The 55217-nt window shown below is 68.8% G+C and carries 50 protein-coding genes, 3 tRNA genes and 1 pseudogene; 26 read left to right on the top strand and 28 right to left on the bottom strand.

Translation table 11 applies throughout. From position 1 onward, the window contains the following. Nucleotides 1–1876, bottom strand: a 1876-nt coding sequence (locus tag ACVNF4_RS02440; RefSeq protein WP_461800945.1) for a PAS domain-containing protein, incomplete at its 3' end; no start/stop codon positions are given. A gap of 292 nt (nucleotides 1877–2168) precedes the next feature. Between ACVNF4_RS02440 and ACVNF4_RS02435 the strand changes: the two genes are divergently transcribed. From ACVNF4_RS02435 to ACVNF4_RS02425, 3 genes are all read left to right on the top strand, one after another. After that, a tRNA-Ser gene (locus ACVNF4_RS02435) sits at nucleotides 2169–2259 on the top strand. 185 nt (nucleotides 2260–2444) lie between these two features. Further along, nucleotides 2445–2517, top strand: a tRNA-Arg gene (locus tag ACVNF4_RS02430). Between the two features lie 163 nt (nucleotides 2518–2680). Then, complete coding sequence (locus ACVNF4_RS02425) at nucleotides 2681–3376, top strand: LppX_LprAFG lipoprotein (RefSeq protein WP_461800944.1); 696 nt, start codon at nucleotides 2681–2683, stop codon at nucleotides 3374–3376. A 105-nt stretch (nucleotides 3377–3481) separates the two neighbouring features. Here the strand turns inward: ACVNF4_RS02425 and ACVNF4_RS02420 are convergent, their stop codons facing one another. The 3 genes from ACVNF4_RS02420 to ACVNF4_RS02410 form a co-directional block, all read right to left on the bottom strand. Continuing rightward, complete coding sequence (locus tag ACVNF4_RS02420; protein ID WP_461800943.1) at nucleotides 3482–3625, bottom strand: hypothetical protein; 144 nt, start codon at nucleotides 3623–3625, stop codon at nucleotides 3482–3484. A gap of 151 nt (nucleotides 3626–3776) precedes the next feature. Further along, complete coding sequence (locus ACVNF4_RS02415) at nucleotides 3777–4430, bottom strand: Eco29kI family restriction endonuclease (protein ID WP_461800942.1); 654 nt, start codon at nucleotides 4428–4430, stop codon at nucleotides 3777–3779. Between the two features lie 85 nt (nucleotides 4431–4515). Further along, nucleotides 4516–5301, bottom strand: a complete 786-nt coding sequence (locus tag ACVNF4_RS02410) for a GIY-YIG nuclease family protein (RefSeq protein ID WP_461800941.1) — start codon at nucleotides 5299–5301, stop codon at nucleotides 4516–4518. Between the two features lie 123 nt (nucleotides 5302–5424). On the opposite strand from ACVNF4_RS02410, the gene ACVNF4_RS02405 reads away from it, so the two are divergent. Together ACVNF4_RS02405 and ACVNF4_RS02400 are read left to right on the top strand one after the other, a co-directional pair. Continuing rightward, a complete protein-coding gene (locus tag ACVNF4_RS02405) occupies nucleotides 5425–6720 on the top strand; it encodes a DNA cytosine methyltransferase (protein WP_461800940.1) in 1296 nt (431 codons plus the stop codon). A gap of 260 nt (nucleotides 6721–6980) precedes the next feature. Beyond that, the gene (locus ACVNF4_RS02400) at nucleotides 6981–7499 is read left to right on the top strand and encodes a very short patch repair endonuclease (protein WP_461800939.1); all 519 of its coding nucleotides are present in this window, start codon (nucleotides 6981–6983) and stop codon (nucleotides 7497–7499) included. 318 nt (nucleotides 7500–7817) lie between these two features. On the opposite strand, the gene ACVNF4_RS02395 is transcribed toward ACVNF4_RS02400, so the two are convergent. Together ACVNF4_RS02395 and ACVNF4_RS02390 are read right to left on the bottom strand one after the other, a co-directional pair. Then, nucleotides 7818–8252: a hypothetical protein gene (locus tag ACVNF4_RS02395; RefSeq protein WP_461800938.1), complete on the bottom strand. Its 435-nt coding sequence runs from the start codon at nucleotides 8250–8252 to the stop codon at nucleotides 7818–7820. Between the two features lie 183 nt (nucleotides 8253–8435). Continuing rightward, nucleotides 8436–8921, bottom strand: a complete 486-nt coding sequence (locus ACVNF4_RS02390) for a hypothetical protein (RefSeq protein ID WP_461800937.1) — start codon at nucleotides 8919–8921, stop codon at nucleotides 8436–8438. A gap of 387 nt (nucleotides 8922–9308) precedes the next feature. Here ACVNF4_RS02390 and ACVNF4_RS02385 point away from each other — a divergent pair, with 387 nt between their 5' ends. The 7 genes and pseudogenes from ACVNF4_RS02385 (at nucleotide 9309) to ACVNF4_RS02355 (ending at nucleotide 18029) form a co-directional block, all read left to right on the top strand. Then, nucleotides 9309–9944: a DUF2797 domain-containing protein gene (locus tag ACVNF4_RS02385; RefSeq protein WP_461800936.1), complete on the top strand. Its 636-nt coding sequence runs from the start codon at nucleotides 9309–9311 to the stop codon at nucleotides 9942–9944. A 101-nt stretch (nucleotides 9945–10045) separates the two neighbouring features. After that, nucleotides 10046–10789: a response regulator transcription factor gene (locus tag ACVNF4_RS02380; RefSeq protein WP_461800935.1), complete on the top strand. Its 744-nt coding sequence runs from the start codon at nucleotides 10046–10048 to the stop codon at nucleotides 10787–10789. Continuing rightward, on the top strand, nucleotides 10786–12441 hold the full coding sequence (locus ACVNF4_RS02375; RefSeq protein ID WP_461800934.1) for an ATP-binding protein: 1656 nt from the start codon (nucleotides 10786–10788) through the stop codon (nucleotides 12439–12441). The genes ACVNF4_RS02380 and ACVNF4_RS02375 overlap by 4 nt, the downstream gene beginning before the upstream one ends. After that, nucleotides 12354–13598, top strand: a pseudogene (locus ACVNF4_RS02370) (bifunctional glycosyltransferase family 2/GtrA family protein); the annotation flags it as partial. The gene ACVNF4_RS02375 and the pseudogene ACVNF4_RS02370, both read left to right, overlap by 88 nt. Nucleotides 13599–13624: 26 nt before the next feature. Beyond that, on the top strand, nucleotides 13625–15736 hold the full coding sequence (locus ACVNF4_RS02365; protein ID WP_461800933.1) for an ArnT family glycosyltransferase: 2112 nt from the start codon (nucleotides 13625–13627) through the stop codon (nucleotides 15734–15736). A gap of 65 nt (nucleotides 15737–15801) precedes the next feature. Next, nucleotides 15802–17226: an MFS transporter gene (locus tag ACVNF4_RS02360; RefSeq protein ID WP_461800932.1), complete on the top strand. Its 1425-nt coding sequence runs from the start codon at nucleotides 15802–15804 to the stop codon at nucleotides 17224–17226. A gap of 80 nt (nucleotides 17227–17306) precedes the next feature. Next, entirely contained in the window at nucleotides 17307–18029 is a 723-nt protein-coding gene (locus tag ACVNF4_RS02355) for a TetR/AcrR family transcriptional regulator (RefSeq protein WP_461800931.1), read from the top strand. A gap of 3 nt (nucleotides 18030–18032) precedes the next feature. Here the strand turns inward: ACVNF4_RS02355 and ACVNF4_RS02350 are convergent, their stop codons facing one another. The 4 genes from ACVNF4_RS02350 to ACVNF4_RS02335 all read right to left on the bottom strand — a co-directional run bounded on the left by ACVNF4_RS02350 (nucleotide 18033) and on the right by ACVNF4_RS02335 (nucleotide 22451). Then, the gene (locus tag ACVNF4_RS02350; protein WP_461800930.1) at nucleotides 18033–18506 is read right to left on the bottom strand and encodes a PPOX class F420-dependent oxidoreductase; all 474 of its coding nucleotides are present in this window, start codon (nucleotides 18504–18506) and stop codon (nucleotides 18033–18035) included. Nucleotides 18507–18530: 24 nt separating this feature from the next. Continuing rightward, nucleotides 18531–19352 carry a YceI family protein gene (locus ACVNF4_RS02345; protein WP_461800929.1) on the bottom strand — a complete coding sequence of 274 codons (822 nt, stop codon included), beginning with the start codon at nucleotides 19350–19352 and terminating at the stop codon, nucleotides 18531–18533. Nucleotides 19353–19423: 71 nt separating this feature from the next. Further along, complete coding sequence (locus ACVNF4_RS02340) at nucleotides 19424–21841, bottom strand: MFS transporter (protein WP_461800948.1); 2418 nt, start codon at nucleotides 21839–21841, stop codon at nucleotides 19424–19426. An 88-nt stretch (nucleotides 21842–21929) separates the two neighbouring features. Further along, nucleotides 21930–22451, bottom strand: a complete 522-nt coding sequence (locus tag ACVNF4_RS02335; protein WP_461800928.1) for a MarR family winged helix-turn-helix transcriptional regulator — start codon at nucleotides 22449–22451, stop codon at nucleotides 21930–21932. 184 nt (nucleotides 22452–22635) lie between these two features. On the opposite strand from ACVNF4_RS02335, the gene ACVNF4_RS02330 reads away from it, so the two are divergent. The 5 genes from ACVNF4_RS02330 (at nucleotide 22636) to ACVNF4_RS02310 (ending at nucleotide 26391) form a co-directional block, all read left to right on the top strand. Further along, a complete protein-coding gene (locus ACVNF4_RS02330) occupies nucleotides 22636–22842 on the top strand; it encodes a hypothetical protein (RefSeq protein WP_461800927.1) in 207 nt (68 codons plus the stop codon). A gap of 223 nt (nucleotides 22843–23065) precedes the next feature. Further along, nucleotides 23066–23662, top strand: coding sequence for a hypothetical protein (locus tag ACVNF4_RS02325; RefSeq protein WP_461800926.1), 597 nt, complete (start codon nucleotides 23066–23068; stop codon nucleotides 23660–23662). Nucleotides 23663–23748: 86 nt separating this feature from the next. After that, nucleotides 23749–24435, top strand: coding sequence for an ATP-binding cassette domain-containing protein (locus ACVNF4_RS02320; protein ID WP_461800925.1), 687 nt, complete (start codon nucleotides 23749–23751; stop codon nucleotides 24433–24435). Beyond that, nucleotides 24353–25327 carry a hypothetical protein gene (locus ACVNF4_RS02315; RefSeq protein ID WP_461800924.1) on the top strand — a complete coding sequence of 325 codons (975 nt, stop codon included), beginning with the start codon at nucleotides 24353–24355 and terminating at the stop codon, nucleotides 25325–25327. Before ACVNF4_RS02320 ends, ACVNF4_RS02315 begins: the two co-directional genes overlap by 83 nt. Nucleotides 25328–25614: 287 nt before the next feature. Next, complete coding sequence (locus tag ACVNF4_RS02310; RefSeq protein ID WP_461800923.1) at nucleotides 25615–26391, top strand: alpha/beta fold hydrolase; 777 nt, start codon at nucleotides 25615–25617, stop codon at nucleotides 26389–26391. A gap of 13 nt (nucleotides 26392–26404) precedes the next feature. Here ACVNF4_RS02310 and ACVNF4_RS02305 read toward each other — a convergent pair whose 3' ends face one another. Further along, on the bottom strand, nucleotides 26405–27067 hold the full coding sequence (locus ACVNF4_RS02305; protein ID WP_461800922.1) for a DUF4097 family beta strand repeat-containing protein: 663 nt from the start codon (nucleotides 27065–27067) through the stop codon (nucleotides 26405–26407). A 20-nt stretch (nucleotides 27068–27087) separates the two neighbouring features. Beyond that, complete coding sequence (locus tag ACVNF4_RS02300; protein WP_461800947.1) at nucleotides 27088–27384, bottom strand: helix-turn-helix domain-containing protein; 297 nt, start codon at nucleotides 27382–27384, stop codon at nucleotides 27088–27090. 234 nt (nucleotides 27385–27618) lie between these two features. On the opposite strand from ACVNF4_RS02300, the gene ACVNF4_RS02295 reads away from it, so the two are divergent. Both ACVNF4_RS02295 and ACVNF4_RS02290 read left to right on the top strand, forming a co-directional pair. Then, nucleotides 27619–27918 carry a hypothetical protein gene (locus ACVNF4_RS02295; protein WP_461800921.1) on the top strand — a complete coding sequence of 100 codons (300 nt, stop codon included), beginning with the start codon at nucleotides 27619–27621 and terminating at the stop codon, nucleotides 27916–27918. Nucleotides 27919–28079: 161 nt separating this feature from the next. Beyond that, nucleotides 28080–29210: an FAD-dependent oxidoreductase gene (locus ACVNF4_RS02290; RefSeq protein ID WP_461800920.1), complete on the top strand. Its 1131-nt coding sequence runs from the start codon at nucleotides 28080–28082 to the stop codon at nucleotides 29208–29210. Between the two features lie 59 nt (nucleotides 29211–29269). On the opposite strand, the gene ACVNF4_RS02285 is transcribed toward ACVNF4_RS02290, so the two are convergent. The 8 genes from ACVNF4_RS02285 to ACVNF4_RS02250 all read right to left on the bottom strand — a co-directional run bounded on the left by ACVNF4_RS02285 (nucleotide 29270) and on the right by ACVNF4_RS02250 (nucleotide 33701). Continuing rightward, nucleotides 29270–30190 carry an RNA polymerase sigma factor SigF gene (locus ACVNF4_RS02285; RefSeq protein WP_461800919.1) on the bottom strand — a complete coding sequence of 307 codons (921 nt, stop codon included), beginning with the start codon at nucleotides 30188–30190 and terminating at the stop codon, nucleotides 29270–29272. 295 nt (nucleotides 30191–30485) lie between these two features. Next, nucleotides 30486–31352: an RNA polymerase sigma factor SigF gene (locus tag ACVNF4_RS02280; protein WP_461800918.1), complete on the bottom strand. Its 867-nt coding sequence runs from the start codon at nucleotides 31350–31352 to the stop codon at nucleotides 30486–30488. A 113-nt stretch (nucleotides 31353–31465) separates the two neighbouring features. Next, nucleotides 31466–31759, bottom strand: coding sequence for a Dabb family protein (locus ACVNF4_RS02275; RefSeq protein WP_461800917.1), 294 nt, complete (start codon nucleotides 31757–31759; stop codon nucleotides 31466–31468). Nucleotides 31760–31786: 27 nt separating this feature from the next. Beyond that, on the bottom strand, nucleotides 31787–31957 hold the full coding sequence (locus ACVNF4_RS02270) for a hypothetical protein (RefSeq protein WP_461800949.1): 171 nt from the start codon (nucleotides 31955–31957) through the stop codon (nucleotides 31787–31789). A 145-nt stretch (nucleotides 31958–32102) separates the two neighbouring features. Then, a tRNA-Ser gene (locus ACVNF4_RS02265) sits at nucleotides 32103–32187 on the bottom strand. Between the two features lie 56 nt (nucleotides 32188–32243). Further along, the gene (gene tadA / locus ACVNF4_RS02260; RefSeq protein WP_461800916.1) at nucleotides 32244–32669 is read right to left on the bottom strand and encodes a tRNA adenosine(34) deaminase TadA; all 426 of its coding nucleotides are present in this window, start codon (nucleotides 32667–32669) and stop codon (nucleotides 32244–32246) included. Nucleotides 32670–32704: 35 nt separating this feature from the next. After that, the gene (locus tag ACVNF4_RS02255; protein WP_461800915.1) at nucleotides 32705–33211 is read right to left on the bottom strand and encodes a tRNA adenosine deaminase-associated protein; all 507 of its coding nucleotides are present in this window, start codon (nucleotides 33209–33211) and stop codon (nucleotides 32705–32707) included. A 301-nt stretch (nucleotides 33212–33512) separates the two neighbouring features. Further along, nucleotides 33513–33701 carry a hypothetical protein gene (locus tag ACVNF4_RS02250; protein ID WP_461800914.1) on the bottom strand — a complete coding sequence of 63 codons (189 nt, stop codon included), beginning with the start codon at nucleotides 33699–33701 and terminating at the stop codon, nucleotides 33513–33515. A 101-nt stretch (nucleotides 33702–33802) separates the two neighbouring features. On the opposite strand from ACVNF4_RS02250, the gene upp reads away from it, so the two are divergent. Then, nucleotides 33803–34438, top strand: a complete 636-nt coding sequence (gene upp / locus ACVNF4_RS02245; protein ID WP_461800913.1) for a uracil phosphoribosyltransferase — start codon at nucleotides 33803–33805, stop codon at nucleotides 34436–34438. Between the two features lie 31 nt (nucleotides 34439–34469). Here the strand turns inward: upp and ACVNF4_RS02240 are convergent, their stop codons facing one another. Both ACVNF4_RS02240 and ACVNF4_RS02235 read right to left on the bottom strand, forming a co-directional pair. Beyond that, nucleotides 34470–35087 (bottom strand): LytR C-terminal domain-containing protein, encoded by a 618-nt coding sequence (locus ACVNF4_RS02240; RefSeq protein ID WP_461800946.1) that lies wholly within the window; start codon nucleotides 35085–35087, stop codon nucleotides 34470–34472. Nucleotides 35088–35220: 133 nt separating this feature from the next. Continuing rightward, nucleotides 35221–35520: a type II toxin-antitoxin system VapB family antitoxin gene (locus ACVNF4_RS02235; RefSeq protein ID WP_319734721.1), complete on the bottom strand. Its 300-nt coding sequence runs from the start codon at nucleotides 35518–35520 to the stop codon at nucleotides 35221–35223. Between the two features lie 106 nt (nucleotides 35521–35626). Between ACVNF4_RS02235 and ACVNF4_RS02230 the strand changes: the two genes are divergently transcribed. Beyond that, nucleotides 35627–37153 carry a helicase HerA-like domain-containing protein gene (locus ACVNF4_RS02230; RefSeq protein WP_461800912.1) on the top strand — a complete coding sequence of 509 codons (1527 nt, stop codon included), beginning with the start codon at nucleotides 35627–35629 and terminating at the stop codon, nucleotides 37151–37153. A gap of 48 nt (nucleotides 37154–37201) precedes the next feature. Here the strand turns inward: ACVNF4_RS02230 and ACVNF4_RS02225 are convergent, their stop codons facing one another. The 3 genes from ACVNF4_RS02225 to ACVNF4_RS02215 all read right to left on the bottom strand — a co-directional run bounded on the left by ACVNF4_RS02225 (nucleotide 37202) and on the right by ACVNF4_RS02215 (nucleotide 39078). Then, entirely contained in the window at nucleotides 37202–37390 is a 189-nt protein-coding gene (locus ACVNF4_RS02225; protein ID WP_461800911.1) for a hypothetical protein, read from the bottom strand. A gap of 386 nt (nucleotides 37391–37776) precedes the next feature. After that, nucleotides 37777–38358, bottom strand: a complete 582-nt coding sequence (locus ACVNF4_RS02220) for an HhH-GPD-type base excision DNA repair protein (protein ID WP_461800910.1) — start codon at nucleotides 38356–38358, stop codon at nucleotides 37777–37779. 24 nt (nucleotides 38359–38382) lie between these two features. Further along, nucleotides 38383–39078 (bottom strand): siderophore-interacting protein, encoded by a 696-nt coding sequence (locus ACVNF4_RS02215; RefSeq protein ID WP_461800909.1) that lies wholly within the window; start codon nucleotides 39076–39078, stop codon nucleotides 38383–38385. A gap of 76 nt (nucleotides 39079–39154) precedes the next feature. On the opposite strand from ACVNF4_RS02215, the gene ACVNF4_RS02210 reads away from it, so the two are divergent. The 5 genes from ACVNF4_RS02210 to ACVNF4_RS02190 all read left to right on the top strand — a co-directional run bounded on the left by ACVNF4_RS02210 (nucleotide 39155) and on the right by ACVNF4_RS02190 (nucleotide 46598). Beyond that, nucleotides 39155–41251, top strand: a complete 2097-nt coding sequence (locus ACVNF4_RS02210) for a penicillin acylase family protein (RefSeq protein WP_461800908.1) — start codon at nucleotides 39155–39157, stop codon at nucleotides 41249–41251. After that, a complete protein-coding gene (locus ACVNF4_RS02205) occupies nucleotides 41238–41813 on the top strand; it encodes a GNAT family N-acetyltransferase (protein ID WP_461800907.1) in 576 nt (191 codons plus the stop codon). The genes ACVNF4_RS02210 and ACVNF4_RS02205 overlap by 14 nt, the downstream gene beginning before the upstream one ends. Further along, nucleotides 41810–42277: a cupin domain-containing protein gene (locus ACVNF4_RS02200; RefSeq protein WP_461800906.1), complete on the top strand. Its 468-nt coding sequence runs from the start codon at nucleotides 41810–41812 to the stop codon at nucleotides 42275–42277. Before ACVNF4_RS02205 ends, ACVNF4_RS02200 begins: the two co-directional genes overlap by 4 nt. Nucleotides 42278–42371: 94 nt before the next feature. Then, nucleotides 42372–44303 carry a copper resistance CopC/CopD family protein gene (locus ACVNF4_RS02195; protein ID WP_461800905.1) on the top strand — a complete coding sequence of 644 codons (1932 nt, stop codon included), beginning with the start codon at nucleotides 42372–42374 and terminating at the stop codon, nucleotides 44301–44303. 792 nt (nucleotides 44304–45095) lie between these two features. Beyond that, a complete protein-coding gene (locus tag ACVNF4_RS02190; RefSeq protein ID WP_461800904.1) occupies nucleotides 45096–46598 on the top strand; it encodes a hypothetical protein in 1503 nt (500 codons plus the stop codon). A gap of 514 nt (nucleotides 46599–47112) precedes the next feature. On the opposite strand, the gene ACVNF4_RS02185 is transcribed toward ACVNF4_RS02190, so the two are convergent. From ACVNF4_RS02185 to ACVNF4_RS02175, 3 genes are all read right to left on the bottom strand, one after another. Next, nucleotides 47113–48489, bottom strand: a complete 1377-nt coding sequence (locus tag ACVNF4_RS02185) for an IS1380 family transposase (protein ID WP_461800903.1) — start codon at nucleotides 48487–48489, stop codon at nucleotides 47113–47115. Nucleotides 48490–48664: 175 nt separating this feature from the next. Then, nucleotides 48665–51646: an RNaseH domain-containing protein gene (locus ACVNF4_RS02180; RefSeq protein WP_461800902.1), complete on the bottom strand. Its 2982-nt coding sequence runs from the start codon at nucleotides 51644–51646 to the stop codon at nucleotides 48665–48667. A gap of 92 nt (nucleotides 51647–51738) precedes the next feature. Next, nucleotides 51739–54906: a hypothetical protein gene (locus ACVNF4_RS02175; protein WP_461800901.1), complete on the bottom strand. Its 3168-nt coding sequence runs from the start codon at nucleotides 54904–54906 to the stop codon at nucleotides 51739–51741. Nucleotides 54907–55217: the final 311 nt, after the last annotated feature.

Below are 55217 nucleotides of genomic sequence, written 5' to 3'. Positions count from 1 at the left end.
CGCGCCGCCGTCCGGACCCGCCGCCCGCCTCGACGGCGACCTCGTCCTCGTCGGCGGCAGGCCCACGACGACGCCGGCGCCCGGTGGGCGGAACGGCGCCCTCACCGTCGTCCCCCTCCAGGAACGCGTCCACGGAGCTGCGGCGGGGACGCCGGGGCGGCTCCTCCTGGGGCAGCTCCTGGACCACGGCGATCTCCTGCGCCGGGACGACCCCGGCGCCACCGCCGAGCGGCACTTCGAGGACGTACGCGCTGCCGCTCATCCCCGGCACCTCGACGGTCTGGAGCACCCCGCCGTGCGCGCGGACGATGCCCCGGACGATCGGCTCGTGCACGGGATCACCACCGCCGTACGGCCCCCGGACCTCGATCCGGACGACCTCCCCGCGCTGGGCGGCGGCCACGACGACCGTGTTGTCCATGTACCCGCTCGCCGACACGGGCGCGTTGCCGGTCGCGTCGACGCCGGCGACGTCCGCGACGAGGTGCGCGAGCGCGGTGGCGAGGAGACGGGCGTCCACCTCGGCCTCGATGGGCGGCGCGTGCACGGCGAACTGCACACGGCCGGGACCGATCAGCTCGACGGCGCCGTCCACACCGGCCGCCACGACCGCGTCCAGCATCACCTTCGTCCGGCTGACCTGCGCCTCGCCGGTGTCGAGGAGTTGGTAGCCGAGAACGTTGTCGATGAGGGTGGTGATCCGGGAGTACCCGGCGGAGAGGTGGTGCAGGACCTGGTTGGCCTCGGGCCAGAGCTGGCCGGCGTCGTCGGCGGCGAGGGTGGAGAGCTCGCGGCGGAGTTCGTCGAGGGGGCCGCGCAGGGAGCGGCCGAGGAGGGTGAGGAGCTGGTCGTGCCGGCCCGCGAGAGCCTCGTACCGGTCCTTCTCCCGCTCGCCGAGCGCGGCGTACCGGTCGTCACCGGCCGCGATCTCCTCCGCGTGCTCCTCGGTGAGTTCCTCGACCTCCGTGACGTGCTGCTGGCGCAGGGCGGTGAGGTCGGAGGCGTGCTCCTCGGCCAGCCGCTCCAGCTCCTCGGCGTGGGCCTCCTCGGCGTCCTCCTTCTCCTTGGCGAGCGCGTCGTACGGCCGCCGGTCGGTGAAGGTCATGACGGCGCCGACGAGCTGATCGCCGTCCCGCACCGGCGCGGTCGTCAGGTCGACGGAGACCTTGTCGCCGTTCTTCGCGAACAGCACCTGGCCGCGGACACGGTGCTTGCGGCCCGAGCGGAGGGTGTCGGCGAGCGGCGACTCGTCGTACGGGAAGGGGGCGCCGTCCGGACGGGAGTGCAGGACGAGGGTGTGCAGTTCCTTGCCGCCGAGGTCACTGGCCCGGTAGCCCAGTATCTGCGCGGCTGCCGGGTTCACGAGGACGATCCGCCCGTCCGTGTCCGTCCCGACGACACCCTCGGACGCCGCCCGCAGGATCATCTCCGTCTGCCGCTGCGAGCGGGCCAGCTCCGCCTCGGTGTCCACGGTGCCGGACAGGTCGCGTACGACCAGCATCAGCAGTTCGTCCGGCGCGTAGCCGTAACCGTCGTACGCCTGCTGGCCGTTCTCCAGGGTCGCGCTGCTGACCTCGACGGGGAACTCGACGCCGTCCGTGCGGCGGGCGATCATCCGGGCGGGCTTCGTGCGGCCACGGGGATCGATGTGGTCCGGCCTGCGCATCGAACCGGGGATCAGCTTGGAGTCGAACTCCGGCAGCAGGTCCAGCAGACCCCGCCCCACGAGAGCGGTCCCCGGCGTCTCGAACGCCTCCAGCGCGATCGTGTTCGCGTTGACGACCGTCCCGTTCGCGTTGACCAGCACCAACGCGTCCGGCAGGGCGTCCAGTATCGCCGCGAGGCGAGCAGCGCCCCGGGATGGCCTGCTGCTCACGAGACGCTTCCTCCCTGTCACCGCACATTGCCGCCCGCTCCGGCCATCTTGCCAACCGGCCCGCAGGGTGTCACGCGAGGGAGTCTAAGGGCTGGGGTTCGGTCCGGGCGCGGGATGAGAGGCACCTCGCACGACCGTGACGCCGAACCGCACACCTGTCCGACGGCCCCCTCCGCGAACCCCTTTGCCGTGGCCCCCGGGCTCCTAGTACGGTGGACACCGATTGGTGACACAGCACTCACCTGTGTCATCATCTGCACGCACCACTCGCACCCACGCGAGCGGTTGTGCTGGAGGCGTCGCCTAGTCCGGTCTATGGCGCCGCACTGCTAATGCGGTTTGGGACTTAAATCCCATCGAGGGTTCAAATCCCTCCGCCTCCGCACCATCCCGAAGCCCCGGTCCTGCGACCGGGGCTTCGGCGTTTCCCCCTCCTCCCGCGTTTCCGCAGGTCACAAGGGGTACGCCTATCGGATTTCACATGCCGCCCCCGGTCATGTAATGTTCTTCCTGTCGCCGGGAACGGCCGAAAGGCCCGGAACGAAGACAGCGAGAAACAACAAAACAAGCACTCGTAGCTTAACGGATAGAGCATCTGACTACGGATCAGAAGGTTGCAGGTTCGAATCCTGCCGAGTGCACAGTGATCGAAGCCCCCTTCCAGGAAATCTCGGAGGGGGGCTTTGTCGTGTCATGAAGGGGGACCATGGGATGCGTAAATCTGGCGCGGTGTTCGGGGCCCTGCTGCTCGGGTGGGGATCGGTTGCCTGTGGGGGTGGCGCGGCAGCGGAGGATCCGCCGAAGATGACACCCGCAGCGGCCGTGGCGAAGGCGGCGGAGAAGTCCGAGGCTGTGACGTCGCTGCACTATCGGATCGCCGGGACCGTGCCGGGGAGGGGACGGCTGGAGGCCGAGGCGTCCATGAACGCGAAGCCTCTGGCCATGAGCATGAAGATGACCGCCACCGCTGCCCAGCGTGGGGACAGGCTGCTGGAGGTCCGGTTCGTCGACAAGGTCATGTACGTCGGCGGCAGCGTCCTGCGTCCCGAGAAGCTGAAGGGAAAGCACTGGCTCAGCGCCGCGCCGGCCGTATGGGGAAGCGGTGGCGCGTACAACCAGTCCTACAAGGTGCTGCCCAGCCAGCTCCAGGCGAACCCGGCCGCGCAGTCCAGGTTGCTGACCGCGTCCAAGGATGTGCGCGTGGTCGGCACCGAGACGGTCGACGGCGTCACGACCACGCACTACAAGGGGACGGTCCATAGCCGCGGCCTGATCTCCGAGGGCTTCGATCAGTTCATGCAGCTGGAGATCTCCGACCCCCTCACCATGGACCTCTGGATCGACGGCGACGACCTTCCCCGGCAGTTCCGCGTGCGCGCCGAGCACAACGAGGCGTACGCCGGGACCGGGCCGCTCGACCTGACCGTCACCTTCCTCGACATCGACCGGCCGGTGACGATCACCGCACCGCCGGCCGGGGAGACCACGCCGATCGGGTAGGGCGTGCGGGGCGGCTGAGCCATCGTCAGTACGCGCATGTGACGGGGGTGCCCTGGACACGCGGGCACCCCTCTGGCGTTCACCGCACCTTGCTGTTCCGGACCATCAGTACAGCGCTTTGTAGCCGCCCCAGCCGCCGGCGATCTTCACACGCGCGCCGAAGCCGCCCTTGCCGTTGCCCGCCCAGCGGTACAGGTTGCCTGCGGTGTCGCGGGTGAGGTCGCCGACGAGGGCGTTGTATGCGTTCATCAACGACCAACTCGACGACCACGAGGAACGCCTCCGCAGTCTTGAGGCCCAACGCTGGCCGTGGCCGACGATCGCCGTGTTGGCGGCAGTAGCCGTGGCGATGGTGCCTTCTGGACGAACTCGTATCTGTGACAAGTGTGTCAGGGGAGGCTCAGTCGTCCAGGTTCTCGTACGTCTCCGTCTCGGGATGCTGCCACGGCAGGTCGCTGTACTCGGCGACCTGCTTCGCGATATGTGCTTCAGCGGCGGCTCGGAGCTTCTCCGCCTCGTGTACGACGCCGCCGTGGGTTCGGCTCCGGCCGTCATGGACGGTGTCCCACTTGCTCTTCTTGCTCTTTCGCGTCGAGGGCCCTTGCTCGTTCCCGCCGAACCCGGTCAGCGTGTGGTTCCAGACCGGCTGGTAACCGACACGCAGGCCGTTCTCCCCCAGGTTGGCGTGCACGCCCGGCAGCAACAAGGCCCGGAACCGGAACTCCCGCAGCGGCAGGCCCGCCTCTTCCATCGACCGTCGATGCTTCCTGAGCCGGTCGTAGACCGGGCGCCATGCCGTGGCCTTCGTGCCGGTGGCGCTGTTGCTCGTCGCTCCCTTTCCCGCGTAGACGGGGATCTGCAGCTTGCTCAGCGGAAGGTACAGAGGCACGCTCTCGCCGCGGTAATACAGGGCGTACAGTCCCGCCCCGTTGAAGCGGGGAATCTCGTGGAGCATCGAGACCAAGGGTTGACGTTCGAACATCGCGCAGATGGTGTTGGAGATCTGCTCGGTCGACAAAGGGTCGTACGACTCTGGGGTGTATGCGGCGGTCATGACTTCCTGGCTCGTGGACGACGAGAGATCCCGCGAGGCGATCGCGAGACATGGGGCCGGATGGACGGAGCGGGATCTGGCCGGATCAGGTCTCCGGGGTGTGGTCGATCACCTGGCCGGCCCGGTAGTAACGCGTGCCGCTGGGGTAGTCCTCCGTCTTGGCGTACATGATCACGTAGCCGGGGAGAGCGGTGACCTGCCAAGGGGCGGGAGTGTGCTCGGAAATCGTGCGCAGAGCGTCGTCGGCGCTGAGGTGTCCGGCTGGGAGCCGGACGGTGATCTCGTCGAATGCCTTCGTGGCCTCGTAGCGGAACACGTAAGGGAGCGCGGCCTTGGTGGTCGCGAGCAGCTCCGCCAGTGTGGATTCGACCTCACCGGACACGGAGGCTGTCACCGGGCTAGGGAAGGTGTATTCCAGGTTGATGGGATACAGGCGGTCGAAGTGACCTGCCTCGACCACGGTGGTGTCCCGTCGTTTGCCGGGGTCGTTGTTGCCGAACCCGTTGTAGTTCCAGGGCACCTGGCCCTGCCCTCGGTGCTTGTTGATCAACAGACGTTCAGGTGCGACGGCGCCGAAGTCCTCATCGACGTACAAACAGGTGAAGGACATCTCGGCGAGGGAGATGTTCCGCCGGCCAGAGATCTTCCGGAAGTGCTTCTCGACCCGCTGCGGCAGCGAATTTTCCGCTTTGCCGACGTACACGAGGTCGCCGTCCTTGTAGAGCTGGTACACGCCGGGCAGTGGCCGCAGTGACTGGATGTTCTCGATCGTGAGCGGCGCCGGGGTCAACTCCTCCAACGCGGCCGCGAGCTGGTCGCCGAGTGCCTTGGTGATGCTCAGCTTGAACTCGGCGTGGTTCTCCAGCGACACGACCAGGGCCTCCTGACATATGGCGAGTGATTGTCGTCACTCTAACCGGTGAAGTTGGGGAACACGGGGCCGGATTTTCGTGAAGGGCCTTCATGATCGCAAACTCCGCGGTATGGTTTTGGCATGTCTGAGCTGCGGAATAAGTCAACTGAGGTGGGAACCTGCGTCGAGCTGTTCGCCGGTGGCGGGGGGCTCGCCATGGGGGTCCACAACGCTGGCTTCCGGCCGCTGCTGGTGAACGAGTACGCCAAGCGGGCGGTGGAGACGCTCCAGACGAACCCCATGCCGGGCGGGGGTGACTGGCCGGTCATTCCCGGAGACGTTCGTAAGATCGACGCCGAGTTCGATGAACTCAAGGGGCAGGTCGACGTCCTCGCTGGAGGGCCCCCTTGCCAGCCCTTCAGCCTCGGCGGCGCGCACAAGGGCATGGAAGACGAGCGGAACATGTTCCCGCAGATGTTCCGCGCCATTCGCCAGATGAGGCCCAAGGCCGTCATCTGCGAGAACGTTCAGGGGCTGCTTCGCCCCTCCTTCAAGTCCTATTTCGACTACATCTTGAACGAGCTTCGCCTCCCCTTCGTTCAGCGCGAGCCGGACGCCACGTGGGAAGAGCACAACGAGCTGCTCGAAAAGATGTTGGCCAACGACTCGGTGCCCGCCGCCGAGCGCTACGACGTCAAGTACACGCGGGTCAACGCCGCCGATTTCGGAGTCCCGCAGGTCCGCCAGAGGGTCATCATCGTCGCGTTCCGGGCGGATCTCTATGTGAAGTGGGACGAGTTCGAACCGCGGCCCAGCTACTCGGACGAGGCTCTCATTCACTCCATGCGTGAGGGGGGTGAGTACTGGGACCGTCACGACGAGGTCGATCCCGCGGCGAAGGCCCGCACCATCGCCAATCTCCGCGAGCTCGACTACGACGATCCGGACGTCAAGGAGAAACTCACCCTCAAGCCCTGGCGGACGCTCCGTGACGCGATCGCCGGCATTGATGAGAACGAGGGCAAGCCATTGGCGGAGATCAAGGAGGAGCATCTCCAGCCCAAGACTCAGGTCGGTGGCATCCCCGATCACTTCGCGTGGCCGGGAGCGCGCATCTACAAGGGGCACACTCCGAATCTCCTCGACCGGCCCGCCAAGACGGTCAAGGCCGGTGTACACGGCGTTCCTGGTGGCGAGTCCGTGATGCAACTCGACCAGATTGACTTCGACGGCGACGGCTACCGCTACATGACGGTCCGCGAGACCGCGCGAGTCATGACCTTCCCTGATCGCTGGCGGCTCGCCGGGCCCCGAGGCGAGATGATGCGCCAGCTCGGCAACGCGGTTCCCGTGAAGCTCGGACAGACCTTCGCCGAGGCGGTAGCCGCAGCCCTCAAGTCCGTAGGTGCGTTGCAAACGCCCAGGAAGAAGAAGTGACTGAGGCCGCATCTGGGCGGCAACGGAATTGGAACGAGCATTTGCCGTCGGACCGGGCTTACAAAGCCCGAGCTGGTTTGTCGAGGGACAAGCGGTCAGCCGAGCAGGATCGCGCTGCCGGCGGCAGGCACCGACGTGCGATTCCACTGATAGACGGCCGCTACGCACGAGCGTCGATCACGTTGCGGCTGTACCGGAGCACCCGCCGTATCCGTGCCTACCTGCGCTGGTCAGTGGACGGCGAGACTAAAGAGCGATATGTGCGCGACGTGGACGCCGCGACCCGTGCCGCGAACCTGGCGATGGCCTGGGAGGCCGCCCGAGCGGCGGGGATGGTGACGGACGAGACGCTCCCTCGGGAGTCGGCCGCGTCGTCAATCTCCGTTCGCGCTGTCATGACGGCGAACAAGGGGAAGGACACGAAACCAGAGCGATTGCTGCGGTCCGCCCTGCACCGGAGGGGGCTGCGCTATCGGGTCGGCGTCCGTCCGTTGGCGGATCTCCGACGGACAGCTGACGTTGTGTTCCCCAAGGCCAAGGTCGCCGTATTCATGGACGGCTGCTTCTGGCACGGCTGCCCCGACCACTATCGGCCGGCGAAGAAGGGCGGCCAGAAGTGGCAGGACAAGATCCAAGGAAACCGCGACCGAGACGCGGCGACCAACATCGTTCTCCAGGAGGCGGGTTGGATCGTGGTGCGCGTCTGGGAACACGAGGACATTGAGGAGGCCGCCGACCGGGTTGGGGACATCGTCGCCGCCGCGTTGTCGCATTATTGAGGCGTTCCACTTTGATGATCGCCGCGACCACGCGGCCACTGACCATGCCAACCGCCAGCAGGGCACGCACGTGAGAACCGAGTATTCAGCGCCCCCGCACCGGCTTCGAGCCGGTGCGGGGGCGCGCTTCGTCGTGCGAGGTGGTGGCGGGTCGGCGCGAAACCTTGAACTCGTGCAAGTCCAGTGCTCGGCAAGGTGAGTTGGACGCAAGCGCGTACACGGAGATCGTCTTCGATCGAGGAGGGCACCATGGCATTCCGGGATCACGATCGGACAACCCGACGACGCCCCGGCGGTCGGCAGCCGAAGGTCCCGGAATCAGGCGGCCAGCGGAAGGGCTGCCGCTATCGCGTCGCGTTCCTTGCGGCCGAGCAGGGGGAAGATGATCTTCAGGCCCTGTTCGTCGGCCGGGGAGGAGACGATGAAGGAGGAGTTGAGTACGCGCTCCTTGACCGGGGTGCGGGTGAGGCCGGGGCGGGGGATGGTCAGCAGGTGTTCTTCCGGCTTCGCGAAGGTGGGGTTGGCGCGGAAGACGAAGATGCGGTGGCTGGTCATCACGAGGTACATGGGGACCCGCGCGGGGACGACGGTCAGTGCGCCGGCGCTGAGGAGTGCCGAGGCCGCCGCGAACGCCGCTGTGCGGCGGACGGAGACAGAGCTGAGGTTCACGATGGTCGTCACCTCGACCTGTTCGCCGGGGGCGAGCATGGGGGTGACGGTGGCCAACAGCATGCGGCGGCGTCTGCCGTTCATGGGGACTGCTCCTGGAGCTGGTGAGGTGGTGCCGGGCTTCGAGGGCTCGTCGGCGTGGTTGTCGGCATACCCTGCCACAGCTGGAGAGCGGCTCCGTTTCACGCGGTCGGGGTTCTGAGCAACTCCCGGGGGTGATGTCACCCGGACGTTCCGTCCGTCGGCGAGGTCCACGCCGCACAGCCGTCAGCTGTAAGTCCAACGCCAGCCGTTCGAGCGGTACTTGCAGGTGATGGACGTGCCGCTCGCGTTGGTCGTCGTGGCGCCGTGGTCGCTGTTGCGGCAGTACTGGCCGGCGGAGTAGCAGTTGCCGGAGTTGGAGGTGATGGAGCAGGTGCCGGGGGCGGTGTCCTCGGTGACGGCGTCGGTGGTGTCGGCTGCTTCGGCGGTGGTTGTTTCTGTGACGGTGACCGTGGGGGCCGGTTCAGGGGTGGCGGTTTCGGTGACGGTGGGGCCGGGTGCGGGGGTGGTGGTCACCGTCGCGGTGACGGTGGGGGCGGTCTTGACCTTCGCGTCGACCGGTTGTCCGCCGTTGTCGGAGGGGGCGGCTATCAGGGCGCCGGCGAGGAAGAGGCCCGTACCGCCCAGCCAGACGCGCTTGCGTCTGCGCAGGGGGCGGGTGTCCGGTGGGCGGGGTGCCGGTGGCATGGGTGTGGTGTACGGGTTGGTCATTTCGTCCCCCCAGGGTGATTCAGGTGAGATGACCGTAGTGCCGGGGAGAGCGGTATGTGGAGGGGATGTGGGAGTGGTGATGCTTCTGTGACTGTCGACGGGGTGCGGGGATTGTCAGTGGGCCGATCTACCCTCGGGTGCATGGGGCGGACGTGGAAGTGCGCGGGGTTGCGGTGGAGCGCGGGTGGAGGGCCCGTGTTGCGGTGGGAAGGGGGTGCCGGGAGTGCGCTCGGGTGGGGGAAGCGGGTGGAGTTCGGGGTGGTCGAAGGGGGCGTGCGGGGGTGCCTCGGGGCTCGGGGGAATGCGTGTGCCGGGCGGCGGGAGGTGGCGGGGCGGAGTACCGGTGGGCGGTGCGAGGAGTGTGGGCGGCTGGATCGGGTGGGGTCGGTGGCCGCGGATGGGAAGGCCGACGATCCGCGGGAGTACCGGGTGTATCTCGCCTGGTTCGGGGGCGGGTCGGTCAAGGTGGGGATCACCGCGGTCGAGCGCGGCGGGGATCGGTTGCTGGAGCAGGGGGCCTTGTGCTTCACGTGGCTCGGGAGCGGTGCGCTGATGGCCGCTCGGCGGGCCGAGGAGGTGCTGCGGGTCGCGTTGGGGGTGGGGGACCGGGTGTCGTACGGGGTGAAGCGGGCCGTACGGGCCGACGCGGCTCGGGCGGTCGATGCCGGGGTCGGTGAGCTGGGCCTGCTGCACCGGCGCGCGCAGTCCCTCGCGGGGTGGCCGGAGACGCTCGTGCCGGCCCCCTTCAGCCCCGTCGACCACCTCGCGGCGTTCGGCCTCACCGACGCCCCTCCCGCGACCGGCGAGATCACCGAACTGGTGCCTGGCGCCGCCCTCGCCGGGGAACTGGTCGCCGCGGCCGGCCCCGACCTCCACCTCGACACGTCCGCGCACGGGATCGTCGTCCTCGACACCCGTCTCATGACCGGCTGGGAGCTGGGCGGGGCCGGGGTGGGGGCCGGGGTGTTTCCGGTGCGGGCGTTTCCGGAGGGGGTGACGGAAGCGCAGGCGGGGTTGTTCTGAGGGTGCGGTAAGAGGCTTCCTGAGAGGTTCCTGTGCGTTTCTCAGTGAAATCACAGGCAAGCGAAAGCCCTCTCTCAGAGGCCGTCGACAGGGTGGTCAGCATGACCACGACCTCGCCCCAGGGGCGCACCGAACTGCTGAGGCCGGACGGGAGCCCCGTCCGCGTGCTTGTGGTGGACGACGAGTTGTCGATCACCGAGCTGTTGTCCATGGCTCTCAGGTATGAGGGATGGCAGATCCGCAGTGCCGGGGACGGCATGGGCGCCGTGCAGGCGGCCCGGGAGTTCCGGCCGGACGCCGTCGTCCTCGACATGATGTTGCCCGACATGGACGGGCTGGCCGTGCTCGGGAGGCTGCGGCGGGAGCTGCCGGACGTGCCGGTGCTGTTCCTCACCGCGAAGGACGCCGTCGAGGACCGGATCGCCGGACTCACGGCCGGTGGGGACGACTACGTCACCAAGCCGTTCAGCCTCGAAGAGGTCGTCGCGCGGCTGCGGGGGCTGATCCGGCGGTCCGGTGCGGCCGACCGGCGGTCCGAATCCGTCCTCGTCGTCGGCGACCTCACCCTCGACGAGGACAGCCACGAGGTGACCCGCTCCGGGGCCGACATCCACCTCACCGCCACCGAGTTCGAGCTGCTCAGGTTCCTGATGCGCAACCCGCGCCGGGTGCTGAGCAAGGCGCAGATCCTCGACCGGGTGTGGTCGTACGACTTCGGCGGCCAGGCCAACGTCGTCGAGCTGTACATCTCCTACCTGCGGCGGAAGATCGACGCCGGCCGCGAACCGATGATCCACACCCGCCGAGGCGCCGGATATCTGATCAAGCCCGCGTCGGCGGCATGAGCGGACGACGACGGCCGCGCCCCCGCAAACCGCGCACCCTGCGGACGAGGCTCGTCGTCGCGTCGGTCACGCTGATCGCCGTCGTCTGCGCGGTGATCGGGACGGTGACGACGCTGGCGCTGCGCCAGCACCTGTACGACCAGCTGGACGGGCAGCTCGGCGAGGTCGCGGCGAGGGCGGCGGGCGGGCCGGTCGGCGGGCTGCCGGGGATGAACGGCCGGGTCGGGTTCCAGCAGCGGGGCAGGACCGTCAACCTCACCGAGTTCGTCACCCGGGGCCCGCAGCCCAGCAGCTCCACGCTGATCGCGAAGATCGTCGGCGGGTCGGCCACCACCGGGGCCGTCGGCAAGAAGACCGGCAGCACCTTCGACATGACCGCGAAGACACTCACCGAGGCCCAGCTCAAGGCCGTCGACACCGTCGCGCGGGACGGCGACGAGCACACCGCCGACCTCCCCGGCCTCGGCAGCTACCGCGTCAGGTACACGACCGGCGTCAACGGCGACTTCTACGTCGCCATCCCCACCAAGGACCCCGACGACACCGTCACCACCCTCGTCCTGGCCGAGCTGAGCGTCACCGCCGCCGGACTGGTCGCCGCGGCCATCGCCGGTCACATCCTCGTCGGCGTCGCCACCCGACCCCTCCGCAAGGTCGCCGCGACAGCGACCCGCGTCTCCGAACTCCCCCTCCACACAGGCGAGGTGAACCTGAGCGAGCGGGTCCCGGAGTCGCAGACCGACCCGCGCACCGAGGTCGGCCAGGTCGGCGCCGCGCTCAACCGGATGCTGGACCACGTCCACGGCGCACTGCACGCACGGCAGCAGAGCGAGACGCGGGTCCGGCAGTTCGTCGCCGACGCGAGCCACGAGCTGCGGACACCGCTCGCCTCGATCCGCGGGTACGCGGAACTCACCCGGCGCGGGAGGGAACAGATCGGCCCCGACACCCGGCACGCACTGGGCCGTATCGAGTCCGAGGCAGGCCGGATGACGTTCCTCGTCGAGGACCTGCTGCTGCTGGCCAGGCTGGACGCGGGACGACCTCTTCAGTTCGAGCGGACCGACCTCGTTCCTCTTGTGGTCGACACGGTGAGCGACGCGCGCGCGGCCGGACGGGATCACGTGTGGCGGCTGGACCTGCCGGACGAACCGGCGCTGGCGGCCGTGGACGCGGCCAGGGTGCAGCAGGTGCTGGTCAACCTGCTGGCCAACGCCCGCACGCACACACCCCCGGGGACGACCGTCACCGCGCGGGTGCGGCGGCGGGGACCCTGGTTGTGCGTGGACGTCGCGGACGACGGTCAGGGCATCCCCCCTGAGCTGCTCCCGCACGTCTTCGAACGGTTCGCGCGAGGTGACTCGGCACGCTCACGTACTACGGGTAGTACGGGGCTGGGCCTTGCCATCGTCCAGGCCGTCGCGACCGCGCACGGCGGTGCGGTGACCGTGGACAGCGTGCCCGGACGAACCGTGTTCACCGTGCACCTGCCCGTGCTCGACTCACAGGGCAAGCACAGTCCCACCACATGGGTGCGACAGGGCGCCCGACCAGAGTCGCCGTCATGCGAACCGACTCTTCCCCCGGCACCCTGCCGGCCCGGGAGCACCTCCCGGCCGGCGCCGCCGGAACGCCTGTCCTGGATGTCGTGATCCCCGTCCACAACGAGGAGAAGGACCTCGGCCCGTGCGTCGAGCGGCTGCACGCGCACCTCGTCGAGACCTTCCCCTACCCCTTCCGTATCACCATCGCGGACAACGCCTCGATCGACACCACTCCGGTGGTCGCGAAGAACCTTGAGGCGTACCTCCCAGGGGTGAGGTCCCACCGGCTGGAGCAGAAGGGCCGAGGCCGGGCGCTGCGGACCGTCTGGTCCGCCTCGGACGCGCCGATCCTCGCCTACATGGACGTCGACCTCTCCACCGACCTCAACGCCCTGCTCCCGCTGGTCGCCCCGCTGATCTCCGGCCACTCCGACCTGGCCATCGGGTCCCGGCTGACCCGTAGCTCCCGAGTCGTACGGGGTGCCAAGCGGGAGTTCATCAGCCGGTCGTACAACCTGGTCCTGCGGGGCTCGCTCCAGGCGCGCTTCTCGGACGCGCAGTGCGGGTTCAAGGCCATCCGGCGCGATGTGGCGCTCGTCCTGCTGCCGCTGGTGGAGGACACCGGCTGGTTCTTCGACACTGAGATGCTGGTCCTCGCGGAGCGGGCGGGCCTTCGGATCCACGAGGTCCCGGTCGACTGGGTCGACGACCCCGACTCCACCGTCCACATCGTCAAGACGGCGACCGACGACCTGAAGGGGGTATGGCGCGTTGGGAAGGCCCTGGCCACCGGTTCGCTTCCGCTGGACCGGCTGACCAGGCCGTTCGGTGACGACCCCCGCGACCGAGAGATCATGGACGTACCCAAGGGACTGGCCCGGCAGCTCGTCGGCTTCTGTGTGGTCGGCGGGCTGTCGACGCTCTTCTACCTGCTGCTGTACAGCGGCTTCCGCACGTTCACCGGCTCGCAGGCCGCCAACGCGCTCGCGCTGCTCGTCTCGGCGGTGGCCAACACCGCCGCGAACCGGCGGCTGACGTTCGGCGTGCGGGGTCCCGGCGGGGCGGTGAAGCACCAGGCACAGGGGCTCGTCGTCTTCGGGATCGGCCTCGCGCTGACGAGCGGGTCGCTGGCGGCGCTGAACGCGGCCACGTCGAGTCCCTCGCACCTCACCGAGCTTGCCGTTCTTGTCGCGGCGAATCTCGCGGCGACCGTGATGCGGTTTCTGCTGTTCCGGGTGTGGGTGTTCTCGGATCGGCGAGAGGCCGCGAGCCTGGGCGGGGAGGAGCGGTGATGACGACGCTCCAGGGTGAACGTGCGGAGATTCCGGCGCACGCCGAGGCCAACTCACTTGGTGAGAAGGGGCGTTGGCAGAGGCTTTGGCGGGGTCGGGCCGACGATCCGGCTTGGGTCCGGCCCGCCTTCCACGGACTTCTCGTCGCGACCTTCCTCCTCTACCTCTACAACCTCGACTCCTCCGGGTACGCCAACTCCTTCTACTCGGCGGCGGTTCAGGCCGGCTCGCAGTCCTGGAAGGCGTTCTTCTTCGGGTCGTTGGATGCGGCGAACGCCATCACCGTGGACAAGCCGCCCGCCGCGCTGTGGCCGATGGCCCTGTCCGTGCGGATCTTCGGGCTCAACTCGTGGGCGATCCTGGTCCCCGAGGTGCTGATGGGGGTCGGGACGGTCGCCGTCGTGTACGCGGCGGTCCGGCGCCGGTTCTCCCCGGCGGCGGGGCTGATCGCAGGTGCCGTCATGGCGCTCACGCCGGTCGCCGCGCTGATGTTCCGGTTCAACAACCCGGACGCGCTGCTGGCGTTGCTCATGGCGGTGGCCTGCTATCTCGTCGTCCGTGGGCTGGAGGACGGCCGGACGAAGTGGCTGCTGTGGGCCGGGGTCGCGATCGGGTTCGCGTTCCTCGCGAAGACGCTCCAGGCGTTCCTGATCCTGCCGGCGCCGGCCGCCGTGTACGGGGTCTGCGCGCCGGTCCCGCTGAAGAGGCGGCTCGGTCAACTCGCCGCAGCGACCGGGGCGTTGGTCGTCTCCGGCGGCTGGTGGGTGGCGATCGTCGAACTGTGGCCCGCGTCCTCTCGGCCCTACATCGGGGGGTCGCAGAACAACTCGTTCCTTGAACTCACCTTCGGCTACAACGGACTTGGGCGGCTGAACGGTGAGGAGACCGGGTCCGTCGGCGGGGGTGGTGGCGGTCGTACCGGGCAGTGGGGGGAGACCGGCTGGGACCGGATGTTCAACTCCGAGATCGGCGGGCAGATTTCGTGGCTGCTGCCGGCCGCGCTGATTCTGCTGGTGGCGGCGCTGGTCGCGACTCGGCGGCTCAAGAGGACGTCCGTCACGCGGAGTTCGTTCCTCGTGTGGGGTGGCTCGCTGCTGATGACCGCCGTCGTCTTCAGCTTCATGGCGGGGATCTTCCACCAGTACTACACCGTTGCCCTCGCGCCGTACATCGCGGCTATGGTCGGTATGGGTGCGGGGCTGTTGTGGGAGAGGCGGGGGGAGGTCTGGGCGTCCATCACCCTTGCCGGGGCGGTTGTCTCGGCGGCGGCCTGGGGGTATGTCCTGCTGAACCGGACGCCGGATTATCTGCCGTGGCTCAAGTGGGTCGTGCTGGTCGGGGGGCTGGTCGGGGCGCTGGGGTTGGTCTTCGCCGGTCGCATCAGCCGCCAACTCGCGCTGGCCGCCGCCTCGGTGAGCCTCGTTGCGGCGCTGGCGGGGCCGGCCGCCTACACCGTCAGCACGCTTCAGGAAGGGCACGTCGGGTCGATCGTCACGGCGGGGCCTGCGGGGGCGTCGGTGATGGGTGGGCGTGGTGGGCCTGGCGGGGGCGGTATACGGGGTGGCATGGGGGGTGGGATGCCTGGGCAGGGCCAGCGGGGTAATGGGCTGCGAGGGAACGGGCAGTTGGGCAACGGGCCGCAGGGGAACGGGAATTCGCAAGGGTTCCCGGGTGGCCGTATGGGTGGCGGCATGGGCGGGGAGATGGGTCGTGGCGGTGGCGTCGGCGGGCTGCTCAACGGTGCGAGCGTCACCTCCGAGGCCAAGAAGCTGCTCGGCACCGGCAGTTCCGAGTACACCTGGGTCGCGGCGGCCGTCGGTGCGCAGAACGCGGCGAGTTATCAGCTGGCGACCGGTGAGCCGGTGATGTCGATCGGTGGGTTCAACGGCACGGATCCGTCTCCGACGCTGGCGCAGTTCAAGCGGTACGTGGAGGAAGGGAAGATCCACTACTTCATCTCCGGTGGCTCCGACGGCTTCGGCGGCGGGATGAGGGGCGGTTCCTCCGCCGGTACGTCGTCCCAGATCACCTCCTGGGTCGAGGCCAACTTCAAGAAGGTGACGGTGGGTTCGGCCACGTTCTACGACCTCACGCAGAAGGCGAGCAGCTAGCCGACGAAGAGGACGGCGCCCTGTACACCGTACGGCCTTGTACGGTGTACAGGGTTACTTATACGGTGTACAGCATGTCGACGACGACCCCCGCACCCCCCATCCAGCCCCACCCCCAACGCTGGCTCATCCTCGGCGTCATCGCCCTCGCCCAACTCACCGTCCTCCTCGACAACACCGTCCTGAACGTCGCGATCCCCTCCCTCAAGGCGGAGTTGGGCGCGAGCACCGCGGACATCCAGTGGATGGTCAACGCGTACTCCCTCGTCCAGGCGGGCCTTCTCCTCACGGCGGGCAGTGCGGCCGACCGGTACGGGCGCAAGCGGATGCTCCTGGCCGGCCTCGTCCTCTTCGGCGCCGGCTCACTCGTCGCCACGCTCGCCTCCTCCACCGGTCAACTCATCGCCGCCCGGGCGGGGATGGGGGTCGGTGGGGCCCTCCTCGTCACCACGACCCTTGCGGTGGCGATGCAGATCTTCCCGCCGGAGGAGCAGCCCAGGGCGATCGGGATCTGGGCGGCGGTGAACTCGCTCGGGTTCGCGACGGGGCCGTTGGTCGGGGGGTTCATGCTGGGGCACTTCTGGTGGGGCGCGATCTTCCTGATCAACCTCCCGGTGGCCGCAGTCGCGTTGATCGCCGTCGTCGCTCTCGTGCCCGAGTCCAAGAACCCTCAGGGGGACCGGCCCGATCTGCTCGGCGCGCTGCTCTCCACGGTCGGGATGTCGTCGCTCGTCCTGACGATCATCTCGGGGCCGGAGCACGGGTGGCTGTCGGCGCGGGTGTTGGGGAGCGGGGGTGTCGCCGTGGTCGTTCTCGCGGGGTTCGCCTGGTGGGAGAGCCGGATTCCCCACCCCATGCTCGATCTGTCGTTCTTCCGGAACCGGGAGTTCACGGGGGCGGTCGCCGGGGCGGTGCTGGTGACGTTCGGGATGGGGGGTGCGTTGTTCCTGCTGACCCAGCATCTCCAACTCGTCCTTGGATATGGGCCGTTGGAGGCGGGACTGCGTACGGTGCCGCTTGCTGTGACCGTCGTGCTGCTCAACTTCACGGGGATCGCCGCGCGGATCACCGGGAAGTTCGGCGGGCCGGTGTCGATTCTGGCCGGCATGGTGGTGATGGGCGGTGGGCTCGTGTCCATCGGGGTGTCGGGGGAGCGGGGGTATGCCGGGACGTTGGCGGGGCTGGTGATGATCGGGGCGGGGACCGCTGTCGCGAGCCCTGCGATGGCTCACGCGATCATGAGTTCCATTCCGCCGGCCAGGGCGGGGGTGGGGGCGGGGGTCAACGGGATGGTGGCGGAGTTCGGGGCGGGGCTGGGGGTCGCTGTGCTGGGGGCGGTGTTGACGTCGTCCGCGGAGTTGGAAGAGGGGTTGCGGGAAGGACAGTTGGTGGGGGCGGGGGCTGTGGTGCTGGGGGGTGTGGTCGCGGGGGTTCTGTTGAGGCGGGCGGCTGGTGACAAGACGCCCGAGGGGGAGGAGCTTTCTGTTTAGTGGCGGCGGTGGCCGCAAATCGACACAGCCTCGCGCCCCTTAGGGTGTTGCAGTTACCGGAAAATTCAGGAGGTGGCCCCGTGACCAGGCAAAGTGTGTGGCTCGCCGACAAGGAGCGCCGACGTAGGTCCACCCAGCCCACCAACCTCGACCGCCCCCGCATCACCTCCGCCACCGTCCGCCTCCTCGACGCCGAGGGTCTCGACAAGTTCTCCATGCGGAGGCTGGCGGCGGAACTGAACGTCACCGCGATGTCGGTCTACTGGTACGTCGAGACGAAGGACGAACTCCTCGAACTGGCGCTGGATCACGTCTACGGCGAGGTCCCCCTCCCCCGGGCCGACGACTGGCAGCCGGAGCTGCGCCAACTGGCCGCCTGGTACCGGACGTTGCTGGTCCGGCACCCCTGGGCGTCACCTCTCGGGGGCCGGTATCTCAACATCGGTCCCAACTCGCTCGAATTCGCCCGAGCGGTTCAACAGGCCGTTCGTAGAACCGAGTTGCCCGTCGAGAACCTCACCGGCGTCATCGCGGCCGTTTTCCAGTTCGTCTACGGATTCGGCACGATGGAGGCCCACTTCTTCGCCCAGACGTCAGAGTCGGGCCTGGCGCCGGACGAATATTACCGACAGTCCCTCGAACTCTTCCGTTCCAGTGAGGACATGACGCAAATGGCGGAGGAGACAAGGGACTTGGTGGAGGCGCGGGGCGCGGCGACGATCGTCGAGATGCACAACAGGGACTTCGAGTTCGCGCTGGACCTGCTGCTGGCCGGCATCAAGGCGATGATGGACCGCGCCTGACGTTCAGGCGTCCGGCGTGGCGAGCCGCGCCGGGAAGCCGCCGGTCGCCACCGGCCCCCACTTCTCGGGGGTGATCCGGATGATGGACTTGCCCTGCCGGACCATCGCCTCCCGGTACTCGTCCCAGTCGGGGTGCTCCCCGGAGATGTTCCGGAAGTACTCCACCAACGGCTCCACGGAGTCGGGGGAGTCGATGACCTCGGCGACCCCGTCGACCTGGACCCACGGCCCGTTCCACTCGTCGCTCAGGACGACGACGCTGACCCGTTCGTCCCGCTTCGCGTTCCGCGTCTTGGCCCGTTCGGGGTACGTGGACATGACGATGCGGCCGGAGTCGTCCACGCCACAGGTCAACGGAGAGGCCTGCGGGCCCCCGTCCCCGCGCCGGGTGATCAGCAGGGCGCGGTGCCGGGGCCGTACGAAGTCGAGCAGCTCTTCGAGGGAGACGGGCGTGTTGGTAGCGATGTTCGATGCCATGGCCTCAGCGTAGAAGCAACGCCTTCACGCCCCCGGCAGTGACTCCCCCTGGACGGCCTGCACCTCCAGCTCGACCCGCAACGTCGTCCCGATCGCGGCGATCCCGGCAGCCACGACCTGGTTGTAGTTCATGGCGAAGTCCTCCCGCCGCAACTCCCCGACGGCCCGGAACGCGGCCCGGGTCCCGCCCCAGGGATCCGCCCCGGTCCCGAGGTAGGAGAGTTCGAGATCGACGTCCCGCACGACCCCGCGCATCCCCAACTCCCCGTGCACGACCCACCGGTCGTCCCCGGCGACGGTCAACCCGCCGGACCGGTAGGTGATGTCGGGATACGCCGAGACGTCCAGGAAATCGGGCGACCGCAGATGTTCGTCCCGCAGCGCGTTCCCCGTGTCGATGGACGCCGCCCGAATCACCGCCTCCACACGGGACTTGGCCACGTCGTCCGGCGCGACCTCGATCGTCGCCGTGAACTCGGTGAACCGCCCCCGCACACTGGAGATCCCGAGATGCTGGGCCACGGCCCCCACGGAGGAGTGCACGGGGTCGACGGTCCACACCCCGGGCGGCGGCAACTCGGTGCCGCCCTGCCGGGCCAGCGTCACGTTCCCCACCTCGGCGCGTCCACTCGCCGTCACCAACGCCGTCGACGCGACCGGCGCATACCCCACGGCCGTCACGATGACGGTGTGCGCACCGGGCGCCAGCGGCGTCGCGTCCCGGACGACACCGTCGTCGTCCGCCTCGGCCCGCAGCACCTGCGTCCCGGTCATGTCGGCCACGGTCACGACCGCGTGGGACACCGCCCAGCCGTCCTTCGTCCGGATTCTGGCGCTCAACGCCATGTCACAACTCCTCAGGAATGAAAAGGGGCCCGGGGTGGCCGTCCCGCCCCGGGCCCCTGCTCAACGCTCGTTCACTCGCCCGGGTGGCCGAGTTCGATGTCGTGGCCGTCGACGCCGCGCCCGGCGACCGTCAGCCCGGCGGCGACCGGCGGATACCCCGTCGCGATGACGGTGTACTCCCCGCTGTCGAGGTCGGAGAAGGCGTACGCGCCGTCCGTCCCGGTCGTCGAGGTCCCGACGACGTTCCCGGCCGCGTCCACCAGCGTCACGCGCGCGTCGGCGAGCGGACCGTGCGGGGCGCGGACGACACCCTGGAGGTGGACGCCCGCGTCGAGGACGACCTCCACGCGCGTCACCCCGGTGCCCCCGATCTCGACGGGCAGCGCGCGCGGCCGGAACCCGTCCGCGTTGACGGCGACGGTCACCGTGCCCGGCACCAACTCCCCGAAGGAGAAGGCACCTTGCTCCCCGGTCGTGCCGGTGGCCAGCAGCTCCCCGCGCACATCGGTGACGACGACCATCGCGTCCTTGACGCCGTCCCCGCTCGTCGCGGCGCGGACGACGCCGGCGAGGCCGCTGGTCCCGCTGAGCAGGATGTCGTACGCGACCGGCTCACCGTTCACGACGATCGTCGCCGCCTGCGGCTGGAAGCCGTCCGCCGAGGCGATCAGGACGTACGAGCCGGCGCCGGGCGCCTCGACGCCGTAGGAGCCGTCCGACTGGGCCACCGCGCGGCCGAGTTGGCGGCCGGTGAGGGAGATGAGGGTGACGGCGGCGTGCGGGACGGGGGTGTTCTCGGCGCCTCGGACGTGGCCGTGGACGGGGGTGCCGGGGGCGTCGTCCGAGCTGCTGCCGATGGAGGCAACAGGCGTTGCCTGTACGGCGGTTGCTCCGGCGAGGGCGGGCACCTTCTCCTCGGCCTCGGCCCACGACGGCGTCGTCACCGGCGTTGCGGGAGCCTCGCTCCGAGCCGCCGCCTGCGCGAGCGCCCCGCTCGTCCGCAGCGGAACCTCCTTGATGAACAGCGTGACGAAGAACGCGAGGAGCGCGATCGGGGCGACGTACAGGAAGACGTCGGCGATGCCGTGCCCGTACGCGCTCTCCAGCCAGTTCCGAATCGGCGCGGGCAGGGAGTTCATGTCGGGGATCGCGCCGGACCCGCTCGCCTTCGCGGCGGCGAGCTGCGACTGCGGGTCGAGGGACGTGATCGTGTCCTTGGCGTAGTGCGTGATCCGGGTCGACATCACGGACCCGAGCGCGGCCACGCCGACCGCGCCGCCGAGGGAGCGGAAGAAGGTGACGACGGAGCTGGCGGCGCCGAGTTCGTGCGGGGCCACCTGGTTCTGGGTGGAGAGGACCAGGTTCTGCATCATCATGCCGAGGCCGAGACCCATGACGGCCATGAACAGGGCGAGTTGCCAGTACGCGGTGTCGTACCGCATCGTCCCGAGCAGTCCGAGCCCGGCGGTCAGCAGGACGCCGCCCGTGACGAGCCACGCCTTCCACTTGCCGGTCTTGGTGATGATCTGGCCGGAGACGGTCGAGGCGACGAAGAGGCCGGCGATCATCGGGATCGTCAACACCCCGGACATCGTCGGGGACTTGTCGCGGGCGAGCTGGAAGTACTGGCTGAAGAACACCGTGCCGGAGAACATCGCGATACCGACGAACAGGGACGCGACGGAGGCGAGGGTGATGGTCCGGTTGCGGAAGAGGTGCAGCGGGATGATCGGCTCGGATGCCTTCGTCTCGGTGAAGATGAACAGCGCGGCCAGCAGCACCGATCCGCCGACCATCACGTACGTCTGCCACGACAGCCAGTCGTACTTGTCGTTCGCGAAAGTGACCCAGATGAGCAGCAGGCTGACGGCGGCGGTGATGAAGAACGCGCCGGTCCAGTCGACCTTCACCGCACGCTTCGTCTCCGGCAGGTGCAGCGTCTTCTGGAGCACCACCAGAGCGATCAGCGCGAACGGCACACCCACGTACAGGCACCAGCGCCAGCCGAGCCAGCTGGTGTCGGTGATGACCCCGCCGATCAGCGGGCCGCCGACGGTCGCGACCGCGAACGTGGCTCCCAGGTACCCCGAGTACCGGCCCCGCTCCCTCGGCGCGATCATCGCGGCCATGATGATCTGCGCGAGCGCGGTGAGGCCACCCGCACCGAGACCCTGCACGACCCGGGCGCCGATCAGCACACCGGAGTTCGGCGCGAGGCCGGCGACGACCGACCCGACGATGTAGATGACCAGGCCTATCTGGACCAGCAGCTTCTTGCTGACCAGGTCCGCGAGCTTCCCCCAGATCGGGGTGGACGCGGTCATGGAGAGCAGGGCGGCGGTGACGACCCACGTGTACGCGGACTGCCCGCCGCCGAGGTCCTTGATGATCTCCGGCAGCGCGTTCGACACGATCGTCGACGACAGGATCGCCGCGAACATGCCGAGCAGCAGGCCGGAGAGGGCCTCCAGGATCTGGCGGTGGGACATGGGGGCGTGCTCGTGCGCTTTGGGTCCGCCGTGCTTGCTGTGCGCCCGCACACCGGGGGGTGTGGTGGTGGCCATGGGGTTCCTTCTCTTAGGTGGTCGTGGGTGTACGGGTGAGGTGTGTGGCTCGGGTGGGGGGTGGGGGTTGGGGCTCGATCCGGAGGGCGTGCTGCGGCCTCCCCTGCCTGCACTCCCCGAACCCGTCGCGCAACCGGGTCAACAGGCGGGTCAGCTGCTCGACGTCCGCCTCGGACCAGTCGTCCAGCCGGTCGGCGAGCAACTCCACGCTCCGCCGCGACAACTCCGCGAGCTTCTGTCGTCCCGCCGGGGTGAGCCGCAGGATCCGGGACCTCTTGTCCGCGGGGTCGGCACCCCGCTCGATCCATCCGCGCTCCACGAGGTGAGCGACGTGCCGGCTGCTCACGGACATGTCCACGGCCAGCAGCTCCGCGAGGTGCGTCATCCGCATCTCCCCGTAGCGCCCGAGCAGCCCCAGCACCGCCGCGGACCCGCCAGGGCAGTCCTGCGGCAGAATCCGCTCCAGCTCCCGCTTGACCGCGCCCACGGCACTCAGCTGCCGGGCCAACTCCTCGAACTGCCCCTGTCCGGGCACCCTCTCCACCTCCCATCATCGTTGCCTTAAGCAACCGTAGGACCAGTTGGTTGCTACAGGCAAATAAATGGAGAGGTTCGATCACCAAAAACTTGGCAAAGGCAAGTATCGCGAAAGTAAACACCCCCCTACCCGAAGCCCCCGGCTTGGGCCCCCACCTCCCTCTTCGCTAACCTCTCGACGCATGGCTAACAACCAGAACCCGCAGGGCAATTACGACCCCGCCGGCAGCACCCAGATGTTCCGCGCGTTCGTCGACGAGGGCGCCCCCCAGGCGTCGTCCCCGGCCGCCACCCCCAACACCTCCTCCGGCCCCCGCACCGGCCTGATCCTCGGCATCGTGGCGGCCGTCGTGGTCATCGCGGCGGTCGCCTGGCTGGCCTTCAAGTAGAAACGACCGGCCCACGAGCCCTGCCGGGCATCGCGGCGGGGCTCGTTCCCATGCCCTCACCGGCCCGCTCGTGCACCAAGAAGTGACGGATTCACGGAAAAATCGTGATCCACCTAACTGAACGCACTTGGTCATCTCATTACGGTTGTTTGCACAGACATGGTCAACAACGCCTGAAACGGGGGGCGTTGGTGAATGACCATGCCCACCGAACGGAGATCGGGTGCGCAAGCACTTAGTGACCCTCGCGGCCACCTGCGGCCTCACTCTTGCCGTCGTCTCACCGGCAGCCGTCGCCTTCGCGACCGACACGGACGTCCCCATCGCGGTCAGCGAGGACGGAGAGGCCGTCGACCCCGGCCTCCTGGAGCCGGAGCAGCTCGCGGCCTTCACCGACGAACCGGAGGCCGACGCCGTTGTCGTCCCCCAGGAGACGGGTGACGCGGAACTCCCCGAGGAGTTCTACGACGACGAACGGCCCCGCACGCTGGCCGCCGCTGCCGCGACCAAGTACAAGAAGGCGCAGTTCAAACGGGGCAGCACCCTGATGTGGACCAGGGACACCGTGTACTTCGGCTACAACGGCAGCAAGGTCACCTCGTCGGACGGGTGGCAGGAGAACGGCCACGTCTTCCCGAACATCGCCAAGAACGGCGGCATCACGCGCTACCAGACCGACTCCGGCACCCACAAATGGCGGGCCAAGAACACCATCGGCGCCGGGATCCCCACGCCGTGGGGTGACGTGAAGGTGTACTCGAAGGACTACACCCACTATTTCTCGGGCACCAAGTCCGGCTCCTGGAACTGGAAGGGCTGACGCCACGGCATGCGCGCGGCGGGCGGCGGGGAGCGTTCCGGAGCGCTCCCCGCCCCCGGCGTCCACATGCGACGGGCCGACCACAGATGATCAGCATCAGATCCCTCACCAAGACCTACGGCGACCACACGGTCCTGGCCGACCTGAACGCCGACTTCCGTACCGGCAGGGTGAGTTACCTCCTGGGGCCCAACGGCGCGGGCAAGACCACCCTCTTCAAGTGCGTGACGGGGCTGGAGAGTTACGAGGGGAGTGTCGAGTTCGGCGGCAGGCCGCTGACGGATGTCCGTGACCGCGTCTTCCCCGTCTTCGACGACTGCGCCCTGTACCCGCATCTGACCGGCCTGGAGAACCTGCGCTTCCTGACCGGGGCCAAGGTGACCTGGGAGGACGTGCGGACCGTCGCCGACGGTGTCCTGGACCGGGGGACCGTACGCAAGCAGGCCCGAGCCCTGTCCTACGGCCAGCGCAAGAAGCTGTACACGGCAGCCCTGCTGCTCGCCCGCCCCGGGTATGTCGTCCTCGATGAACTCGCCAACGGGCTGGACTACGACAGCCTCCAGTGGCTCCGCAGCGCCCTCACCCGCCTCAAAGAGGACTGCGTCCTGATCGCGTCAGGCCACCAATTCGACTTCTACGACCGGGTGGCGGACGACGTGTTCGCCCTCTCCGAGAACGGGCTCAGCAGACTTGACTTCGACCACTCCGCCGGAGACCGCCTGGAGGACGCCTACCTCGCCCGTCGTCCGGACCCTCCGCACCGTCCGCACTGACCTGCGCTACCAGTGGGCCTCCCGGTACCTCCTGTACACCCTGGTCTGCTTCGCGGCGGTCGCCTCGGTCTTCGCGTTCGGCGCGTACTCCACGGCACGCGGTGCGGTCGACAGCCTCTGGCGCGAGTGGGCCTACCTGCGCGGCGAGGGCGGCTACACCTTCGACCGCGCGATCGGCCGGGGCGGTGACCCCACCGACGACCCGCTACGGGACACCTGGGAGCACGCCGGGCAGGCACTCGCGGGCCTCCAGCCCTTCCAGGGCGCCGTCAACCTCCTCCAGGTCCTGTGCTTCGTCGTCGCTCCCCTGGTCTTCTTCGCCTACGGCGCGATCGCGGCCACCCGCGACACCCACCACAAGACCCTCAAGTTCCGTGCGGTACGGGAGGGCCCCGGCCGCCTGTTCGCCTCCCAGGCGCTCACCCTGACGGCGGTCACCACCGCCCTCACCGCCGCCGCGTTCGCCGTCACCCTGCTGACGAGTACGGCGCTGTACCTGACGGCGTACGACCGGGTCGACGCGCGCCGCATGGAGATCCCCGCCGACCTCTCCCCGTGGTCCGCCCTGCCCACCCTCGGCATGCTGCTGCTCACCAGCCTCCTCTTCGCGTTCCTCGGCATGAGCACAGCCCTCCTCGCAGGCCGGCCCCTGCCCGTCCTGCCGCCCTTCTTCGCCGCCTTCCTCCTGCTCCCGGTCCTGGGCCCCTACGACCCCCGCAACCTCCTGATGGCGATCGCCCACCCCCACCTGGACTTCGTGGGCAGCTTCCAGCCCCCCACCCCGCACCCCGTCCCCGAACCCCTCGCGGCCCTCCTCCTGACCACCGCCACCGCCGCCCTCCTGACCGCCGCCCACGTGGTGCGTGCGCGCCGGTCGCTGTACACGGCATGACCGACGACAAGGGTTCCCGGACCACCTTGCTGCTCTGCTCGCGGGTGCTGGCGGCTCGAACGCCGTTACGGCAACGCCAAATTGCTCTGGCGCGCAGAATTCACCTGCGGCCAGAGCAATGAATGGAGCGCCGGGCAGGCCTTGCACCTGCATCTCCCCGCAGGAAGCGGGGCATCTTTCCTTGGACCACCAACGCGTAACCAGCCAACCGGAGTTGCGGCGACCAGCTCGTGATCAACTATAGCCGACGGAGACGGCCGCACCGCTCCCCCTGAGATCATCCCCCCATGCACAGACGCGACGCCCCCCTCGCCCACACCACCACCGGCGACGGCCCACCCGTCGTCCTCGTCCACGCCGGCGTCACCGACCACCACCTGTGGGACGCGGTCACCCCCACCCTCGCGGCGACCCACACCGTCATCCGCTACGACCTGCGCGGCTTCGGCGACTCCGCACCCCCCACCGCCCCCTTCCGCGAAACGGACGACCTGGCCCACCTCCTGACCCACCTCGGCCACGACCGCGTCCACGTCGTGGGCGCGTCCTGGGGAGGGCGGATCGCCCTCGACTTCACCCTCGCCCACCCCGACCGAGTCCACTCCCTCGCGATCCTGGCGGCGCCCTGGCCGGGGTACGACTGGTCCGCGGACATGATCGAGTACGACGCGATCGAGACGGCCGCCCTGGAGAAGGGTGACCTGGACGCCGCCGTACAGCTCAACCTGGACATGTGGCTGCGCGGCCCCGCGCGGAGCTGGAGCGAGGTGGGAGAGGGGCTGGCGGACCAACTCCGCGCCCCCATGCGGACGTTGCTGAAGAACCAGGGCATCGTCGGCGAACACTCCCAGGGCCCCGGCAAGGGGAACCCCGCCGACCTCCGCGTCCCGGCCCTCGTCGGCGTCGGCAAGCTGGACGTCCCCGACTTCCAGGAGATCGCCCGCAGGTACGCGACGGAGATCCCCGGCGCGAGGTTCGTCGAGTTCGAGAGGGCGGCACACCTCATCGCGATGGATTCGCCGGGTGAAGTCGCCGCAGTACTGGGGGAGTTCCTCGCGAGCTAGGGCAGGGCCGCCGTCAACGCACGTGCACCACACGGACATCGCCGAACTCTGAGTGCACCCGGACCCGGTTCGGGGAGGAAGCGGCCGTTCCGACCTCCACGGTGCGCTCCCCGTCCTCAGCGGTGGCGTTCACCGCGTACGACGACCCTCGGGGGAGGCGTACGGTGACGTCGCCGCTCTCGGAACGCGCGTCGACACTGTCCGGCGCGGCGGCGAAGGAGAGCGTGACATCGCCACCCCCGACCTCCGCGTGGACGTTCCCCGAAAGGTTCTCCGCGTGGATGTCACCGCCGCCGGTCCGCAGGCGCAGGACCGTGGACGCGGGTACCTCCACCCGGTAGGCCACCCCGCACTTGTCGTACATGAGAGCGGAGTCGCACCCCGAGTTCCTCAGGAGCAGTTCGCCACCGCTGACGGAGTGCTGGACCTTCGGTTTGCCCTTGGTGTACTCGTACGCCTCGACGACCTCGACGGTGTCCCCGGTGCCGGGAACCACCTCGATGTCTCCGTTGAAGCTGTCGATCCGCAGCGCCGTGACCGGCTCCTCGACGTCGTACGCGTTCTCTCCCGTACTGAAAGGCGGCGACGAACAGCCCGTGAGTGACGCCGTGGCGGCGAGTACGAGCGATACGGCGGAGCACAGCACGCCGCTGGTGAGGCGCGAGGGCCTGGACATGGGGAGGTTCCTCTCGGGAGCTATGCGGTGATCTGCCCAGCGAAAAGGGCCGTCGCCTGTACCCGGTTCGCCACTCCCAACTTCCGCAGGATCATGCTGATATGGCCCTTGACGGTCGTCGGACTCAGATAGAGCGACTTCGCGATCTGGATGTTGGTGAGACCCCGCGCGACAAGGGACAGCACCTCCTGCTCCCTCGGGGACAAAGGGGACCGTCGAGCCGTACCGCTGCCGGAGCCGTTCGGACGCGCACCCGGGTCGCCGTGTACGTACGCGAGTTGTGTCTGCACCCGGGTTCTCAGCCCGAGATCGTCCATCGCCAGCAACACCCGCATGGTGTTCCCCCCAGCCCTGCACTGTCGGTAAAGCGGTCTCGCAAAGAATACGCAAACAGCCCCGGACCAGGGGCGATGCCTTCTGGGGGAAGGGGATCCGCCGAGTGGAGGGGGTCGGTCGGCGGATACGGGGCGGGCGGCTGCGAGGCGATACTTCACAGCGGCCCCACCGCCGCGACCGAAGGAACCGGAACCCGGTGAAGAAAGGACGGGGCCATGACACCCCAGGATTCGTCTGTTCCCAGCAGCAAGCCGAAACCGCGAGCTCAGTCGATCGAGGACACCCTCTGGGGGTCACCGGCGATCTTCGCCTTCCTCGCCTTCCTGACCTTCTTCACGTTCCGTACCGACGCCGGTGACCGGATCGGCTGGATCCTCTACTTCGGCGGCTGGATCCCCGCCGTGGGGATGGGGCTGTGGTGTGCCGTCACCCGACGCGCTCCGGGCGTCGGCGGGGTCTTCGCACCCGTGCTGCTCGTCGTCGCCGGGTTCGTTCTCTGGCTGAACCACGGCTGAACCACGCCTGAAGGCACCGCCTTTGCGGTCCGTCGGCGCCGTGTCGGAGCCCTGTCGGGCCTGTCGGCCGGATGTCGGTGGGCCGTCGGCGGGGGCTGGCACCTTTCAGGGACAGCCGGTCGCCGCTCACCGCGCGGCGGCCCGATCCCGAGGGAGCCACCATGCACACCCCGGTCACGATCATCGGCGCCGGACTCGGCGGACTCACGCTGGCCCGCGTCCTGCACGTCCACGGCATCCCGGTCACCGTCCACGAGGCGGAGCCGTCCGCGTCGGCGCGTGCGCAGGGCGGGATGCTCGACATCCATGACTACAACGGGCAACTCGCCCTGGAAGCAGCCGGTTTGACGGCCGAGTTCCGCGCCCTGGTACTGGCGGGCCGCGAGGCGATGCGGGTTCTCGACACGGACGGGACCGTCGTGTTCGAGAAGGCCGACGACGGCACCGGCGGGCGCCCGGAGGTGATGCGCGGCGAACTGCGCCGGATGCTGATCGACTCGCTCCCGGCCGGCACCGTCCGCTGGGGCCGCAAGGCCGCCGAGGTCCGTGCCCTCGGCGACGGCCGCCACGAGGTGACCTTCACCGACGGCACCACCCTCGTCACGAGCCTGCTGGTCGGCGCGGACGGCGCCTGGTCACGCGTCCGGCCGCTGCTCTCCGGCGCCGTCCCCATATACGTCGGCACGTCGTTCGTCGAGACGTACCTGTTCGACGCCGACACCCGGCACCCGGTCGCCGCGAAGACGGTCGGCGGCGGGATGCTGATCGCGCCCTCGCCGGGCCGGGAGATCTTCGCGCACCGGGAGAGCGGCGGCACCCTGCACGCGTACGTGGCGCTGGGCGAGCCGCTGGAGTGGTTCGCCCAGATCGACTTCACCGACGCCGCCGCGGCGACCGCGCGGATCGCCGCGGAGTTCGAGGGCTGGGCACCTGAACTCACCGCGCTGATCACCGACACCGACACCGCACCGGTCCTGCGCCCCTACTACACCCTGCCGGCCGAACACCGGTGGGACCGGGTCCCCGGCGTGACCCTGCTCGGCGACGCCGCCCACCTCATGCCCCCGAACGGCGAGGGCGCCAACCTGGCGATGCTGGACGGCGCCGACCTCGGCAAGGCCCTCGCCACACACCCCGACGACATCGAGGCCGCACTCACCGAGTACGAACAGGCCATGTTCCCCCGCAGCACCGAGATCGCCACGGCCGAAGGCGCCGCGAACACCCCGATCGACGCTCCCGACAACACAGCGCACGGCCTGGTCGCCAGGTGGACGAACTCGGGCCTGTAGCAGACGCAGTTGGGCCACCGAAGCCTCCCTCGGCGGCCCAACTGCCCTGCAACGAAACGTCAGTCGGAGATGAGCCCGTCCCGCAGCTGCGCCAACGTCCGCGTGAGCAGCCGCGAGACGTGCATCTGCGAGATCCCGACCTCTTCCCCGATCTGCGACTGAGTCATGTTCGCGAAGAAGCGGAGCATGATGATCCGCCGTTCGCGGGGCGGGAGTTTGGCGAGCAGCGGCTTCAACGACTCCCGGTACTCGACCCCTTCGAGGGCCGTGTCCTCGTACCCCAGCCGATCCGCCAACGACCCTTCGCCGCCGTCGTCCTCGGGCGCCGGAGAGTCCAGCGAGGACGCCGTGTACGCGTTCCCGACGGCCAGCCCGTCGACGACGTCCTCCTCGGACACCCCGAGGACGGCGGCGAGTTCGGGCACCGTGGGCGAGCGGTCGAGCTTCTGGGAGAGCTCGTCGCTGGCCTTGGTGAGGGCGAGCCGCAGCTCCTGGAGCCGGCGGGGGACGCGGACGGACCAGGACGTGTCCCGGAAGAACCGCTTGATCTCACCGACGACGGTCGGCATCGCGAACGTCGGGAATTCCACGCCGCGTTCGCAGTCGAACCGGTCGATCGCCTTGATCAGCCCGATCGTGCCGACCTGGACGATGTCCTCCATCGGCTCGTTACGGGACCGGAAGCGAGCCGCCGCGTACCGCACGAGCGGCAGGTTCAGCTCGATGAGGGTGTCACGGACGTACGCCCGCTCGGGGCTGTCCTCGTCGAGCGCGGCGAGCCGCAGGAACAGGGAGCGGGACAGGGTGCGGGTGTCGATGGCCTCCGTGGGGGCGGGAAGCGCCGGTGACGGCCCGGTGTTGAGTGCTGCCGGGACGTCGGCCGTGACGTCGTCGAGCGGGTCCGGCTCGGCGGGCACGACGGGCGCGGACGCGCTCTTCGCGAGCGTGAGCACCTTCGAGCTGCCCTGGTCTGCGGACATGCCACCCCCTTTGGGTCGCGGGACGGTCGCGGCGGACGCCCCGGACGGAACGTCAGCCTTCACCTGAATACCGGAGCCGAGGCCCCGGCAAACGCGCTTCCGGCAGAATGTCACATGTCGGCAACACGCTGTAGTGACATGTCGACATGTGACTAACGAAACAGCCCTGCACAGAAGGGGTATGACGAGGTCTCAGCCCGAATCGGCCCCAAAAGAACCGATGAGCCGATTCGCCCGCGCCGGTGACGTATCGATCCTGCTTACGATTCCCAGCCAGCCGCCGGAGAAAACAGACTCACGCCTCGATACGGTTCGCCGACCGCAGCCGCTGGAACGAGCGGGCCAGCAGCCGCGACACGTGCATCTGCGAGACCCCCAGCTCCGCGCTGATCTGCGACTGCGTCAGATTGCTGTAGTAACGCAGCAGCAAAATCCGCTGCTCACGCTCCGGCAACTGCACGAGCAGATGGCGGACGAGGTCGCGGTGTTCCACACCGTCCAGCGCGGGATCCTCGTACCCGATGCGGTCCAGCAGCCCCGGCAGCCCGTCGCCCTCCTGCGCGGCCTCCAGCGACGTCGCGTGGTACGAGCGGCCGGCCTCGATGCAGGACAGCACCTCGTCCTCGCCGATCCTGAGCCGCTCGGCGATCTCGGCGGTCGTGGGGGTGCGGCCGAACGCCGTCGTCAGATCCTCCGTCGCCCCGTTGACCTGCACCCACAGCTCGTGCAGCCGGCGCGGGACGTGGACCGTGCGAACGTTGTCGCGGAAGTACCGCTTGATCTCGCCGACGACCGTCGGCATCGCGAAGGTGGGGAACTGCACGCCCCGGTCGGGGTCGAACCGGTCGATCGCGTTGATCAGCCCGATCGTCCCGACCTGGACGACGTCCTCCATCGGCTCGTTGCGGGAGCGGAACCGCGCGGCGGCGTAGCGCACGAGCGGGAGGTTCGCCTCGATGAGCGCCGTACGCACCCGGCGGTGCTCCGGCGTACCCGGCATGAGGTTCTTGAGCTGACCGAAGAGGACGGTCGTCAGGGCCCGGGTGTCCGCGCCGCGCCGCTGCCTCTCGGACGGCTCCGCGGGCTCCGGAACCGTTTCCTCAACTGTCGCGGGCGCGCTCTCCTGGGGTGGCGCAGTACTGGCCGACACGGTCAACGCCACCTCATCATCCGTCGTTCATCCGTCAAAAGCGGTCATAGCATCACAAGACATCACCACTGTGTGCAAGCACCGCATTACGCCGTGTTGAAGGACGAACGGGGAGAGTTGGGGCCTCAGAACTCGTAGTCGGCGACGATCCACGTCGCGAATTCACGCCACAGCGCCACTCCGGCCTGGTGCGCGGGGTGCTCGATGTACCGCTTCAGCCCCTCCGCGTCCGCGAACGCCGAGTTGATCGCGAAGTCGTACGCGATGGGCCGGTCGGAGAGGTTCCAGCCCTGCTCCCAGGACTTCACGTCCTCGATCCGGCCCGCGAGCGCGGCGAACGCGGCCTCGCCGGCCACCACCTGCGCGTCGTCGGGCTTCACGCCATCGTTGAGCTTGAACAGGACCAAGTGGCGGATCATCGCGCGCTCCTGGGGGGATGCGGGCGGCTACTTGGCCCCGTGGGCGAGCCACGTGAAGAAGTCTCCGATGGCCTTCGCCGCGTTGGATATGCCCTCGAACCCTAGCTGCACGTAGTCCGCCGCCTTGGCCGGGTCCGTGATGATCACGTACAGCACGAACACGACGAGCACGTAGACGGCGATTTTTTTGATCTGCACCGCCACCGCGCCTCCCCTGCGACTTGATCCCCCTGGCTGCCGGGCGTGAGTGTAGCCGCCGTTCCAGTCATTTCGTCGTATTGATGAGACCGAGTCGCAGAAACTCGAAGGGCCCCGCCGCAACCGGCGAGGCCCTTCACATGAGCGGTAGCGGAGGGATTTGAACCCTCGGTGACTTGCGCCACACTCGCTTTCGAGGCGAGCTCCTTCGGCCGCTCGGACACGCTACCGAGAGAGACCTTACAGCACAGGTCCGGCTGCTCGGAAATCCGTATCCGCAGCCCCCTCAGGCACCCCGAAAGAAGCTGGTCAGCAAGGTCGCGCACTCCTCCGCGAGCACCTCGCCGATCACCTCCGGACGATGGTTCAGGCGCCGATCCCGCACGAGATCCCACACCGACCCCACCCCCCCCGCCTTCTCGTCCCGCGCCCCGTAGACCACCCGGTCCACCCGGGCCTGCACCAGCGCCCCCGCACACATCACACACGGCTCCAGCGTGACGACGAGCGTGCAGTCGACGAGCCGCCACTCGCCCAGCTCGGAGGCGGCCCGGCGCAGTGCCAGGACCTCCGCGTGGGCGGTCGGGTCGCCCGACGCCTCCCGCTCGTTGTGCGCTGCCGCCAGCACCGTCGTCCCGTCCGGAGCCAGGACGACGGCGCCGACGGGGACGTCCGGACCGGCTCGCTCCGCCTCGGCGAGGGCGAGCCGCATCGCGGGGTGCCAGGGGTCGCGTACGGGGTCGTACGTCAGCGGACGGCTTCCAGGATCTCGGTGGCGCCGAGGGCGTCGGCGATCTCGGTGAGCGCGTCGGCGTCGAACGCCTTCAGCTGCTTCTCCGAGATGCCGAGGTCGTCCAGGAGGCGAGCGTCGCCGAGGGGGCCGTGCGGGACGGCTTCGGCGGCCGAGTCGTCGTCATCGTCCTCCTCGCCGTCCTCGGTGCCGTCGAGGTCGAGGGCGTCCAGATCGTCGTCGGAATCCTTGGCGAGCAGATCGGCGAGCAGTACCTCGCCGTACGAGCTGCGGGCGGCCACCGCGGCGTCCGAGACGTAGACGCGGGGGTCGTCCTCGCCGTCCACGCGGACGACGCTGAACCAGGCGTCCTCCTGCTCGATGAGCACGAGAACCGTGTCGTCCTCGACGGACGACTCGCGGGCCAGGTCGGCCAGATCCGACAGTGTTTCCACGTCGTCGAGCTCTGTGTCGCTCGCTTCCCACCCGTCTTCGGTGCGCGCGAGCAGTGCGGCGAAGTACACCGTGACTCTCCCAGATGGTCAAAGGTGTGCCGGTTGGGGGTCCCCCCGGCGGAGGTCTTCGGGTGGTTCAAGAGCGCTGGCGCCGAGCCCCACCCACTCGGAATCGTGGCAGAAACCAGGGCTCCAGGGGACGTCTTCGGCACCCTGTGTCCGGCATTTTGATCGTGGATGACCACGACCCACCAGCGCACTCGCTCCTGCCACCAGCGGATCGTACGCGGCTTTGCCATCGGCCCACGCACGAGCGGGGCTTGAGGCGGGTGAGACGGCGGTGATCTTCACCTCAGGGGGTCGCGCCGGGTCACCAGCGGAACGTCCGCATGCGCATCGCGTGACGGAGGCGAGCCGCCTTGGCCCTGCGCGGCTGGACCCGGTCGCGCAGCTCACGGGCCTCCGCCAGCTCCCGCAGGAAACGGGCGCGACGGCGCCGGCGGTCGGCCGGGCTCTCGGGGGCATCGTCGGTTTCTGCGTCTTCTGCGTGTTCCGGCACAGTTCACACCACCCCGGTTCAAGTCGGTCACGACCACTGTCCACCTGTTCGGGGGTCCGACGCCAGAGCGAATCGGGTGTCGCCCCGGTTAATCTGGGGGTATGCGTCTCCACGTCGTCGACCACCCTCTGGTCGCTCACAAGCTCACCACGCTGCGCGACCGGCGCACGGACTCCGCGACCTTCCGCCGCCTGGCCGACGAACTGGTCACCCTCCTCGCCTACGAGGCCACCCGGGACGTCCGCACCGAGCAGGTCGACATCGTCACCCCGGTCACCGAGACGACCGGCGTGAAGCTGTCGCACCCCCGCCCCCTCGTCGTCCCCATCCTCCGCGCCGGCCTCGGCATGCTCGACGGCATGGTCCGCCTCCTGCCCACCGCCGAGGTCGGCTTCCTCGGCATGATCCGCAACGAGGAGACCCTGGAGGCGTCGACCTACGCCACCCGCATGCCGGAGGACCTCTCCGGACGCCAGGTGTACGTCCTGGACCCGATGCTGGCCACCGGGGGCACGCTGGTCGCCGCGATCCGCGAGCTGATCAGGCGGGGTGCGGACGACGTGACGGCCGTGGTGCTGCTCGCCGCGCCCGAGGGCGTCGAGGTCATGGAGCGGGAGCTGGCGGGGACGCCGGTGACGGTGGTGACGGCGGCGGTGGACGAGCGGCTGAACGAGCAGGGGTACATCGTGCCGGGGCTGGGGGACGCGGGGGACCGCCTTTACGGGGCGGCGGAGTAGCGGTCTTCCTCGGACGGACGGGGCTGGGTTCTCAACAGCCCTTCTTCGTCACCTCAGTTGCCGTCTTCGGCGCATTCAGTGCGGCAAGGGCCTTGGTCGCGTCAGCCGGCGTCGCCAGGCCCTTGAACGCGTTCCCGATGACGAGGTCCACGGACGCGTCCTTGCGCGCGGCGTCCGTCTTCCGCTCGGCGCCGGGCAGTTGGACCCCGACGACCGACAGAGACGTCCCGGACGCGGCGGGCAGGCCCACCAACACCCCGGTGCCGGGAACCTTCTTGTCGAACTGGGCGGCGGCGTTCCCGACCTGCCCCACCTTGAACCCCCGCTTCTTCAACTCGTCGGCGGTGGTCTTGGCGAGCCCCTTGCGGGTGGTCGCGTTGAAGACGTTCACAGTGATCTGCGCGGGCTGCGGAAGCGCGACCTTCGGCGCATCGGACGGCACGGCCTTCTTCGGCGCACAGTCCCCGCCGGGCGCGGCCGAAGCCGTCCCGCCGCCACCGGTGAAGACGTCGACGAGCTGCATCGTCCCCCACCCGGCGACCCCGAGGACCGCTCCGCACGCGACGACGACCACAACAAGCCGCCCACGCCGCCGAGATGGCCGCATGCGCGGGTACTTGTCGCCTGTGATGCGGTACTTGCCGCCCATGCCGGGGGGAGTCAGCATGCTCATGGGCGCAGCGTAGTGCTCCGACGGGCCCGTGACTAATAAACGATCATCCGACACCGCGTGGTCGCACGGATTGCACCCGAAAGGGGCAACGCCGTCACCTGCCAGGGGGTTACTGGTCCAGTTCGAGGACGCGCGCGTGCAGCACCTGCCGCTGCTGCAATGCCGCCCGAACCGCCCGGTGCAGCCCGTCCTCCAGATACAGATCGCCCTGCCACTTCACGACATGCGCGAAGAGGTCTCCGTAGAACGTCGAGTCCTCGGCGAGCAGCGTCTCCAGATCGAGCTGCTGCTTCGTCGTCACGAGCTGATCGAGGCGGACCGGGCGCGGTGCGACGTCCGCCCACTGCCGGGTGCTCTCCCGGCCGTGGTCGGGGTACGGCCGGCCGTTTCCGATGCGCTTGAAGATCACACGGAAAGCCTACCGGGCCAGACCTTCCGGGCGCAGCCACGGCGGCGGAGTGCGACGCTGCAAATAACGTCATGGAACGAGGCAAACCGGGAACGAGGGGCAGTCGATGGGTACGAGCGAACCGACCCCGGACGCGGTCACGGAGATCGCGAACGGTTACGCCTTCTCGGGCCAGGCGCTCGACCTCGGCGCCCTCCTCTGGGACGGCACGGCCCACCCCGAGGCCGCCGTCCGCATCCCGCTGCCCGTGCTCAACCGGCACGGTCTGGTCGCCGGCGCGACCGGCACCGGCAAGACGAAGACGCTCCAGCTGATCGCCGAACAGCTCTCGGCGCAGGGCGTCCCGGTCTTCCTCGCGGACGTGAAGGGCGACCTCTCCGGCATTTCGGCGCCGGGTGCGGCGGGGGAGAAAGTACAGGCCAGGGCGGCCGAAGTAGGCCAGAAATGGACCCCCGCCGGGTTCCCCGCGGAGTTCTACGCCCTCGGCGGCATCGGCCACGGCATCCCCGTCCGCGCGACGGTCACCAGCTTCGGCCCCGTCCTGCTCGCCAAGGTGCTCCAGCTGAACCCCACCCAGGAGCAGTCCCTCGGCCTGATCTTCCACTACGCCGACACGAAGGGCCTCGAACTCCTCGACCTGAAAGACCTCCGCGCGGTCGTCGCCTTCCTCACCTCGGACGAGGGAAAGGCGGAGCTGAAGAACATCGGCGGCCTCTCGACGGCCACAGCGGGCGTGATCCTCCGCTCCCTGACCGCCTTCGAGGCCCAGGGCATGTCCGACTTCTTCGGCGAACCCGAATTCGACACGGCCGATTTCCTCCGGCTCTCCCCCGACGGCCGGGGAATCGTCTCCGTCCTCGAACTCCCGGCGGTCCAGGACAAACACCAGCTTTTCTCCACATTCCTGATGTGGCTCCTCGCCGACCTCTTCCACGACCTCCCCGAGATCGGCGACGCCGACAAACCCAGACTCGTCTTCTTCTTCGACGAGGCGCACCTCCTCTTCAACGGCGCCTCGAAGGCGTTCCTCGACTCCATCACCCAGACCGTCCGCCTCATCCGCTCCAAAGGCGTCGGCGTCTTCTTCGTCACCCAGACCCCCAAGGACGTCCCCTCCGACGTCCTCGCCCAACTCGGCAACCGCGTCCAGCACGCGTTGCGCGCCTTCACGCCGGACGACCAGAAAGCGCTGAAGGCGACGGTGAAGACGTTTCCGAATTCCGCGTACGACCTTGAGGAGCTCCTCACGTCGTTGGGAACGGGGGAGGCGGTCGTGACCGTCCTCAGCGAGAAGGGGGCGCCGACTCCGGTCGCGGCGACGCGGCTTCGGGCGCCGGAGTCGTTGATGGGGCCGGTCGACGCGGATGCCTTGGAACGGGCGGTCGCCGGTTCTCCGCTGTACGGACGTTATGCACAGGCTGTGGACAGAGAATCGGCGTACGAGAAACTACAGCGCGCTTCTTCGCGTCCCGAGGTGGTGCCGAGGGAGCCGAAGACGCCGAAGGAGGCTCCGTCGATGGTGGAGCAGGTCGTGGGGAGTGGGATGTTCAAATCCCTGGCCCGCTCGATCGGCACGCAACTGGGCCGGGAGATCACGCGTTCGCTTTTCGGTACGGCGAGAAGGCGACGCTGAAAAGGGGTGGACCTTCGGGGAAATCCCGGTCGGCTCACCCCTCCTTGTTCAGCGGCTCTGCTCAGCCTGCGGCTGACTCCGCTTCTCGTTCTCCGCCTGCTTCTCCTGGATTGCCGGCGCCGTACGTCGAGCCTCCGCGCGCAAGAGGGCGCGCAGCACCGCATAAGGATCTGTGGGCATGATTCCTCGCTCTGCGTGATGTTGATGGGCGCTTTTCCACAACGCCTTGATCAGCACCGCAGAACCACACATCGCCGAGAGGAATGCCCATAGGGCACACGGATTTCCGGGGCCTTCTCCGGAAGCGGTTCGGGCGCCGTCGTCGTCACCTTCGGTGACTCCGTCGGGCGCGACACCGGCGCCGCCGACGGGTTCAGCCCGCTGTCCACGACGTCGTACTCGACGCTCTCGACCGCCATCGCCACACACGGCACCGTGCAGACTTCCCCCGGCACCAACAACGCGAGCATCACAACCAGAGCCCGCAGCCAGACCCGGCCGCGCGAAGGAAGTCGTGTACCGCTCACATAACGGGGATGCCCATGGCACGCGGGGGGTGAGTCATGGGGGTAAGGAAATCAACCCGTTCGGGGGAGCGCAGAGGACGTGTGGAGGGAGCTTTTTCAGGGGGTTTCTTTGGCGGCCCGCTTTGTCTCCTGCTTATAAGCCCGAACCTTGGCCAAGGAATCCACTCCCGTGATATCCGCCACCGACCGATAAACCCTGGCCTCCCCATAACCCCCCGCAGCCTCCCGCCACCCCTTCGGCCGAACCCCCAACTGCTTACCCAGCAACGCCAGAAAAATCTGCGCCTTCTGCTTCCCGAACCCGGGCAGATCCTCAAGCCGCTTCAACAGCTCACCCCCGCTCCCGACCCCCGCCCACACCTTCTCCGCGTCCCCGTCGTAGTGCTCGACGAGGTACTGGCACAGTTGCTGCACCCTCTTCGCCATGGACCCGGGATACCGGTGCACCGCAGGCTTCTCGGACAGCGTCGAAGCGAACCGCTCCGGATCCATCGCGGCGATCTCCCGCGCGTCGAGATCATCGGCCCCCAACCGGTCCGCGATGGTCCGAGGCCCCTTGAAGGCCCACTCCATCGGCACTTGCTGGTCCAGCAGCATGCCGACCAGCGCGGCGAGGGCGGACCGCCCGAGGAGTTCGTCGGCCTCGGAGTCCTGTGCGAGGTGCAGGGTGACGTCCATGCCCCGATGATCCCGCCGAAGAGGTCAGTCCGCGCGCCAGTACCCCAGCGCGTGCAGCCGCTCCCGGGCGACACCGAGGTCCTTGCGGACGTACGACGACAGCGTCCGCGTCGTCAGGGTGTCGCAGGCGATCCAGACGTACGGGGACGGCGTCGACGCGAGGACCTCGGGGAGTTCCGCCTTGACGCGGTCGGCCAACTCACCGCGTGGGACGCGCCGTACGCCGTGCCGGAACGGCAACTCCTCGTCCCCGCCCTCGAACCAGACCGTCGCCGGTATCGAACCATGCGCGTCCAGCAGGGAGTTGATGGCGGGCAGCGACGCGGGATCGCCGATCGCGAGGATGTGCGTGGGGACGGGCACGGGGGTCTCGAACCCGGTGCCCTGGACGGTCGCCTCGATCGTGTCGCCCGCTTTCGCGCCGCGCGCCCAATCGCTGGCGGCGCCTTCGTGGAGCGCGAACTCCAGGGCGAACGTGCCGCTCCCGGGGTCGGGATCGACCAGGGTGTACGCGCGCTGGTGGGGTCGTCCGGCGTTGCGGAACCACAGCCGCACCCACATCGTCGGGTGCACGGGGCTTGCGGCGAGCAGTCCGCCGTCTGTGAGCCGCAGCCGGAGGTACCCCTCGCCGACCTGCTCGTTCGCCGTCACGGTGAGCGTGAAGTCCTTGGCTCGCATGAGCTTCAGGACCGCACCCTCCCATCCCCGACCCTGCGCCATGGTTATTTCGCCCCTCACGTACGCTGCTCCCGGTTAAGTTAGGCAAGGCTAACCTAAAGAACGGGGAGTGCCCAGAATGACCACCGAGATCTACCGCGACCCCTGGGGCGTCCCCCACCTTCGCGCCACCACCCCCCTCGCCCTCGCCCACGCGCAGGGCCTCGTCACCGCCCGTGACCGCGCTTGGCAGTTGGAGGTGGAACGCCACAGGGCACAGGGGACGTCGGCGGCGTTCCTGGGGGCGGACGCGCTGTCGTGGGACACGTTCGCGCGGCGGGCACGGCTGGCGGACACGGCCCGAAGATGCTTCGAGAGGCTGGAGCGGGAGGATCCGGAGACGGCGGGGTGGGTGCGGGCCTATGTGGAGGGGGTCAACGAGGGGTTGGGGGTGGGGGGCGCGGGTGCTTCGGGGGCTCGCCCCGAACGTCCCCACCCCGCCCCCGAGTTCGCCCGCGTAGGCCTCACCCTCACCCCCTGGTCCCCCTGGACCCCCCTCGCCATCTGGCTCTCCGTCCACATCCTGTTCGCCGGTTTCCCCGCCAAACTCTGGCGCGAGGAGGCGATTTCGCACCTCGGCCCCGACGCGGTCCCCCTGTTCGCGACGGACGGCCCGGCCACCTCCGGCAGCAACGGCTGGCTCCTGGACGGCAGTCGGACGGCCGACGGCGGTGCCCTGATCGCGGGCGACCCGCACCGGTTCATCGAGGACCCCGGCATCTACCAGCAGATCCGCCTCGCCTGCGACGAGTACGACGTCGTCGGCCTCGCCGTCCCCGGTGTCCCCGGGATCGCGCACTTCGGGCACACGGGGACGGTCGCGTGGGCGATCACCAACGCGATGGCCGACTACCAGGACCTGTACCGGGAGAAGCTGCGCCGGACCGGCGCCGGGGTGGAGGCGCTGGACCCGGACGGAGTGTGGCGGCGGATCTCCCGGCGCACGGAACTGATCGAGGTGGCGGGTGAACTCCCGGTCGAGGTCGAGGTGTTGGAGACACCCCGGGGACCGGTCGTCGTGGGCGGGCCCGAAGGGCTGGACGACGGGACGCCGTCGGCGCTGAGCCTGCGGTATCCGCCGCGCGTGACAGGTGAGTTGGGGTTCGGCGCACTGCTCAAGCTGCTGCGGGCGCGTGAAGTGGCCGACGTGGACGCCGCGTTCGACGACTGGTGCGAGCCGGTGAACGTCGTCCAGGCCGCCGACACCGCCGGGGGCACCCTGCACCGGGTCGCCGGCCGCGTCCCCGTCCGTGCGGAGGCGGGCCGCGTCCGAGTGGTCCCGGCCTGGGAGCCCGGTCACGACTGGACCGGCTGGCACGACATGCCCCGCGCCGAACTGGCCGACGGCATCGCCGTGATGGCCAATCAGCGGGGCCTGGCAACGGAGTTGGGCGTGGAGTTCGCCCCGCCCCACCGGGCCGACCGGATCCGCCGGCTCCTTCAGGAACGCCGCCGGTGGACGCCGGAGGACCTCGGGGCGATCCACATGGACACCCAACTGGCGTCGGCGGAACCCCTGTTGAGCCGGGTCTCGGAACTCGATGGTCTCACCCCGGCCGCGCAGGCCCTCCGGGACCGCCTGCTGAACTGGGACCGCCGCATGGACGCCGCCGGCACGGAAGCGGCGTCGTACGCGGCCCTCCGCAGCGAGGTCGTCCGCCGCCTCGCCGCCCACCCGGCCTTCGCCGCCCTCACCACCCCGCCCGCCTACCCCGACGTCCTCCTCCCCTGGCTCGCGCTCACTCCCCGGATCGGGTTCGCGCTCGAACACCTGCTGCGCGCCGACGAGTCGGCGGCGCCGTTCCTGGCGGACATCGACCGCGACGGCGTCGTCCGCGAAGCCCTGGAGGCCGTCGCCGTCCGCCCCGCCGCGAAGTGGGGAGACACCCACCGTCTGACCCCCTGGCGCGCACTCCCGGACGACACGTACGAGCCGCCGCCCCTCTCCGGGGACCACGACTGCGTGCTGTGCACCTCGGCGGTCCCCGGGGTCACCGACCGGGCGGCGCGAGGGCCGGTGGCGCGGTACGTGTGGGACGTCGCCGACCGGCGGCGCAGCCGCTGGATCGTCCCCGAGGGCGACCAACTCCCCTTGTGGCTCAGGGGAGATCTGGCCCAGGTAGTGACCGACTGGAACCGACTGCACAAGGAGCGGCAGCACGATGTACGTCCATGAACAGACCGTCCCCGGCTTCGGCGCCGTCCGTATCCGTCCCCTCGACCCCGAGGGCGACGCGCGGACGGTCCACACCTGGGTCAGCGCCGAACGCGCCGCGTTCTGGGGGATGAACGGCCTCACCGAGACCCAAGTCACCGAGATCTACGGTCACATGGCGACCCTGGACACCCATCACGCCTTCCTCGCCGAGCTGGAGGGCGTTCCGGTGGCTCTCCTTCAGCTGTACGACCCGGCGGCGGACCGGGTCGGTGCGTGCTACGACGTCCGGCCGGGGGACGCGGGGGTGCACGTCCTGCTGGCGCCGGGGGAGCGGCAACCGGGTTGGTCCGCCGCGCTGTTGGGGGTGTACGCGGCGTACGTGTTCCTGGTGCGGGGGCACCGGAGAGTCGTCGTCGACCCTGATCCGGACAACGCGAAGGCGGTGGCCCGCTTCCTGCGTCAGGGGTTCACGGCGGGACCGGTCGTCACGCTCCCGGAAGTCGATCTGCCGGACGTGCGACTGCCCCCGAAGCGAGCCCAACTGGCGTTTCTCGCCCGGGAGGTAGCCTTCCCCGGGTGACCCCGGAAGACCTGATCTCCCACTACTCCCTGCAACCGATCCCGCGCGAGGGCGGCCTCTTCCACCGCACCTGGACCGGCCCGCCGACCCCGGACGGCCGCCCCGCCGGCACGGCGATCGTCGCCCTCCTGCGCGCCGACGAGTACTCGGCCCTGCACCGCCTCCCCCACGACGAGACCTGGCACCACTACCTCGGCGCACCCCTGGAGATGCTGCTCCTCGCGCCGGACGGCACCTCCCGGACGGCCGTCCTGGGCCCGGACGTCCTCGACGGCCAGGCCGTCCAGCTGACTGTGCCCGCCCGCACGTGGATGGGTGCGCGACCGGTCGGCGGGTGGACGCTGTTCGGCTGCACGATGGCCCCGGGGTTCACCTATTCGGAGTACGAGCACGGGGAACTCGGGGTACTCACGGAGAGTTATCCATGGCAAGCGGAGCGTATCGGGCGGCTGTGCAGGCCGTGAGGGGGGATTGCCGGTGGGGCAAGTGGTGAGCGGAGGGAGGACCGGAGCCGTACGTACAGGGAGATATGGACTCAGGGGGCCGTACGGAGGCGGAGTGAACGACGTGGGTGAGATACGCCGAGCGCTGCGGCGCGGCGCGGTACTGCTGGGCACGCTCCTGGTGCTGCTGGTCTTCGGTGGCGCGGGGACGGCGTCGGCGCACGCGGCGCTGGCCGAGACCGGCCCGGCCGACGGGAGCGTCGTCCCGACCGCCCCCCGTGAAGTCACCCTCAGATTCACCGAGTCGGTGGGCCTGCTCGACGACTCGATCCGCGTCCTGAACCCCGACAACCGCCGGGTGAAGACGGGCGAGGCGAGCCATGTGCCGGGCCGGTCGGACGCCGTGCGGGTGTCCATGCCGGCCGACGCGGGCACCGGCACCTTCACCGTCGCCTGGCGCGTCGTCTCCGCCGACAGCCACCCCGTCTCCGGCGCCTTCACGTTCTCCATAGGCAAGCCGTCCCCGACGCTGGCCCCGCTCTCCGCGGGCCCGACGGAGAACCCGACCACCAACAGCGTCTACACGCTGACCCGTTACGTCGCCTACGTCGCCGCCGCGCTCCTCATCGGCACGGCCGTCTTCATCGCCGTCTGCCGCCCGCCGGACACCCGCGCGCTGCGCCGTCCGCTGCGGGTGGGGGGCTGGACGCTGGCCGGGGCGACCGTCTTCCTCCTGCTGCTGCGGGGCCCCTACGAGACCGGGACCAGCCTCGCCGGGATCTTCGACGCGTCCTCCCTGTCCCGGACGATGACCACGCGTCCGGGGCTGGCGCTGGTGGCCCGGCTGCTGCTGCTCGGAGTGCTGGCGCTGCTCATGTGGCAGAAGTGGTGGTCCAAGAAGGTCACCCTCGCGGCCGGCGCCGTCACCATCGTCGGCCTCGCGCTGACCTGGGCCGCCGCCGAGCACGCCTCCGCGGGGATCCAGGTGCCGGTCGCGATGACCTCCACGGTCCTTCATCTCCTGTCCATGGCCGTATGGTTGGGGGGTCTCACCTCTCTGTTCTCCGTGCTGAACCGGAGTTCTGTTCCGGTGCCCGCGCGGGTGATCATTGCCTTCTCCCGTACCGCCGCGACCTGTGTCGTCGTCCTCGTGGTGACGGGTGTCTACCAGTCCTGGCGAGGTCTTGGTTCGCTCACCGCGCTCACCGACTCCTCCTACGGCCGCATCCTGTTCGCGAAGCTGGCGGCCGTGGTGACGCTGCTGGCGGTGGGGGCGTGGTCGCGGGGGGTCGTGAGGCGGTTGAAGGCGGCCGAGAGCGAGAGCCAGAGTGAGACGAGGGGAAGTGCGGTGAGTTCTGTACTTGAGGTGCGGGAGCGGGTGGGGGTCACCGGGGGGGCCATGGGGGCCGAGGGTGCCGTGGGTGTGGTGGAGAGGGAGCCGGAGGGTGTCGGGGCGGGTGGCGCCGGGGACACCTCCGAGGTGCCGGACTCTCCGGCCCCGTTGCTGAAGTCCCGCCCCGATCCGGAGGAGTTGACCCCGGCCGAGGACGCGCACCGGCGGGCACTGCGCCGCTCCGTCCTCCTGGAGGTCGTCGTCTCCGTCGTCGTCCTGGTCATCACGACCGTCCTCACCGGGACCCTGCCGGGCCGTGCGGAGGCGGAGGCGGCGACGGCCTCCAGCGCGGAGACCGGCATCCTCACCACCTCCGTCTCCCGTGTCCCCTTCAGCCTCACGGTCCCCGGCAAGAAGGCCGAGGGCACCGTCCAGGTCACCCTCAACCCCGGGCGCGTCGGCCCCAACTCCCTCGAAGCGGTCGTCTACGCCGCCGACGGCGGCTTCGCCACCGTCCCCGAACTCCGCATCTCCTTCAGCCTCGACAGCCAGGACATCGGGCCGCTGGCGGCGAAGCTGGTCAACAGGGGCGGGTACTGGGCCGCTGACTCCGTCAGCCTTCCTATTGCCGGGGAGTGGACGATGCGGGTGACGGTTCGGGTGTCGGAGGTCGATCAGGTGTCGGTGGAGCAGAAGGTGTGGATCCAGAGGTAGGGGAAGGGGCGGGGCTGCGGGCCGAGGTGGACAGGCGGCGTGGGGTACCTCGGCCGGGGCGGTGAGTGGGGCTGGGGGAGCCCTGAGGGGCAGGTGCTGTCACAGCCCCGACGCCGTCAACGGCGGATGTGTCGCCGGACCCGGCAGCGTAACGGGGGGTGGTTCCGCTGCCGGGTCCGGTGACGGTGCCGCTCCCCGTCCCCACGGGACACGGCACGTGCCGGAACCACGTCCGCTGTGGGCGGCTCCGGGGCGCTGGGGCCCTGACTTGCGGGGCCGTTGCCGGTCAGGGGCGGTGGTGGCCCCAGCCGTGCCAGGAGGCGGCGAACGCCGTCAGCCCGGCGCCGAACAGTCCGACGGCGGCGCAGAGGAAGGGCGCGCTCACTGTCGTACGCCGTTCTGTGCCGGCTTGGACGGGGACTTGAGGGCCTTCCAGAGAGGTATGACGACCACGGTGGTGTCCGGCATGGGGTCACTCCTGGGTATTACGGGGTCGGTGGGGGGAGTCGGCCCTGTCATACCCGTAGACCGAGCTGCCGTGGGAACGACGCTCCACCCGTATGGGGGCCGGGTGGAACAGGAACAGGCTACTTGCACTTTCAAGGTTTGGGGTGGCGGTTGAACCGACTCATACGGTTCCCGCACCACGGCGGCACACGGACCGGCACCCCCGTGTGAACACCAGCACGGTCCCGCCAGAGAACCTCCGGCCCTTTTCAGCCATCTAAAGGACGGGCCCCGCACATGTCGCCGTGAACGGTGTGGGGCGAGAGGGACCGAAAGGGAAGAGACGTGCCGGTCATCGGTCAGCGAACGCACCTCGTGCTGCTCGCCGCCTGGACGCTTCTGTGGTTCGCCGTGGTCGAGCCGCACGGCGGTTTCTCCTGGCACTACCTGCGCACCGGCGGCCAACTGATCTACGGCGGCGCGGGCGGCGGCCTCAACCTCTACGCCCACCACCCCGAACTCCAGATGGGCCCCATCAGCTTCCTGGTCGCGGGCCTCTTCGACCCCTTCCCCGAAGCCACCGGCCAGTTCCTCGCCGCCGCCCTGATGTCCTTCCTCGGCCTGGTCATCCTCGTCCTCGTCGGCCGCAGCGCCGCCACCCACCTCCTCGGCACCGGCACCAACCACCAGCGCCTCCGCCAACGCGTCCTCGTCGCCGGCCTCGCGTTCATCCCGATGTGGATCGAGGTCTCAGTCCGCTTCGGCCACCTGGACGACGTCCTCGCCCTCTTCTTCACAACCCTCGCCGTCCGCTCGCTGACCAGAGGGAAGGTGGGGCTGGGCGGGGTCGGTGCGGGGGCGGGCGGCACCGACCCCGCACCGACCGACTCACCCACTGGGACGCCCCGCGTCCAGGCAAGGCTGGCCCGCATCAAGGCGGCGATGACCGGCATGGGGTCGGGGTCGTACGGGGCCGGCTCGGGGTCGTACGGGTCCGGCTCAGGGGCGTACGGGTCTGGTTCGGGCACGGCGTCGCATGGCTCCGGCTCAGGGTCGTACGGGTCCGGCTCGGGGTGGGCCGGCCCGGGTTCGGGGTCGTACGGGGCAGGCTCAGGGTCGTACGGGTCCGGCTCGGGGTGGGCCGGCTCCGGGACGGCGACGTACGGGTCCGGCTCGGCGGTGACCGGCGTCGGAGCGGCGGCGTCCCGTTCCACCGCCGTCATGACCGGAGCCTTTCTCGCGCTCGCCCTGGACTCCAAACCCACCGCCCTGGTCTTCCTCCCCCTCCTCCTCGCCCTCCCCCGACGGGACTGGCTCCGCGCGTTCCTCGTCTGCGCCGCCCTCGTCGCCGCCGCCTGGCTCCCCTTCTTCATCGGCGCACCCCACTCCTACGCTGCCGCCCAGTTCACGATCCCCGTCCAGCCGGCCTCCCCCCTCCGCTGGCTCGGCGTCGGCGCCCCCGACACCCCGGCCTGGGGCCGCCCCGCGCAAGCCGCCCTCGGCCTGGCCCTCGGCTGCTTCGCGGTGTACCGCGGACGCTGGCCCGCCGTCGTCCTCCTCGGCGCCAACGCCCGCATCGCCCTCGACCCCAGCGTCTACACCTACTACACGGCCTCCGTCGTCCTCGGCACCCTCCTCTGGGACACCATCGGCCAACGCCGCCTCATCCCCTGGTGGACCTGGATCGGCCTCCTCGCCCTCTACGTCCCTGTCCTCACCATCCCCGACGACTCGGCCCGGGGCCTGATACGACTGGCGTTCGTCGTGGTGTCCACGGTGTACGTCCTGTTCCGCCCCCTCCGCCGCCGCACCCGGGGCAAACGCGCCGCCCCGGACGAGGCCGGGTGAGACGGCAGAAGGAAGCCGAGGGAAGCCATGGCACTGGTCGGCAAGGGGTCACGACAGATCGTCGTCGGCCGTCCACCCCGGAGCGAGCCGCACAACGTCGAAGGGCCCCACCGCGAACGGTGGGGCCCTTCGACATCGTGCCCGGTGAGGCACTGGCGGAGGATACGAGATTCGAACTCGTGAGGGGTTGCCCCCAACACGCTTTCCAAATGTTCGTTTGGGGGTCCGGCGGGGGTCGTAGATGTCCTGAGCTGCGGCGGAGCGTTCGGGGTGACTTCGTGCGGACGAGCCCGGACGGGGGTGAATGAGACCGGAACTGAGACCAATCAGTCCCGGATTTCATGATCATCTAGCCTCGAAGTTTCGTGACGGTCCGCCGACGGAGTCGGCGGGCCGTTTTCGTGCTGTGGGCTGAGGCTGTGCAGGCCGGAGACCCGAGTGTCGCCTCGGGGTGGCGCCGGATTCCACTGCTCCGGGTGTTGCGGTGCTGTCGAAGGGACGGGGAATCTGCTGGTCAGCCAGGGCTGGGCAGTTGGGTGAGCCGGTCGAGGGCTGCGGTGATGTGGCTGGTCCAGGGCCAGTGCCGGGCCACGCGGAGGATCCGCCGACGGCCGGTGGTCACAAGCTGTCCGGCCGCGGTGAACAGGCGGAGCCGTAGTCGGCGGGGCTCCCAGCACCTGGCCTTGCCCGTCAGTGCGAGCATCGGCATCCAGGCCAGCAGGTCGAGAGCGATCTGCACGATCTCCAGCCAGATCCGGTTCTGGGCCGTGCGGTGCAGGGGCAGGTTGCGCAGGCCGGTGGCCCGGGCGGCGCGGATGCGGTCCTCGGCCCGGGCCCGCAGCCGGTGACGGAGCTCGAGCTCGGCGATCGGCCGGTAGGGGGTGTTGGTGGCGAAACAGGTCAGCCGCATGCCGTCCGCATCCGTGAGCCGCAGCTGGGCCCCAGGGTGCGGCCGTTCCTTCCTGACGATCAGCCGCATGCCCTTGGGCCAGCCGTCCAGAACGTCGCCGGAGAGTTCAGCGACCCAGGCCCCGTCACGGATCTCGCCGTCCGCCTCGACGGCCGCCGTCCAGGCCGACGCCGGAACCTTCAGCACATGCTGGTGGATCGCCTCGGTGATGACCATGCCGACCGAGTAGGACAGCCACCGTCCTCGCTGGGCGAGCCAGGCGACGAAGTCGTGGGTGCCGCCCGCGGAGTCGGTGCGGATCAGGGTCCGGCGCCCGCGCCGGTACTTCTTCGGGAGCTGGGCCAGGGCCAGTTGGGTGGCGGTGACGTGGTCGGTGGCCGTGTTCGAGCCCGCGTTGCCCGGTCTGAGTAGGGCCGCCACCGGCTCACCGGTGCCGCCCGGTCCGTGGTCGACGAACCCCATCAGCGGGTGGTGACCGTAGGTTCGCTTCCACGTCGGTGCGGCGTCCTCCTTGTCCGAGTGCGCGATCACCAGCACCCCGTCGAGGTCCACGGTCACCGTCCCGCCCGCATCAGGCGCTTCCCGGTCGGCCAACTGCCAGGCCCGCCGGCGTGCTTCGGCCCGCGCGGCACGGATGGCCCGCAGGGCTTTCTCTCCGGAGGCTGCGAGGGTGTCGACCAGGCGGGAGACCGTCGGGTCGGAGGCCACCGGCCCGAACACGGCGGGCTCGGCCCGCAGCATGCCGACATCGGCCAGGCAGTCCCCGCCCAGCGCGACCGCCAGCGCGACGTCCAGGAGGATCTTCCCTGGATCATGGACGGCCCGGGATGTGCGCCACGGTGCCAGCGCCGCGGATATCGCCTGGTCGAGGCCGGTTCTACGGACCGTCTCCACCAGCAGGACCGAGCCGGCCTGCGAGACCACCTGGCGGCCGTCTCCCTGGACACGGACACGCGGGTACGACGCGATAGGCTCTCTCACCCGGAAAGTGCTCTTTTCCTCGCAGCAAACAGGACCCTCAGCAAGTCCTATCGTTGCAGGTCAAGAGCACTTTCTGTGTTTCTGATCAGCCTGCGGACAGGCCACCTCATGAAAGCGCGAGGCTAGGAGTTCTCGGGGCGCGCCAAGCCAGTAGGGGGGCTGGGACGACGTCGGATTACACGTCGGTACCGCAGGCTTCCTTGAGGATCTCGATGCTCTCTTGGTCCTTGGGCTCGGAGCGCCGGAACTGGGGATGGCCAAGGTCCATTTGCAGTGCGGCGTGAAGTGGCGCGGGGTAGCGGGTTCGGTCGGACCACGAGAGTGCCTGATGGCTGAGTCGAGCTGCGGCGACGGCGAGGGTCTCGCGCTCGTACCCCTTGCGCGTGTACATCGGCGTGATTTCGCGCGTGGTCATGCTGTACCAGGGGGAGTTCAGCTCGTTCTCCTTGCGCTCGTCAGCGTTCTTTGACGCCTTGCCCGGGTCGGCGCGCCAGCGGGTCTTCCACTGTCCGTGGCGCTTCTTGCCGTAGTTGCGGGGCTCGGTGAACAGGAACCATGGATGCCCCTCGGGACGGTCTTCCGGGTAGTAGAGGTCGCTGGAGGTCCTGAGCGGCTTGGTGGTTCCGTTCTTCAGCTTCTCGGTGACGCAGACGAGTCGTGGCATCTCGGCCTGCGCGCAATTCATGCGAATGATGCTGACGGGGTTCCAGGAGGCAGGAAGGCCGCTGCCGGGAAGCCACAGGCGGGGGTCGTCCGGGTCCGGGGTGAGACCCTGCTTGTTGTTGTGGAGGCCGGGCCACACGCGGCGGCTGGCGTGGCCGTCGATCATCAGTGCGTACGGGAGCCCATCGAGTTCGTCGCTGAGGTCTTGGAGAGCGGTACGGACGTCCTCGCCGGCCTGTGCCCAGCGCTGCATTTCGCCTTGGCCGTCCTGTGTGTGCAGAGGGTAGTTGGAGGCGTGGAAATTGCTCTGCGCCCGCGCGTAGTGCTCCCACTGCGGGTGGATGTTGCTCCAACCGAGCATGCGCCAGGTCTCGCCGGCCTTGCGGGAGGGGATCACTGCGGTGGCGGTGATGATCCTCTTGGGCTGTCCCTTGTACTTGCGATCGGTGGCCTGCTTGCGGATGTGGATGCCCACGAAGGCCATACGGGGCAACGGATACGGGTCGTCTTCAGGGTAGAGAGCACGTTCGAACCGGTCGTCGATCACGCCGCACGAGCGGTACAGGTCCAGCTGTCCCATGTAGACGCGGTGGTCTTCGAACGCCGCAGCGGGCTTCTTGACGGTGCTGAATGTCTTGGTGAACGGGTCATACATGCGGCCGACCAAGAACTGAGACGGCACTGCCGCCTTTGCGAGCTCCCGTACTACCTGGTGTTTGGCGTCATTCTCGGCGAGGGCGGCTTTCACCTCGGCAGGTTTCATGCCTTCGTGCTCTTCCCCGCGGACGGGGAGCTCCGTCTCGCACCAGGCGGCGAGGAGCACACCTGGCTCTGCGAACTGGCTGATGAGGGCCTCGACGTCTGATGCCCTCTCCTTACCAGGACCGTGCTCCAGCAGAGCCTTGGCGTTGCAGAAGACCGCCTCGATGCCCTCCGCGAGAGGCGTGGTGTCCTTTCCGTAGGGGTCGGGGTCGATGTGTTTCGGATCGAGGCCGTAGGGGTGGGCGAGACCATGGATCATGCGTGTGAGGGTCTCGTCCCGGTACCAGAGACACAGAATGCGGAGTCTGGTGTAGCCGGCTGTTTCGATGGAGCGCCGGATGCTGTCGGGCGAGGGATTGCCGATGAGGTCGATGTAATCCCCATCGCTCTTTCGCTTCTTCTTCTCCTTCTCCTGCGTCGAGGTGGCAGGTTCGTGGTGCCGCTTGCCGAAGACATTCCCCTTCGACTTCAGCTCGAGCAGGGAGACGTCGTCGCCGAAGGCGCGCTGGATCTGGTCCTTTAGGAGAGAGAGGTGGTAGATACCGGCGCCGGTACCAACGGCGAAGGAGTCAGTTTTAGGCATGGTCGGCCGGATGGCGCCGGGCGCGGGCGTGAGAATGTCGATCCTCTTGCCGTCTTCGTCCTTGAGGCTCAGGCGGTGGCGTTCGTCGGCAACGCGTTCCTCCAACGCCGTGAGCGTTGTCCGGTCGGCGTCGAGTTTCGCCAGGATCTCCAGCGCGTGCTTGTTCGCCTGGCGCAGGCCCCATCCGTCCAGAGAGAGTGACAGCAGGGGGCGCTCCGTCCCTTGATCGAGCAAGGCAGTGCGCGCGTGGACCACGGTGTTGTTGACGCGGCGGATGTGTGCGTTCAGGTTCAGGACGGGGTTGGGCTCGGCGGTGTAGGTGGCCATCTTCACCGAGACTCGGGACATGGCGTACTGGACTTGCGCCCGTGTGGGGTCGTTGGGACGAGCTGTGGCGGCTTCGCTGAGGTTGACGGGGTGGGCCAGGGAGGCGAACAGCGGGCCGATGGGGTGGTCCCATGCGATCAGATCGCCGTCGCTGTCGGGTCGGTAGTACACGGCCGCGGTGTTGGTGGACGGCTGCCAGTCGACGATCCGTTCCTTCAGCACGCCGTCTTTCTCGTATGGCTCACGTACCGGTTCCACTTCCGTGTCCAGGAGCGGCTCAGCGGCCAGCTTCTTCGCGATATGCCACTTCACCGCCTCATAGGCCCAGCTGTCAGGGCTGGCTGGCCTGCCGTCCTGCTGGGCGAGGATGTTCTCGGCGAGACTGAGTGACTGCGGCGTGACACCGGCTACCAGTTTCGCCAGGGTGGGTTCTTCCATGAACGGGATTTCGTCGAGAGGGATCTTGCGGACGATCCCTTCCAGGTAGACGAAGACGTTCTTGAGGACGCCGGGTTCCACGGGGCTGAGCGTCACCATGAACGCCAGGTTTCTGTCCAGGTACACGTACCCGTCGGTGATCTGCTGGAGAACGGTGACCGCGATGGAGTATGGAATCAGGAAGGGGTCGGAGTCCTGTACGCCCGTTATCCGCTTGCTGTTGCGGGCGGCCGTGCTGCCCAGGTCGCGCCAGGCCCTGCGCGTTGGCGAGTGGTAGTCACCGAATTCCCAGACCAGGGCGGTCATGCCGTCCAGGAGCTGTGGGGTGCACTTGATCGATGTGGTGTGCGCGGTGAGATCCCGCTGCGTGTTGCGACGCCCCATGGACGGTCTTACCTCTTCTCTCGGCTCTTCTCCCGGACAGGAAAAGCAGCCCCCGCCTGCGCCGGGGAAGGACGGGGGCAGATGTAGGTCGTTCAGAGCATCTCGCGATCGAGCCCTGCGTAGGTGAGAAATGCCTGAAGTGCTTGACCGTAGAGCTCATTCATGATCGCGCGCTGCTCTGGGTTCCAGTCGGCATAGATCTGCTTGATGATCGTGGCCAGGTCGGAGCTGAACTTCTGGTCGTGGATGGCGTGGTCCACGATGTGCAGGGTCATGTCGGTCTCGCCTCGGCGGGCTCGTCCGGCGAGTTGGATGAGCAGGACGAGCATTCCTGCGACAAGTTCCTTGCGCAGGTCGTGGTCCATGTTGGAGAACCGGGCCGGGGAACGGAGGATCTTCGAAAGTTGTTTCCAGGAGGCTTCCTGGGCGCTGCGCAACTTGGCCAGCGGGGTGTCGCTGCCGCCGACGGGGAGGGTGTTGACGCCGGCGGCGTTGACGCTCGCGTGCAGCCAGTCGGTGTCCTCGATGCTGAGGACGGGCCGTACACAGAGGTAGATGTCGCGGACTGCGGAGCGTGTGCCCACGACGATGTTCAGACCTCGTCCGATGACAGCGAGGGGGGCGATCAGGATTTCCCCGCGGTCGGGGAAGTCCTTCAGTTCCTCGCGGACCATTCTGTCCACGTGAGGAGGCAGGTTCTCCTCGTAGTTCTGTTTCTCGGCTTTCTTCACGAGCAGGCAGATTCGGTGGTTCAGGCCGTCGGCTTGCGCTACTCCGGAAGCGAGGTGGGCGGCCTGCTCGTAGGAGTTGACGGTGAGAATGACACGGGCTCGTTCCGGCTCCCGCCTCTCCAGGTGGGCCAAGCGGCGGGCGAGCTGCTGCTCGTAGAGTCCCCGCCCGAGATCTCGCAAGGCGTTGGGCTTCAGTTCTGGTGGCAGACCACCGATACGCATCGCATCGCCCGCGCCACTTCGTACCGGAGTTGCGAGGGTGACGATGGATTCGGGGCGTGTATCGGGAAGCCACCATCGCACCGGGGCGTGGATGTGCTCCTGCACGGCCTGCGGCAGGTAGGCGGTGGCCGACAGCCCCATGACGGGCCGCTGTACGCCGGCAGTCAACAGCGACGTGAGGCCGCCGAGTTCGGAAACAAATGTATGCGGATCGCCTCCGAACGAGCGGGAGAGGAGCTCGGCTTCCTTCTCCTTGTTGTCCATGCCCTTGACCTGGTAGCCATGGATGGAGCGGCCCAGCATCGCCAAGGGATACAGAGTGGCCACTGTGCTGCTGCGCATGGTCTCAAGGATTTTGCGGACCGAGCCCAAGTCGAGGTAGCGCAGGGTCTGTGCCTGCGCGCGCAGTTCGTTGAGTGCGCCGTCGAGTTCGCGCAGCACTGTCCGGGTGACCAGCAGGTTGATCACAGCAGCCTGCCGGTGTGCGTCGGGCACGAGCCCGAGGAGAAGCTTGCGCATTTCGTCGCGGGTGTCCGTGAGATGGTCCTGACCGCGCTGCGCTGTGAGCGTCATCAGGGCGGTCTGAACGGCGTCCCAGTCCGCGCCTTTGGGGAAGTCGAACTCTTCCTCCTCCTGCTCAGAGCCGTACCAGCGGGCGGGCATGATCTCGTTGAGGAAGGCGAACAGCTCGGGCGGGATGTCCTCGGCCGCAGTCGCTTCGGGGAAGAGGATCTGGAGAATCTCGCGGTCCCGTGAGTGGGCCAGACGCCATCCGGTGTTGTCACGGCTGGCGCCGTCAGGGCCGTCCGTTTCGTTGCCGGGATTCAGCTTCAGCCCACGTCCGGAGCAGAGCCACAGCAGCAGCATCTCGGCCATGAGGCGGGCATGGCTGACTGGTGAGACGAGCCCCATCTCGTGGACAACGGGAAGGTTCTTCGCGTCGGAGTCGATCTCCCGCAGTGCGGTTGTCCTCTTCCGGGACGCGAGAGTGATTTCCGAGGTACAGCGACTGATCGCTGCTGTCTGGAAGGCGTCGATCTCGTCGATCACCAGTGCATCGCAGGAGCGGAGGGTCATCTCCAGGACGCTCATGCCCCGGGTGCCGCGCGCTTGACCGCGGAACTCCTGCCCGTCCAGCACGACACCGATGCGAGTGCGGCCTTCGAGAAGGTTTGCGTGGTTGGTGACGATGACTGCCGCGTTGGTGGCTTGGTAGAACTGGTGGAATTTGCCGCACGTCGGTGCGAACGGACAGGTCAGCCGGTTAGAGCCAGTGGCCTCTGAGGTCAGCGAGGTGCAGTTCTCTTCCCCGTAGGGGTACAGAGTGGGAGGGTCCATCAGCGCCCGCTGCGCGCATCCGGTCGACAGAAGGCTGATGTCCGTCCTGGCGTGACGGTCCCACTCATCGATCTGGGTGGAGGTGCCCAGGGCTGCGTAGTCCATGGCGCGCCGGTGCATGCTTGACGGGGACATCAAGGGCGTGCAGTGAGTGGGCTCGGTGAGACGTTTGATCTTGTGGAGATAGGCCAGATCGTTGTTGATGTCCCAGGCCATCTCCAGGGTGGCCCGGACGTCTGTGACGGCGAGAGCGATGCGACGGTCGTTCAGAGCGGCCCAGGAGGCCAGAACCCTCACCAGGACGGTTTTGCCGCTTCCTGTGGGAGCGTTGAGCAGCTGCAGATCGCCAGCAGTCAGGTCAAGTTCGGTCAGCGCCCCCGTCGTCGTCTTCATGCTCTTGAAGAACCGCTTGAGCACCTTGTGCAGGTAGCGGACGCGCTTGTCCTGCCCGCTGAGTGTCTTGGCGACCTCCAACAGCTGATCCACGGTCGGTGCGACGCGGTCGCGCTGTGGGCGGGTGTGCACCTGAGGCAGGACTTCGTGTCCGGGCGCTTCCAGGAAGCCCGGCGTTGCCGGGATGTGGATCTCCCGGCTGGTTGTGCCGTGCTCCGGGCCCAGGTAGGCAGTCCTCGTCTTCAGCTTTCCAGGGCCGGCGAATGCCTGTGCCTTGGGGCGCTTGCCGAAGGTAAAGAAGGGGCCGGTGACGCGTTGCACGTACCCGAGGAAGTCACCTCCCATCCGGGGGATCGCTGCTTCTGCCAGGTACGGGTCTCCGGGCGGCAAACGCAGCGAGCCTCCCGAGCGGTCTTCGATGTCCGGCTCGGACGACAGAACTCCGAGCATGGCCAGCACCGAGGCCCTGAGCTTCTTCGTGTCCGTCCACTCCTGAGTAGCTGTTGTCGTTCCGATCTTGAGGGGTGTGCGTCGAACAGGAGTCTCGATCGGGTGGTTGCCACTGGCTGCGGGCATGAAGGCAGGGCCTCTTGGTAGCTCGGGGTTGCGAAGCCAACCGAGATCCAGGAGACCCTGTTGCCGCAGTTCTACGTGCTCATGCCGGTGGAGTTCAACTCGGCTGCACCGGCGTGTGATTGTGTCGCTCACCGGTTCGGAAACGCGGCCGATCACCCGGAACGTGTTCGGCGGTATCCCTCGGACATGACGGACGCGGAGTGGACCGTGGCCCGGCCGCTGCTGCCCGTGCCGGGCTGGCTGCGCGGCCGGGGCGGACAGCCGGAGGCGTACTGCCACCGGGCCATACTCGACGCGATCCGCTACCTGGT

The sequence above is a fragment of the Streptomyces sp. S6 genome, assembly GCF_054880855.1.
This window is presented reverse-complemented; position numbering and strand designations above follow the sequence as displayed.

Excerpts from the sequence above, each read along its gene's own strand:
- ACVNF4_RS02305 (WP_461800922.1), bottom strand. The coding sequence starts at position 27,067 with ATGTCCAGGCCCTCGCGCCTCACCAGCGGCGTGCTGTGCTCCGCCGTA.
- ACVNF4_RS02290 (WP_461800920.1), top strand. The coding sequence starts at position 28,080 with ATGCACACCCCGGTCACGATCATCGGCGCCGGACTCGGCGGACTCACG.
- ACVNF4_RS02220 (WP_461800910.1), bottom strand. The coding sequence starts at position 38,358 with ATGGACGTCACCCTGCACCTCGCACAGGACTCCGAGGCCGACGAACTC.
- ACVNF4_RS02420 (WP_461800943.1), bottom strand. The coding sequence starts at position 3,625 with ATGAACGCATACAACGCCCTCGTCGGCGACCTCACCCGCGACACCGCA.
- ACVNF4_RS02285 (WP_461800919.1), bottom strand. The coding sequence starts at position 30,190 with ATGTCCGCAGACCAGGGCAGCTCGAAGGTGCTCACGCTCGCGAAGAGC.
- ACVNF4_RS02180 (WP_461800902.1), bottom strand. The coding sequence starts at position 51,646 with ATGGGGCGTCGCAACACGCAGCGGGATCTCACCGCGCACACCACATCG.
- upp (WP_461800913.1), top strand. The coding sequence starts at position 33,803 with ATGCGTCTCCACGTCGTCGACCACCCTCTGGTCGCTCACAAGCTCACC.
- ACVNF4_RS02405 (WP_461800940.1), top strand. The coding sequence starts at position 5,425 with ATGTCTGAGCTGCGGAATAAGTCAACTGAGGTGGGAACCTGCGTCGAG.
- ACVNF4_RS02350 (WP_461800930.1), bottom strand. The coding sequence starts at position 18,506 with ATGGCATCGAACATCGCTACCAACACGCCCGTCTCCCTCGAAGAGCTG.
- ACVNF4_RS02295 (WP_461800921.1), top strand. The coding sequence starts at position 27,619 with ATGACACCCCAGGATTCGTCTGTTCCCAGCAGCAAGCCGAAACCGCGA.
- ACVNF4_RS02395 (WP_461800938.1), bottom strand. The coding sequence starts at position 8,252 with ATGAACGGCAGACGCCGCCGCATGCTGTTGGCCACCGTCACCCCCATG.
- ACVNF4_RS02415 (WP_461800942.1), bottom strand. The coding sequence starts at position 4,430 with ATGACCGCCGCATACACCCCAGAGTCGTACGACCCTTTGTCGACCGAG.
- ACVNF4_RS02240 (WP_461800946.1), bottom strand. The coding sequence starts at position 35,087 with ATGGGCGGCAAGTACCGCATCACAGGCGACAAGTACCCGCGCATGCGG.
- ACVNF4_RS02425 (WP_461800944.1), top strand. The coding sequence starts at position 2,681 with ATGACACCCGCAGCGGCCGTGGCGAAGGCGGCGGAGAAGTCCGAGGCT.
- ACVNF4_RS02205 (WP_461800907.1), top strand. The coding sequence starts at position 41,238 with ATGTACGTCCATGAACAGACCGTCCCCGGCTTCGGCGCCGTCCGTATC.
- ACVNF4_RS02340 (WP_461800948.1), bottom strand. The coding sequence starts at position 21,841 with ATGTCCCACCGCCAGATCCTGGAGGCCCTCTCCGGCCTGCTGCTCGGC.
- ACVNF4_RS02300 (WP_461800947.1), bottom strand. The coding sequence starts at position 27,384 with ATGGACGATCTCGGGCTGAGAACCCGGGTGCAGACACAACTCGCGTAC.
- ACVNF4_RS02345 (WP_461800929.1), bottom strand. The coding sequence starts at position 19,352 with ATGGCGTTGAGCGCCAGAATCCGGACGAAGGACGGCTGGGCGGTGTCC.
- ACVNF4_RS02375 (WP_461800934.1), top strand. The coding sequence starts at position 10,786 with ATGAGCGGACGACGACGGCCGCGCCCCCGCAAACCGCGCACCCTGCGG.
- ACVNF4_RS02330 (WP_461800927.1), top strand. The coding sequence starts at position 22,636 with ATGGCTAACAACCAGAACCCGCAGGGCAATTACGACCCCGCCGGCAGC.
- ACVNF4_RS02365 (WP_461800933.1), top strand. The coding sequence starts at position 13,625 with ATGACGACGCTCCAGGGTGAACGTGCGGAGATTCCGGCGCACGCCGAG.
- ACVNF4_RS02230 (WP_461800912.1), top strand. The coding sequence starts at position 35,627 with ATGGGTACGAGCGAACCGACCCCGGACGCGGTCACGGAGATCGCGAAC.
- ACVNF4_RS02390 (WP_461800937.1), bottom strand. The coding sequence starts at position 8,921 with ATGACCAACCCGTACACCACACCCATGCCACCGGCACCCCGCCCACCG.
- ACVNF4_RS02275 (WP_461800917.1), bottom strand. The coding sequence starts at position 31,759 with ATGATCCGCCACTTGGTCCTGTTCAAGCTCAACGATGGCGTGAAGCCC.
- ACVNF4_RS02210 (WP_461800908.1), top strand. The coding sequence starts at position 39,155 with ATGACCACCGAGATCTACCGCGACCCCTGGGGCGTCCCCCACCTTCGC.
- ACVNF4_RS02320 (WP_461800925.1), top strand. The coding sequence starts at position 23,749 with ATGATCAGCATCAGATCCCTCACCAAGACCTACGGCGACCACACGGTC.
- ACVNF4_RS02215 (WP_461800909.1), bottom strand. The coding sequence starts at position 39,078 with ATGGCGCAGGGTCGGGGATGGGAGGGTGCGGTCCTGAAGCTCATGCGA.
- ACVNF4_RS02310 (WP_461800923.1), top strand. The coding sequence starts at position 25,615 with ATGCACAGACGCGACGCCCCCCTCGCCCACACCACCACCGGCGACGGC.
- ACVNF4_RS02380 (WP_461800935.1), top strand. The coding sequence starts at position 10,046 with ATGACCACGACCTCGCCCCAGGGGCGCACCGAACTGCTGAGGCCGGAC.
- ACVNF4_RS02175 (WP_461800901.1), bottom strand. The coding sequence starts at position 54,906 with ATGCCCGCAGCCAGTGGCAACCACCCGATCGAGACTCCTGTTCGACGC.
- tadA (WP_461800916.1), bottom strand. The coding sequence starts at position 32,669 with ATGCGGCTCGCCCTCGCCGAGGCGGAGCGAGCCGGTCCGGACGTCCCC.